Origin of the sequence: Chondromyces apiculatus DSM 436, from assembly GCF_000601485.1 — a bacterium.
In the GTDB taxonomy this organism is placed as follows: Bacteria; Myxococcota_A; Polyangia; order Polyangiales; family Polyangiaceae; genus Chondromyces; species Chondromyces apiculatus.
On record NZ_ASRX01000019.1, the window covers coordinates 1 to 57,671 of the forward strand.

At 69.0% G+C, this 57,671-nt stretch carries 39 protein-coding genes (1 of these 39 running past the window's edge); 21 read left to right on the plus strand and 18 right to left on the minus strand.

Translation table 11 applies throughout. The annotated features are described in order from the left end of the window. Positions 1–348: 348 nt before the first annotated feature. Positions 349–1,845 carry an FG-GAP repeat domain-containing protein gene (locus CAP_RS13995; RefSeq protein WP_156040780.1) on the minus strand — a complete coding sequence of 499 codons (1,497 nt, stop codon included), beginning with the start codon at positions 1,843–1,845 and terminating at the stop codon, positions 349–351. A gap of 365 nt (positions 1,846–2,210) precedes the next feature. Between CAP_RS13995 and CAP_RS14000 the strand changes: the two genes are divergently transcribed. The 4 genes from CAP_RS14000 to CAP_RS14015 all read left to right on the plus strand — a co-directional run bounded on the left by CAP_RS14000 (position 2,211) and on the right by CAP_RS14015 (position 6,044). Continuing rightward, positions 2,211–2,789 (plus strand): hypothetical protein, encoded by a 579-nt coding sequence (locus CAP_RS14000; protein ID WP_156040781.1) that lies wholly within the window; start codon positions 2,211–2,213, stop codon positions 2,787–2,789. 28 nt (positions 2,790–2,817) lie between these two features. Then, positions 2,818–4,314, plus strand: a complete 1,497-nt coding sequence (gene gcvPB / locus CAP_RS14005) for an aminomethyl-transferring glycine dehydrogenase subunit GcvPB (protein ID WP_044240885.1) — start codon at positions 2,818–2,820, stop codon at positions 4,312–4,314. A 190-nt stretch (positions 4,315–4,504) separates the two neighbouring features. Further along, on the plus strand, positions 4,505–4,816 hold the full coding sequence (locus CAP_RS14010; protein WP_044240887.1) for a hypothetical protein: 312 nt from the start codon (positions 4,505–4,507) through the stop codon (positions 4,814–4,816). A 244-nt stretch (positions 4,817–5,060) separates the two neighbouring features. Further along, positions 5,061–6,044 (plus strand): class I SAM-dependent methyltransferase, encoded by a 984-nt coding sequence (locus tag CAP_RS14015; RefSeq protein WP_044240889.1) that lies wholly within the window; start codon positions 5,061–5,063, stop codon positions 6,042–6,044. Between the two features lie 35 nt (positions 6,045–6,079). On the opposite strand, the gene CAP_RS14020 is transcribed toward CAP_RS14015, so the two are convergent. Then, a complete protein-coding gene (locus CAP_RS14020) occupies positions 6,080–10,054 on the minus strand; it encodes a serine/threonine-protein kinase (RefSeq protein ID WP_044240891.1) in 3,975 nt (1,324 codons plus the stop codon). Between the two features lie 329 nt (positions 10,055–10,383). Here CAP_RS14020 and CAP_RS14025 point away from each other — a divergent pair, with 329 nt between their 5' ends. Genes CAP_RS14025 through CAP_RS14040 form a run of 4 tightly spaced genes read left to right on the plus strand, consistent with a single transcriptional unit; the run spans position 10,384 to position 14,207 of the window. Then, on the plus strand, positions 10,384–11,361 hold the full coding sequence (locus CAP_RS14025) for an ABC transporter ATP-binding protein (RefSeq protein ID WP_231511454.1): 978 nt from the start codon (positions 10,384–10,386) through the stop codon (positions 11,359–11,361). Continuing rightward, the gene (locus CAP_RS14030) at positions 11,354–12,262 is read left to right on the plus strand and encodes an ABC transporter permease (protein ID WP_044240895.1); all 909 of its coding nucleotides are present in this window, start codon (positions 11,354–11,356) and stop codon (positions 12,260–12,262) included. Before CAP_RS14025 ends, CAP_RS14030 begins: the two co-directional genes overlap by 8 nt. Further along, on the plus strand, positions 12,259–13,077 hold the full coding sequence (locus CAP_RS14035) for an ABC transporter permease (RefSeq protein ID WP_197041178.1): 819 nt from the start codon (positions 12,259–12,261) through the stop codon (positions 13,075–13,077). The genes CAP_RS14030 and CAP_RS14035 overlap by 4 nt, the downstream gene beginning before the upstream one ends. 2 nt (positions 13,078–13,079) lie before the next feature. Further along, positions 13,080–14,207, plus strand: coding sequence for a polyamine ABC transporter substrate-binding protein (locus tag CAP_RS14040; protein WP_081864877.1), 1,128 nt, complete (start codon positions 13,080–13,082; stop codon positions 14,205–14,207). A gap of 46 nt (positions 14,208–14,253) precedes the next feature. Here the strand turns inward: CAP_RS14040 and CAP_RS14045 are convergent, their stop codons facing one another. The 5 genes from CAP_RS14045 to CAP_RS14065 all read right to left on the minus strand — a co-directional run bounded on the left by CAP_RS14045 (position 14,254) and on the right by CAP_RS14065 (position 25,965). Further along, positions 14,254–15,456 (minus strand): deoxyhypusine synthase family protein, encoded by a 1,203-nt coding sequence (locus CAP_RS14045; RefSeq protein ID WP_052375153.1) that lies wholly within the window; start codon positions 15,454–15,456, stop codon positions 14,254–14,256. 175 nt (positions 15,457–15,631) lie between these two features. Next, entirely contained in the window at positions 15,632–17,878 is a 2,247-nt protein-coding gene (locus CAP_RS14050; RefSeq protein WP_044240897.1) for a SulP family inorganic anion transporter, read from the minus strand. A 78-nt stretch (positions 17,879–17,956) separates the two neighbouring features. Next, positions 17,957–21,055 carry an AAA family ATPase gene (locus tag CAP_RS14055; protein ID WP_044240899.1) on the minus strand — a complete coding sequence of 1,033 codons (3,099 nt, stop codon included), beginning with the start codon at positions 21,053–21,055 and terminating at the stop codon, positions 17,957–17,959. Between the two features lie 228 nt (positions 21,056–21,283). Beyond that, on the minus strand, positions 21,284–24,298 hold the full coding sequence (locus CAP_RS14060) for a TonB-dependent receptor domain-containing protein (RefSeq protein WP_044240901.1): 3,015 nt from the start codon (positions 24,296–24,298) through the stop codon (positions 21,284–21,286). Continuing rightward, on the minus strand, positions 24,295–25,965 hold the full coding sequence (locus CAP_RS14065) for a serine/threonine protein kinase (protein ID WP_044241006.1): 1,671 nt from the start codon (positions 25,963–25,965) through the stop codon (positions 24,295–24,297). Before CAP_RS14065 ends, CAP_RS14060 begins: the two co-directional genes overlap by 4 nt. A gap of 450 nt (positions 25,966–26,415) precedes the next feature. Between CAP_RS14065 and CAP_RS14070 the strand changes: the two genes are divergently transcribed. Continuing rightward, entirely contained in the window at positions 26,416–27,615 is a 1,200-nt protein-coding gene (locus CAP_RS14070) for a serine/threonine protein kinase (RefSeq protein ID WP_044240902.1), read from the plus strand. A 79-nt stretch (positions 27,616–27,694) separates the two neighbouring features. On the opposite strand, the gene CAP_RS14075 is transcribed toward CAP_RS14070, so the two are convergent. Then, positions 27,695–28,234 (minus strand): DUF2452 domain-containing protein, encoded by a 540-nt coding sequence (locus CAP_RS14075; RefSeq protein ID WP_081864879.1) that lies wholly within the window; start codon positions 28,232–28,234, stop codon positions 27,695–27,697. After that, entirely contained in the window at positions 28,231–30,147 is a 1,917-nt protein-coding gene (locus tag CAP_RS50355) for a thrombospondin type 3 repeat-containing protein (RefSeq protein ID WP_231511455.1), read from the minus strand. The genes CAP_RS14075 and CAP_RS50355 overlap by 4 nt, the downstream gene beginning before the upstream one ends. A gap of 130 nt (positions 30,148–30,277) precedes the next feature. On the opposite strand from CAP_RS50355, the gene murA reads away from it, so the two are divergent. After that, positions 30,278–31,543, plus strand: a complete 1,266-nt coding sequence (murA, locus tag CAP_RS14085; RefSeq protein ID WP_044240904.1) for a UDP-N-acetylglucosamine 1-carboxyvinyltransferase — start codon at positions 30,278–30,280, stop codon at positions 31,541–31,543. Between the two features lie 492 nt (positions 31,544–32,035). Beyond that, positions 32,036–33,229: a hypothetical protein gene (locus CAP_RS14090; protein WP_052375156.1), complete on the plus strand. Its 1,194-nt coding sequence runs from the start codon at positions 32,036–32,038 to the stop codon at positions 33,227–33,229. Between the two features lie 83 nt (positions 33,230–33,312). Here the strand turns inward: CAP_RS14090 and CAP_RS14095 are convergent, their stop codons facing one another. Next, positions 33,313–34,290, minus strand: a complete 978-nt coding sequence (locus CAP_RS14095; protein WP_081864880.1) for a formylglycine-generating enzyme family protein — start codon at positions 34,288–34,290, stop codon at positions 33,313–33,315. 215 nt (positions 34,291–34,505) lie between these two features. Between CAP_RS14095 and sucC the strand changes: the two genes are divergently transcribed. The 3 genes from sucC (at position 34,506) to CAP_RS14110 (ending at position 37,336) form a co-directional block, all read left to right on the plus strand. After that, complete coding sequence (gene sucC / locus CAP_RS14100; RefSeq protein WP_044240906.1) at positions 34,506–35,696, plus strand: ADP-forming succinate--CoA ligase subunit beta; 1,191 nt, start codon at positions 34,506–34,508, stop codon at positions 35,694–35,696. Positions 35,697–35,718: 22 nt separating this feature from the next. Further along, a complete protein-coding gene (sucD, locus tag CAP_RS14105; protein ID WP_044240908.1) occupies positions 35,719–36,600 on the plus strand; it encodes a succinate--CoA ligase subunit alpha in 882 nt (293 codons plus the stop codon). Positions 36,601–36,841: 241 nt separating this feature from the next. After that, a complete protein-coding gene (locus CAP_RS14110; RefSeq protein WP_044240910.1) occupies positions 36,842–37,336 on the plus strand; it encodes a hypothetical protein in 495 nt (164 codons plus the stop codon). Here CAP_RS14110 and fumC read toward each other — a convergent pair whose 3' ends face one another. Continuing rightward, the gene (gene fumC / locus CAP_RS14115; RefSeq protein ID WP_044240912.1) at positions 37,337–38,728 is read right to left on the minus strand and encodes a class II fumarate hydratase; all 1,392 of its coding nucleotides are present in this window, start codon (positions 38,726–38,728) and stop codon (positions 37,337–37,339) included. Positions 38,729–38,948: 220 nt separating this feature from the next. Here fumC and CAP_RS14120 point away from each other — a divergent pair, with 220 nt between their 5' ends. Both CAP_RS14120 and CAP_RS44565 read left to right on the plus strand, forming a co-directional pair. Beyond that, positions 38,949–39,893 (plus strand): fatty acid desaturase family protein, encoded by a 945-nt coding sequence (locus tag CAP_RS14120; RefSeq protein ID WP_231511456.1) that lies wholly within the window; start codon positions 38,949–38,951, stop codon positions 39,891–39,893. Positions 39,894–40,016: 123 nt separating this feature from the next. After that, on the plus strand, positions 40,017–40,931 hold the full coding sequence (locus CAP_RS44565; RefSeq protein WP_081864881.1) for a phosphate/phosphite/phosphonate ABC transporter substrate-binding protein: 915 nt from the start codon (positions 40,017–40,019) through the stop codon (positions 40,929–40,931). A 58-nt stretch (positions 40,932–40,989) separates the two neighbouring features. Here the strand turns inward: CAP_RS44565 and CAP_RS14130 are convergent, their stop codons facing one another. From CAP_RS14130 to CAP_RS14150, 5 genes are all read right to left on the minus strand, one after another. Then, entirely contained in the window at positions 40,990–41,436 is a 447-nt protein-coding gene (locus tag CAP_RS14130; protein ID WP_156040783.1) for a hypothetical protein, read from the minus strand. Between the two features lie 159 nt (positions 41,437–41,595). Beyond that, on the minus strand, positions 41,596–42,660 hold the full coding sequence (locus CAP_RS44570; protein ID WP_052375163.1) for a formylglycine-generating enzyme family protein: 1,065 nt from the start codon (positions 42,658–42,660) through the stop codon (positions 41,596–41,598). An 82-nt stretch (positions 42,661–42,742) separates the two neighbouring features. Continuing rightward, entirely contained in the window at positions 42,743–44,644 is a 1,902-nt protein-coding gene (locus CAP_RS14140) for a M20/M25/M40 family metallo-hydrolase (protein ID WP_081864888.1), read from the minus strand. Continuing rightward, complete coding sequence (locus CAP_RS14145; protein WP_044240919.1) at positions 44,644–45,057, minus strand: hypothetical protein; 414 nt, start codon at positions 45,055–45,057, stop codon at positions 44,644–44,646. The genes CAP_RS14140 and CAP_RS14145 overlap by 1 nt, the downstream gene beginning before the upstream one ends. Positions 45,058–45,066: 9 nt before the next feature. Further along, the gene (locus CAP_RS14150; protein WP_231511457.1) at positions 45,067–47,661 is read right to left on the minus strand and encodes a HEAT repeat domain-containing protein; all 2,595 of its coding nucleotides are present in this window, start codon (positions 47,659–47,661) and stop codon (positions 45,067–45,069) included. Between the two features lie 160 nt (positions 47,662–47,821). Between CAP_RS14150 and CAP_RS14155 the strand changes: the two genes are divergently transcribed. Then, on the plus strand, positions 47,822–48,382 hold the full coding sequence (locus CAP_RS14155; protein WP_231511458.1) for a TlpA family protein disulfide reductase: 561 nt from the start codon (positions 47,822–47,824) through the stop codon (positions 48,380–48,382). 10 nt (positions 48,383–48,392) lie between these two features. Here the strand turns inward: CAP_RS14155 and CAP_RS14160 are convergent, their stop codons facing one another. Both CAP_RS14160 and CAP_RS14165 read right to left on the minus strand, forming a co-directional pair. Further along, the gene (locus CAP_RS14160) at positions 48,393–49,514 is read right to left on the minus strand and encodes a mannose-1-phosphate guanylyltransferase (protein ID WP_044240923.1); all 1,122 of its coding nucleotides are present in this window, start codon (positions 49,512–49,514) and stop codon (positions 48,393–48,395) included. Positions 49,515–49,526: 12 nt separating this feature from the next. Beyond that, a complete protein-coding gene (locus CAP_RS14165; RefSeq protein ID WP_156040784.1) occupies positions 49,527–50,402 on the minus strand; it encodes an undecaprenyl-diphosphate phosphatase in 876 nt (291 codons plus the stop codon). A gap of 238 nt (positions 50,403–50,640) precedes the next feature. Here CAP_RS14165 and ptsP point away from each other — a divergent pair, with 238 nt between their 5' ends. The 4 genes from ptsP to CAP_RS14185 all read left to right on the plus strand — a co-directional run. Next, on the plus strand, positions 50,641–53,178 hold the full coding sequence (gene ptsP, locus CAP_RS14170) for a phosphoenolpyruvate--protein phosphotransferase (protein ID WP_044241020.1): 2,538 nt from the start codon (positions 50,641–50,643) through the stop codon (positions 53,176–53,178). 16 nt (positions 53,179–53,194) lie between these two features. After that, complete coding sequence (gene pfkB, locus CAP_RS14175; protein ID WP_063748686.1) at positions 53,195–54,313, plus strand: 1-phosphofructokinase; 1,119 nt, start codon at positions 53,195–53,197, stop codon at positions 54,311–54,313. Continuing rightward, entirely contained in the window at positions 54,313–56,259 is a 1,947-nt protein-coding gene (locus CAP_RS53570; protein WP_044240925.1) for a PTS fructose transporter subunit IIBC, read from the plus strand. The genes pfkB and CAP_RS53570 overlap by 1 nt, the downstream gene beginning before the upstream one ends. 249 nt (positions 56,260–56,508) lie before the next feature. After that, positions 56,509–57,671: the beginning of an ATP-binding protein gene (locus tag CAP_RS14185; RefSeq protein WP_156040785.1), read on the plus strand. Its footprint extends 1,885 nt past the window's final position; only the first 1,163 of its 3,048 coding nucleotides appear in the window; its start codon is at positions 56,509–56,511; the stop codon falls past the right edge of the window.

Sequence of the window (57,671 nt, forward strand, 5' to 3'; positions counted from 1 at the left end):
CATCGAGTGCACGTTCAACCTGCTCAAGCGCCTCCGTCGCTTTGCCACACGCTACGAGAAGACTGCACGTAACTACGCGGCCATGGTCGCTCTGACCTGCGCTCTCTGCTGGCTGCGAATTCAGGGACAGGCCCTAGACCTCTCGTCCTTCAGGACTGGAGCGCGTGGCTCAGGACGTTGTGTCAGGAGCAGTCGGCGCGGTGCTGCTGGAAGCACATCGAGGGAAAGAGGCTCGACGGAGCAGGAGCCCCGCAGGGAGGCTCCTCTCGCGGAACCGATCAGGAGTGACGTGGGACTTGGGAAGGCGGGGAGCGCTGCCGAGAGAGGCGGCGCCCAGACAGGCTGCGATCAGTCGTGGTTGCGGACCCAGGCGTTGCGGTAGTTGTTGCCGCGCGCGGTGGGCCAGAGGAGGCAGCCGGTGGTGGAGGAGGGGACGGAGTAGACGAGCACCGCGGGCTCGCCGGAGTCCCACGGGGTGTCGCGGGTGGAGACGAGGATCTCGACGGTGCCGTCACCTTCGACGTCGGCGAGGGTCGGGACGGCCATCGAGCCGAGGCGAGGGAGCTGGATCTTGTGCAGCTCGTTGCCGCCCGCGTCGAGGACGAAGAGGTGCGACATGCCCTCGCGGGGGGAGTAGGTCGCGAAGACGATCTCCGGGATGCCGTCGCCCGAGAGGTCGCCGATGACGACGCCGCCGGTGAAGACGTCAGGATCCATGGTGTAGATGTAGCGCCCGCCATCCTGACCGTCGGCGTACGTCACATGGACGCGGCCGTCGAAGCCAGCGTAGATCATCTCCAGGCCAGCGCGGGTGGCGTCGATGTCGGCGACCGCGACCTGGTTGGTCATGGCGACGATGTTGCCCTCGAGATCCCAGAGGCCCGCGAGGTAGTCGGGCTTATGCACCGGGTTCTCGAAGGCAGGGAGGCGGCTCGCATCGTGGCGCACGGCCCAGAGGCTCACGCCCTGCTCGCGGTAGTCCTGGCCGGCGTTCTGCACGCTGCCCAGCATGATCACCTCGTAGGTGCCGTCCTGATCGATGTCGGCGATGGTCGGCGAGGTGTTGGTGAAGTGCGCCTGAAGGTCGCGGGACTCGTCGTCGGCGAAGCCCTGCTTGGCGAGCGTGAGATCGTGGAGGTAACGGACGCCGAGGGTCTTCGGGCGCTCCTCGTACATCGGGTTCGCGTCGAAGGCCTCGCCATTGCCGTGGTAGAAGCCCGTGTAGGCGTTGTCCTGCGCGGCGACGATGTCCTGCTTGCCGTCGCCGTCGAGATCGCCGATGGCGACGTTCTGATCGAAGGCGCCAGCGATCCAGCAGTTCTCGCGGTCGTTGCACCCGAGCGCGCCCGTGGCGGCAGGGGGGAAGCCGTCGATGATGTCACCGCCCGCAGTGAAGGCGTTGAGGATGTCGGGCTCGTGATCGGAGCTGGCGACGATGACGTCGAGCTGGCCGTCGCTGTTGACATCACCCGCGGCGACGCTGCGCATCTCGTAGCGCCACTCGCGCGGCCAGCCGGAGAGGATCTCGCCCCGACCGTCGATCATCCAGACCTGATCGCCAGCGGCGACGACGATCTCGGGGAGCTCGTCGTCGCGGAAGTCGGCGACCACGGGGGGTGCCCAGAAGCGAGGCTCGGACTGCGCTGCCTCCCGGAAGCTCCAGAGCTCGTTGCCCGCGGAGTCCCAGGCGATCAGGTACGCGCCGCGGGTCGCGATGATCTCGTTCGCTCCATCTCCGTCGAGATCGACGACGACCGGAGAGCCCAGCCAGCCGTTCTCGTAGGAGCTATCCATGAGCTCCATGCGGAGCTCGGGCTTCGGGACGGCGGCGGAACCACCGGCCACGATGCAGGAGGGCGCGTCTGGCAAAGGCTTCGTGCCACCCTGCACGATGTTGTTCCCTCGCGTCTCGTTCCCTCCGTCACCTGCGCAGGCAGCCGCTCCAAGAACGAGAGCGATCACCATACCCAGGTGCGGGAGACGTGAGGTTCGCTGGGGAGTGAGGATAATTCTGAGCATACTGGCAAGGGTATCCCGCCAAGCTGCGTGGGGCGAGTCAGAATGTCGGGTTGCGAACCAAGAATTGTGGGGACGAAAGCGAGGCAGACCGGGTGGTTCGAGGTGGGAGAGAGGCCCCCGAGGCGGTCGGGAGCCGTGTCCCACATCGTCCTCTTCAGACGTCGGCCCTGCTGGTGCTAGGCTCCGCCGCCATGAACAGATCCCGACGGCTTTGGATCGCTGTCGCCGCAGGCGCCCTCCTCCTGGGGCCGACCGCGCTCGGCTGCAGCTCGACTTCGGCTCCTAAGACGGCCCAGATCCAGGTGGGCGACATGCCCGACGGCGCCGAGTGGACCGGTGTCTACTTCAATGAGCTTTACGGCTTCCTCCACGTGATCCAGGAGGGAGACGAGGTGAATGGCAAGTGGCAGCGGCCCCAGAAGGAGAAGTGGGGCGAGCTGCACGGCAAGGCGACCGGCAACCTGCTGCGCTTCGACTGGACGGAGTACAAGACCGGCGTCGTGGGACCGAACTCGAAGACGAGCGGCAAGGGGTACTTCAAGTACTCCCGGCCGGAAGGCGACAACATCGACGACAGGATCGATGGGGAGATCGGCTCCGGTCAGGACGAGGTGGGGACGGGCTGGGACGCCATCAAGCAGCGCAACGTGCAGCCCGATCTGACCTCGATCGGCGGCACCGGCTCGACCGACATCGGTGGCGGTGACTGGGATCAGGAAAACAAAGAGTCGGGCTCGCCCGAGCCGCCCGCAGCTCCGCCTGGCGAGTGATTGAGTCTTCTGGAAGGCAAAGGGTGTGATGAGCGAGCCTCAGCCGCGTGGCATCAAGTTCCGTGAACCCCCCGTGTTCGAACGTGGAGCGCCCGGCCGCTCCGGCGCCTCCCTGCCGCCGCTCGATGTACCCGAGGTGGATCCGGCAGTGCTCTTCGGGGCTCTCGCCCGGAAGGATGCCGCCGACCTGCCGGAGGTGAGCGAGCCGGAGGCCTACCGTCACTACCTGCGGCTGTCGCAGTGGAACTTCTGCATCGACTCCCAGCTCTTCCCGCTGGGGTCGTGCACCATGAAGTACAACCCCAAGGTGAACGAGTGGGCCGCGCGGATCCCGGCGTTCGCGAACCTGCACCCCATGACCCCCGAGGAGCTCTGTCAGGGGTCGCTGGAGGTGATGTGGCGGCTGCAGGAGGCGCTCTGCGAGGTGAGCGGGATGGACGGGTGCTCGCTGCAGCCGTCCGCCGGGGCGCAGGGCGAGCTGTGCGGGCTGATGATGATGCGGGCCTTCCACGAGGCGAAGGGCCGCTCGCCGAAGAAGGTGTTCATCCCGGAGAGCGCGCACGGCACCAACGCGGCGAGCTGCAGCCTGAACGGGCTCGTGGCGGTGAAGATCGAGAAGAACGCCGACGGGATCACCCACCCCGAGCAGGTGCTCGCGGCGATCGAGCGCGAAGGCTCGGACGGCGACGTGTGCGGGCTGATGATCACCAACCCCAACACGCTCGGCGCCTACGAAACGTTCCTGCCGGCGATCTGCAAGCTGATCCACGACAAGGGTGGGCTGGTCTACGGCGACGGGGCGAACACCAACGCCATCATGGGGCGCGCCAGGCCCGGCGACGTGGGGATGGATGTCATCCACATCAACCTCCACAAGACCTTCACGACCCCGCACGGGGGCGGCGGGCCCGGGTCGGGGCCGGTGTGCTTCAAGGAGCACCTGGAGCCGTTCCAGCCCTCTCCGGTGCTGATCCGGCGGCCCCAGGGCGGCTACGGCTGGGACTACAACCGGCCCCAGAGCCTGGGTCGGCTGCGGGCGTTCACCGGCAACTTCGGGATGTTCATCCGGGCCTACGCCTACATCCGGGAGATGGGCGGCGAGGGGCTCTCGATGGCGAGCACGCTGGCGGTCCTGAACGCGCGCTACCTGTGGGCGAAGCTGAAGGATCACTACCTGGCACCGGTGCCGCAGCCTTGCATGCACGAGGTGGTGCTCTCGGACAGCCAGCTCGAGCGCGAGACGGGCGTGAAGACGCTGGACGTGGCGAAGCGGCTGCTCGACTACGGCTTCCACGCACCGACGGTGTACTTCCCGCTGGTGGTGCCAGGCGCGCTGATGATCGAGCCCACCGAGACGGAGACGCGCGAGACGCTCGACGAGTTCGTGGCCGCAATGGTGGCCATCGCGAAGGAAGCGCGAGAGACGCCGGAGCTCGTGAAGCAGGCTCCCCACAACACGGTGGTGGGACGCCTCGACGAGGCGCGGGCGGCGCGTCAGCCGCGGCTACGGTGGACCCGGAGCTGATGAAGCGTCAGGGATCCCCGGGGGGACACACGGCGCAGGCTGGAGCGCTGACCAGGACGACTGGTTTTGGAGCCCTCCGGTGACTTCTTGTGTGGCAAAGTTCGCAGGATGCGGGCGGACATGCCTACAATGCGACACCGGAGACCAGCGATGCAGGTTTTCGAGATGATCCTCCGAGGGTGAACGAGGCGTGCCGGTTACCGTCGACAATTCGGGCGATATCGAGGCCATCTGCCAGAACTCTCCGGCGTCGGTGGGAGACCCGGTCAGGCTCGTCTTCAGGGCACACGAAGAGGCGACGCCTCCCTTCAACGTGAAGATCCGTTCACCGGGAGGCAAAGTCATCTTCGAGCGTGTGCTGCGTGAGCTGCCTACAGGGGAGCCGCAGAGCGCACCTGCCGTGGAGTTCAGCGCTTCGGGGCCGGGAGAGTACCGGCTGGAGATCAAGCAGCTCTACGGCAAGCAGCGCGGCGACGCGGTGCTCCACGTGAAGCTCGATTGAGCAGCGCAACCGCGGCCCCCCCACAGCACGCCCGCAGTACAACCCGCGCCGCGTGACGGGCGCGTGACGGGCGCGTGATGAACGATGCGCGGCAAGACGACGCCGCTCCACGGAAGCCTTGATCGAGGCGTGCGAGGCTGGACAGCTACCTGCACATAAATTGGCCCTGCAACGGTAAGCCGTAGCGTCGGGGGCGGTCTGCTTGACAGCACGACGCTCGGCATGATGCGTTGGTTGCACGCCGATGCCGCTGGATAGCAAAGTACCGCGCACGCTCACGCCCCCCGCAGGAATCCCGATCTCTTCGCGAGGGTATGGAGCCAGCGGGGAGCTTTCGCCAGAGTCGGAGATCGCTCCCTCGCAGGGGCAAGAGATCTGCTTCGACGCGCAGACCTGGCAGCCGGACCAGTACGCGTCCATCTACTATCCGGTCGATCAGATCGGCGCCGAGAACCGCGCGCTCCTGGAGTGCGAGGTCGAGATCTGGAGCATGATCCAGAAGTTCGACGCGGAGAGCGGCAAGACGCGCGGCAACGGGTCGTCGCCAGCGACGCCCTACACGCCGACGCCGCGCTCGGGCGTCCATCCGCGGGTGGACATGGTGATCCTCGGCGGTGGCGGGACGCTGTGGGACCTGCCGCCCGCGGTGCCCCACGTGAACGGGATCTGCTACACGGACCCGCACGAGAACAGCCGATCGCTCGTCCAGCAGTACCTGGACGCGCACGAGGATCGGCGGTGGGACGAGTACATCGCGCGGACGCTCCAGTTCGAAGGGAACGAGGAGATTACGGCGGATGCCATCCGCGAGCGAGACGCCCTGATGCGCGAGCGCATCCTCAGCTTGACCTCGTGCAACATCCGCCGGAGGCCGCCGGTGATCGTGGGCGCCAGCGGGGTGCACGTGGTGTCCGTACATTTCGTGATGGAGTCCATCACCAACAACCGCTCGGTGTGGCGGCGGCTCATGCGGAACTCGACCTCCATCGTGGGCGACCAGGGATATCTGATCCTCGCGGCGCTCGGGAAGGCGCAGGGATGGCGCTCGGCGATGAACGGGGAGCAGCAGCAACCGGCGACCTACGTGACGCAGGAGGACATCCATTCCGTGCTCGATCAGCTCGGGTTCGACGTGTTCTTCATGCGCTGGATCCCAGCGGAGGAGGCCAACGCCATGGAGTACGAGGGGATCATCTCGTGTGCGGCCCGCAGGAGGGCACAGGCTTAGGGCGCAGGCGCGACGTGACCGCTCCGTCAGCGCAGTCAGCCGACAGGGGTGGGGGGCTGTGGAGGCAGTGGCAAGAGCGTGGCCGTGATCCTCGCCGGGTCGGGGATGGCGCGGTCCGTCATCCACCGCTCGGCTCGGGTGACCAAGGCAGCGCCGTCGGCGTCGCCCGCGAGTTCGCCAGCGCGGGAGAGGGCGGCGGCGGCATAGAGGTCCATGCCGGCATCCTCGAAAATCTGGCGCGCCCCCGCGAAGAGGCGGGAGGCAGCGGCAGCATTTCCCAGAGCGCCGGCAGCGCCCGCCGCATCGACGGCGCTGGCAGCGCTGGCAGTGCCGACGGTTCCGGTGGCGGCGAGAGCGGCGCGGAGCGTGGTGGCGAGCGCGGTGGCCCAGGGAGATTGCTCGCGGTCGAGGCGCTGCGCGGCGAGGGAGACCTGGGCCTGCGCTTCGGCGAGGCCAGGCACGCTGTCTGCGGCGACGAGGGTGGCGCAGGCGCGGAGGTGCTCCATGGCGACGCGCACAGACTGAATCTTCAGGGCGCCCGAGGCTTCCAGGCTCGGCCAGCGCTCGACGAAGAGGCGGAGGGCGGTCTGGCCGTCGCCGCGGTAGAGAGCGATCTGGGCGCGGGCGAGAAGGTCGAAGTAGCTCTGGAGGTGGTAGCCAGCGCGCGACCAGCTATTGATAGCGACTTCCGCTTCGCGCAGCGCGGTGTCGGGGTCGCCGCGGAGGAGCCACACGGCGTTGCCCTGGGCCGAGCGCGCGGTGGCTTCGAGGTAGGTGTCGCCGCGTTCGCGGGCCTCCTGGAGGTAGATGGGAACGCGGCGCGTGAACTCGGAGACGTCACCGAGGTACCAGAGCGCCCAGATGGCGCAGGACTGGGCGGCGCCTCGCTCCCAGGCGACGCCGGTGCACTGCTCGCGGAAGATGCGCTCGGCTTCGTCGAGTGCGCTCCGGGCGCTCGACCAGCGGCCGAGGTACGTGGCGGCGATGCCGTCGGCGAGGCGCACGAGACCGCGGGCATGAGGGCTACCAAGGCTGTCGGCGAGGGTGCTGGCGCGCGCGATGAGCGTCGCGACCTCGACAGCCTTGCGGGCACCGCGAGGGCCAGGCGAGGTCTCCCCGGCGAGGTAGGCGGCTTCCATGGCGAGCGCGCGGGTGACGCGGTAGGGCTCCCCGGCTTCGAGGGCGAGGCGGAGGTTCTGCTCCTGGAAGTGGGCGCCCTGGATGGGGTCGACGATGGCGAGGCCGAGCGCTGCGGTCCAGCAGACGTCGATGCGGGCGAGATCCTCGGCCGGGATGGCGCTGGCCGGGCGCGCGGTGAAGTCGAGGCCGCGCCGACGCAGCGCGACGCGGCGCGAGACGATGGAGGCGCCGAGGGCCTGGGGCGAGTGGGGGGCGCCGAGATCCGCAGCGCTCAGGACCGTGCGCAGGGCTGCGAGCCCGGCAGCGACGTAGCCAGCGCGGAGGAGGCTCTGCGCGGCGCGGCGTCCAAGCTCCAAAGACTCGGCCGGAGAGGCGCCTTCGGTCGCCGCCATGTAGGCCTCGGCGGCCTTGACGCCCTGGCCTGCGCTGCTCAGGGCACTGCCCAGACGGAGCAGCGCCGCGCGGCGATTCTCGGCGTCCGGCGGGAGGAGGGTCACCGCCGTGCGGTAGAGCTGTGCGGCGCGCTCGAAGGCGAGCGCGGCCTCGGCCTGGGCGCCGGCCTGCAGGGCGTAGCCGGCGGCGCGGAGGGGATCTCCGGCGGCGCGCCAGTGCGCGGCGAGGGCAGTGAGGTCGAGGCGGTGGGTGGCTTCGAGGGCCTGCGCGAGGCGGCCGTGAAGCTCGCGTTCGGCACCGGCGCCGAGCGCCGCGAGAACCGCGTCCCGGATGCGGCTGTGGTAGGGCTCGAGCAGCTCGCCACGCCCCGTGCCGCCCACGCGCACGAGGTTCGCGCCGCGCAGGCGCGCCGTGATGCGGGTCAGCTCGCCGAGGTCCGCGCGGGCGGCGCGGGCGGCGACATCCAGGTAGAGCGGGCCTCCCGCGACAGACGCGAGATCGAGCAGCTCGCGCGAGCGCGGATCGAGGAGGGCGATGCGCGCACCGAGCACGTCGTCGAGGCGGGTGGGGACGTCGTGCTCCTCGTGGGTGAGGCGGTAACGGACGAGAGCGTCGATGAACAGCGGGTGCCCGCCCGACTCCTCGGCCAGGGTGCGCACGCTGATCGGTCGGCGCGGGGCGGCGCCGCGCAAGAGCACGGCGCAGAGGGCCTCGGCGTCGGCGGGCGGCAAGCGCTGGAGGGCGAGGTGATGAACGGCATCGGCGGGCAACCCGAGGCGGGTACCGAGCTGGGAGGCATCCATGCCGGCGCCGGAGCGGACGACGCCGACGAGGAGCACGTGCCTGCCTGGCTCGGGGCGCATGATCTCCGCGAGGAGCGCGAGGCTGTCGGCGTCGGCCCACTGCAGGTCGTCGATGGCAAGGACCACGGGAGAGCGCTGCGCGAGGGCGCCAAAGAGGGCGCGCATCACGGCGAAGGTGAGGACACGCTGCTCGGCCGGATCGACGACGTGCGGCGACGGCTCGGCGGCGTCGAGGGCCGGGACCTGACGCAGGACGGGGAACGCCGCGCCGAGCAAGCTCGCGCGAGGCGGGAGGAGGGCGCGCACCTCTGCATCCGGCAAGGCAGCGAGGTGGTCGCTGAGCGCGTCGATCAGCCCATCGAGGGCCTTGTAGGGGACGGACTCCCGCTCCTGGCAGCGCGCCGCGAGGGTGAGCGCGTCGCCAGCGATGCGCTCGAGGAAGCGGCGCATGAGCGAGGTCTTGCCGACGCCGGACTCGCCTGCGATGAGCTGGGCGACGGCGCGGTTCAGGCGCGCGTCCGCGAAGGCGCGGTCCAGCACGTCGAGTTCGCGGGTACGGCCGACGAACAGGTTCCGGAGCGAGGTCGCTGGCGGCTCTTCGTCGAGGTCTTCGCCCTGGAGGCGGCGCAGCACCTCCCGGGCCGTGGGTCGGGCGGCGGGGTCGATGTGCAAGAGGGCCACGCAGAGCTGCTCGAGATCGGCGGGGAGCCCTTCCGCGAGGTCTCCGGGAGGGGGCGGCATGACCAGACGTTTGAGGCGCATCGCCATGGCCGGCGAGCTTCGGAAGGGGTACTCCCCGGTGAGGGCGAGATGGAGCATGACCCCCACGCTGTAGAGATCGGCCTCCGGTCCGGCAGGGCTGCCGTCGATCTGCTCCGGAGCGATGTAGTGCGCCGTGCCCGCGATGGGGTCGTTCCGGCGCGGGGCGCTGATGTCCGCGAGCAGCCCGAAGTCGAGGATGACCACCCGACCATCGACGTCCACCAGCACGTTCGAAGGCTTGATGTCGCGGTGAACCTTGCGGGCATCGTGCAGCGTGCCGAGCCCGCGGAGGAGCTGCCGCAAGCCGTCACGCAGGCGCGTTTCGTCGAAGAGGTTGCGGCGCCGCTGGCGCGTGCCGTCGACAGGAGCGCTGCCGCTCGAGGCACTGTCGGCCGAGACGCTGTCGGCGGGCGTGCTGTCCACAGGCGTGCTGGCGGGAGGTGCGCTGCCGACAGGCGTGCTGTCGACCGCCGCACCGTTCGCGCCCCCGGAGGAGCGCGGCTGCGCATCACCCGTAGGACGCGGCCCTGCAGCCCCAGCGTCGCCCAGAATTCGCGTGGTGCCGAGGGAACTCGGAGGCTCCACGTCTCCCTCGAAGTGCTGCCGCACGTAGACCATGAAGTCCACGCCGCGAACGAGCTCCATCGTGAAGAAGAGCTGGCCATCCTCGTCGTGAAGCTCACCAAGGCTCACCAGATTGGGGTGGTGCAGGTCCTGGAGGGAGCGGAACTCCGCCTTGAAACGGAGGCGCGCTTCCGGGTCGAGCGCGCGCAGGACCTTCAGCGCCACGCGACCGCTGCGTTCGCGGTCGAAGGCCTCGTAGACCACCCCCGAACCTCCACGGCCGATCCGGCGCACGACCTCGAAGCGCCGCGTCCCGGCGAACTCGGGCCTGGGGCTCCCGGTGGACATGCCCCCCACCAAAGCACCGCCCTGGAGATAGGACAAGCCGTCGCCAGAGCAGACAACGCGCCTCCGCGGGCGGCGCAGGGAAAAAGCGTTTGACTTCCGTAAGGCGTCCATGCTTTGCGTTGGAGCCCGCGGAGGGTTCGCCCGTGAGGGCGACCGCCTCGGGAGCCGTGATCGACGACCGGCAGCACCGCACTCGCCCCACGGCGCCAACTGCAAGCTCGCCCCCATCCCCAGGCCAAGCGTCGGTGCAAACATCCACCACGAGCGCGCCCGCTTCCGAGATCAGCCTGGCGGTCGAACACATTCGAAAGTCGTTCGGATCGGTCCAGGTGCTGGACGACATCTCGTTCGACGCGCACCCGGGAGAGTTCATCACCCTCCTGGGCCCCTCGGGCTGCGGCAAGACGACCCTGCTGCGCATCATCGCGGGGCTGGAGCGCGCGGACAGCGGGCGCATCGTGCTGGCCGGTCAGCCGGTCGATCACCTCCCCGCGAACCGCCGCTCGGTGAATACTGTATTCCAGAGCTACGCGCTCTTCCCGCACCTGACGGTGTTCGAGAACGTGGCGTTCGGTCTCCGCTCACGCCGCGTGCCGCAGGCCGAGGTGAACACCCGCGTGCACCAGAACATGGAGATGGTGCGCATCGCGGATCTCGCGCGCCGCTACCCGCACCAGCTCTCGGGCGGTCAGAAGCAGCGCGTCGCGCTCGCGCGGGCCCTCGTGAACGCGCCCGAAGTGTTGCTGCTCGACGAGCCGATGTCGGCGCTCGACGCCAAGCTCCGCGCCGAGGTGCAGGTCGAGCTGCGCCGGCTCCAGCGTTCGCTCCGGAAGACGTTCGTGCTGGTCACGCACGACCAGCACGAGGCGATGACCGTCTCCGATCGGATCATCGTCATGAACCGCGGCAAGATCGAGCAAGAGGGCCCCACGGCGGAGGTCTACGAGCGGCCGAGGACGCGGTTCATCGCGGAGTTCTTCGGCGCGGCGAACCTCATCCCGGCCCGCAGGTCGGGCGACAAGCGGGTGACGACCGCCGTGGGAGAGCTGTCGGTCCGCACCACGCCACCGTGGGAATCCGGGACCGTCGCGATCCACCCGGAGTGGATCGAGATCACCGACACCGAGCCGGCCGAGAACGCGGTGCGCGCCGAGGTGCGCGACGCCATCTACCGCGGTGATCACGTGGAGCTCCTGATGGAACCGGGCTCACTGCGGGTGCAGGTCAGCCCCCGGCTGCGCGCCGAACCAGGGGCAACGTTGTGGCTCTGTCTGCCGGTGGAAAGGCTGGAGGTGCTCGATGACTGAGCGCGTCGTCGCTTATGGACACCTCACCACGCGTCGCGCGCTTCTCGCCAAGGGCGGGCTGTTGATGGTCGGCGGAATCGCCTGGCTCGCATCCTTCCTGCTGCTCCCCGGGCTGATCTTGGTCCTCGTGGCGTTCCTCCAGCGAGACCCCGACGGCGGCATCACCTGGGCGTTCAGCCTCGATTCCTTCCGCCAGCTCTTCGGCATCACGTCCTCGGGCCTCAGCGCCGCGAACCTGTGGATCATGCTCCGCAGCGTGGCCCTCGCGGTGATAACGACGGTGGTCGCGGTGGGCATCGCTTACCCGATGACGTTCTTCATCGCGCGCGCAGCGCCACGCAAGCGACTGCTGTGGCTATCGCTCGTCGCCATCCCGCTCTGCACCAACCTGGTCATCCGCACGTACGCATGGAAGCTGCTGCTGTCCGCGCGCCTGCCCCCGGCGCGCCTGGCAGCAATGCTGGGCTGGCTGGAGCCAGGGCGGGATCTCCTCCCGAGCTGGTCGGCGGTGTGCATCGGCATGGTCTCCGCCGCCCTGCCATTCGCGGTCATCTCGCTGTACCCGAGCATCGAGCGGCTCGACAGATCGCTGATCGAGGCGGCGCAGGACCTCTATGCGTCACCTGTGCGCGTCTTCATGCAGGCCATCCTGCCGCAGACGCTGCCGGGCCTGAGCGTGGCCATACTCCTCACGTTCGTCCCGGCCATGGGCATGTTCGTGATCACGGACATGCTCGGGGGAGCCAAGCACTGGCTCATCGGCAACCTCATCCAGCATCAGTTCGGGCAGGGGAGAAACGTCCCGTATGGGGCGGCGATGAGCCTGGTCCTGATCGCATTGACGCTCCTCGGGGTATACAGCTCGCGCCGTCAGGCCGGACGGAGCGCGGAAGTTCTGTGAAGCGCTGGGGTGGCCTGCTCCAGGTGGCCGTCCTCGTAGGCTTTCTGCTGCTCTACGCCCCGCTGCTGGCGGTGGCGCTCTATTCATTCAACGCCGCCGAGAAGGGGTCGGTGTGGGTGGGATTCTCGCTGCGCTGGTATGCCCAGCTCATGGCGGACCCCGAGACGAGCCGCCGCGCCTGGGAGATCCGCGAGGCGACGCTGAATACGCTCCAGCTCGGGGCGGTGTCCACCGTGATATCCACGATTCTCGGGACCATGCTCGCGCTCGGGATGCAGCGATTCCCCTGGCCATCCTCCCTCGGCAAGCTGCTGCAGGTGACGATCGACGTTCCCGTGATCACGCCCGACATCGTCATTGCCGCCGCCCTGGTGGTCGGGTTCAACCTGCTCAGATTCGTCTCGCCACTCTTCGATCCCGGCATGTCGGCGATGATCATCGGTCACGTGACGTTTCAGATCGCGTTCGTGGCCCTTGTCGTCCGTAGCCGTCTCGTGCTCATGGGCCCGACGCTCAGCGAGGCGGCACGCGATCTGTATGCCAGTTCCTGGTACCACTTCCACCGCGTGACACTGCCGCTCTTGTGGCCTGCGATCGTTGGTGGGGCGATGCTGGCGTTCACGCTATCTCTGGACGATTTTGTGATCAGCTTCTTTACATGCGGTCCAAGCTCGTCCACACTTCCAATCTACGTATACCACTCACAATTGCGCGGCCTCCGTACGGATCTATTCGCGGTATCGACGCTGCTCGTAATGGGGACCGTGGTACTTGTGCTCACCCTGGAACGCCTCACCCGCTGGAAGAGGGACTAGGTATGCAGCGAAAACATCTCACTCCGGCCACGATAGCCGGGCTGGTCGGCATCTCCCTGCTTGCTGCTTGCGGCAACAAGTCCAAGGAAGAGTCAAAGGCACAACCCAGCGGCTCGGCAGCAGAATCGGCTGCGAGCCCGAAGACGCCAGGCGAAGTATCACTTCTCATCTTCGCGGAGTACATCGAAGACAAGATCGTCAGTGACTTCGAGAAGGCCGCCAGCGTGCGGCTGCGGATCACGACATACGAGTCGTCCGAGGAGATGGAGAGCAAGCTCTCCTATGGTGGCGCCGACAGCCAGTACGACGTCGTCGTCGCCTCCAGCCAGACGGTGCCCCGGCTGGTGAGGAAGAACCTGCTCCAGCCGCTGGACCACGCGAAGCTCACCAACCTCAAGAACCTGGAGCCACGCTTCTCCGGACCAGCCTTCGACGACGGGAACAAGTTCAGCGTCCCCTACCAGTGGGGCACCGTTGGGCTGATGTACGACAAGAAGAAGCTCCCCAACCTGGAGCCCTCCTGGGGAGTGGTGTTCGACTCCAAGAAGATACCTGGAACCTTCATCCTGCTCGACGAGATGCGCGACATGCTCGGAGCGGTCCTCAAGTACAAGGGGCACTCCACGAACTCGACGAACGCGGATGAGATCCGGGAAGCCGGCAAGATCCTGCAGGATGCGAAGTCGCACCCCAAGTGCCTCGGCTTCAAGAGCGGCGTGGGCGCAGTGCAGGACGTGAAGAGCGGCTCGGCGGACATCGCCGTGGTCTGGAACGGCGATGCGCTCAAGGAAGTGAACGAGGATAAGGAGCGGCTCGCCTACATCAACCCCAACGAGGGTGGCGTGATGTGGGTCGACACCATGGTGATCTCGCGCCGCGCCCCCAACGCGGAAGGCGCGCACAAGTTCATCAACTTCATCCTCGAACCCGAGATTGGGGCGCGGCTCAGCACATTCACCCAGTACGCGACGCCCAATGTCGCGGCCCGGACGAAGGTAGCGCCAGAAGACCAGCAGAATCCTGCCATCTACCCGCCTGAGTCCCTGATGCCGCGCCTGGAGTCGCACCGCGACCTCGGCGACAACTTGAAGCTGTTCGATGAGGCCTGGACGGCGGTCAAGGCGCACTGAGCCCGCGGCAGGGGCCCCCCAGGCCCCTGCTTCACGGCGCGCAGTCCTAGGTGGCGGATGACGCCGTGGCTTGCAAGGTGCTGAGCAGCCAGTCGCCGTTCTTCTTCACCTCTTCGATCAGCTTCTGACAGAGGCCCTCGCGGCGCTCGTAGAGGCGCGAACCCTCACGCGGTCGCAGGTAGCCTCGCGCTTTGGGGTGCTGGCGGAACAGCTCTTCCTCGCCCATCTTCTCGGCCCACCGGGCATACCGCTCCCGGTTGTCCAGCAAGGCTTTCACCAGGAACGGCATGAGCGCCGAGTAGTCGGCCTGCATCCCCTCGGTGGTCTGGACGTACGTGTCGCGATCCACCTTGCCCCACGTCACAGCCTCCCCGGGCGTGCAGGATGACAGGGATCCATCGGTCGGGGGCGCAGTCACGATCTGGACATCGAACCGATAGCCACTGATGTCCGGCAGGCCGAGGATCTGCCCGAGCGCAGGCTCGGGCTGGAGGTTGAAGTTCTTGGGCACGCCTCCTCCGAGGATGATCGTGCCGAGGGCCTTGGCCGGGCTCTCGAAGAGGCCCCAGTAATGGTAGGCGCATGCCTCGAACACCTCGGCGTGCAGATCGATGTCGAGCGCGTAGCTCGGGATGATGCCGGCTTGCTTCATGGCCCAGAGCTTCATCGAGTTCAGGAACACGCTCCCGTCCGCGGTCGCCCCGACGAAGATGGGGATGGCCATGTCATGGCAGGTGGCCAGCAGACCGCGCTGGAGACCGTGCTTGCGCTCTTGCTCGGCGTAGACCCTACCCAGCAAGTATCTCAGCTCGGTGCCGGTCATCTTCTTCTGGAACTCGGGTCGCGCCAGGTGAGCGGTGAGGAACGTGTCCTGGTCGAGCAGGACGTCCTCCGGGAAAGCCATGTCGGTCACCCGGATCATGCGCTCGTCGCGGAGCGCCCCGTCGTCGCCGAAGAGCGGCACCTCGCGGATGGCGCCCTGCTTGTGGGCGTCCAGGCTCCGGTGACCGTCGTGGTAACAGACGGCATCCGTCGTGCTCAGGTAGGCGACCCAGCCGGTCTCCAGGAGCGGGATCAGCCACGCCTGATGCTGCCCCGACACGGTGACGGGACCCGCGACCGCGATGGTCATCGGACACCCGCTGCCGATAGCCTCGTCGAGAATGGTGTAGATACGCCTCAGATACGCCCCCCCGAATGCGGGCAGGCAGCTCATGAAGATCTCGCCGAGCGTGTTGCATTCGTCCACGCGTCGGACCTCTACCAGCCGACCTCCGGACGAAGCTGATTGCGCCGTCGGCGCCTCCTGGCACGGTGTTTTGGATGACATGGGCGCAATATGCCAGTGTAGCCGCGGCAGTGCAAGCACGGCAGCGCACACCGACAGCCTGGTGGGGCGCCCTCGATGGCGCCCGCGTGGCCAATCAGTTGAACAGTGATTTCACGGCGGCGGTGCTGTCGACGATGCGTTGCGCGAGCAGGCGCGCCACGAATTCGTGGAACGCGGCCGCCAGCTCGGGCGCCTCGCGGGTGAGCCGCTGCAATGCTTCGAAGCTGAGCCGGTAGAGCACCGCCGCGTCGTTCGCCGTCACCGTGGCCGAGCGCTTGGCGTCCAGGTAGAGCCCGGACTCACCCACCACCGTGCCTGGTCCCATCGTGCGCAGGCGCTTCGTCCGGTTGCCGGCCAGCATGATCCAGGCGGTCAGCTCACCCGACTCGATGAGGTAGAGATCCTTCGAATCGTCTCCTTGCCGGAACAGATCATACCCGGCAGGCAGCTCGACGCGGTCCAGGTAGCCGAGGAACCTCACGACCTCCATCGGTCCGTTGAACACCACCGCCAGATCGCGGGAGAGCACGGGAGGCGGAATGGTGGTCGGTGGCGCCTCGACGATCAGCTCGTTCTCGCAGGCTTCGAGGCCATGATCGAGATCGGAGAAGACGCGGCAGACCTTGTCGCCCTCGACCACGACACCCCCTCGGGCCAGGCTGTTGCGGATGTCGGGAGGCACCTCCGTCAGCATCAGCATCACGTCGTGCGTCTCCGCGATCCGGCGCAGGCGCTGGAAGCTCGCCACCGCGGAGGAGTCCAGCCCGTTGACGTGCCGGAAGTCCAGCACGAGGTAGCGCACCGGCATCGGCGTCGCGTCGAGGATGCGTTGCTGCGCGCGATCGAGCAGCCCGTAAGCCGTGCCGAAGAAGATGAAGCCCTGGAGCTGGAGGATATAGATCTGCGGCCCTCGCATATCGAGGACCTTCTCTTCGGAGGCCTTGCGCCCCACGTTGCTCCGGAGGTTGCTTCCGGAGATGGCGTTGCGGATGACCTCGATGCGGCTGTAGCTCACCGCGAACAGGACCAGCGAGACCGCGAGCCCCACGGCCACACCTCGCAAGAAGCCCGCCAGCGCGATCACGAGGAGAATCACGACGACGATCAGGTACTCGCCGCGGCGAAGCCGAAACCAGCCCTCGTAGATCGTCTCCAGCAAGAACGAGAGGCCCAGGAAGGCCACCAGCCCTCCCAGCACGGGCCGCGGCACATACGAGATCGACTCGGCACCGATGACCAGCACTAGCGCGCTGAGCGACACCGCGACGATGCCCGCCACGCGCGTAGGCCCACCCGACTTGTGGTTCATCGAGGACTCGGGCAGCGACATGTACCCGACGACCCCGCCTCCCAGCGCGCCGAAGAGGTTCGCCAGGCCCGTGACGCGCAGCTCGCGATCGAGATCGATCTCTTCCTCGGTGGCGAGCTCGACGCCCGAGGCACTGAGGAGGATCGTGATCGTCGCCAGCAGCGACACCGCCGCGATGTCGAACGCGCTGCGCCCGATGAGCGACCAGTGAACCGCCTGGATCTCGGCCGGGCGGAGCGGCGGCCACAGGGCGCCCTCGGGGAACGGACCGATCAGCCACCCCGCATCCATGGCCTGCTTCAAGGAGGATCCGGAGACGGACACCAGCGCGTAGAAGAGGCCGATGGAGACCACCAGCATGGCCGGGAGCATGCCGAACTTGTTGTACCGACGCAGGGCCCCCGTCAGCAGGACGCCGAAGATCAGCCCGGGGATGCACTTGGTCAGGCCCGGAGTCGTGAGCAGCAGCGCGGCGTTTTCGAAGCCCACCGGCTCGCCCACCATCACGGTGACGGCGCCCTGGATAAGCAGCCATCCGCAACCCGCGAGGAAACCTCCCACGACCGGATAGGGGATGAAGCGGACGAGGATCCCCCCGCGAACCAGGCCGAGGATGAGAAAGAAGGCTCCTGTGACCGCGGAGGTGACTGCGATCGCTGCCACCACGGTAGGGAACGGATCCCCGGTGGGATCGATCTCCCTGACGTTGAGCGAGATCACTCCAGCCATGGAGGCGAGAATGATCGAGGTGTCCTCCTGGGGTGCGGCGATGACGGCCCGGAAAGAACTCCCGAAGGTGACGATCGCCCCTACGACCACGGAGCTGATCAGAAAGATGCCGATGCCGAGCGGGAGGCGGTTGCCTAGAGGCCCGGTGAAGATGATGGCGGCGAGGGAGATGTCGAAGGTGACGACGAGCGTCCCCGAGACGAAGCCAGCGAGCAGTGCGGCGACGAACCGAGAACGCCATACCCTCGCGAGGAACCCTGCCTGCGTCGGGGGCGACGCCGTCCTCGAAGCCTGCTGTTCCATGCGTGCCGGAGACCTCTCGTTGATTCTCGGCAAAACCAACGGCAACGCAAGATCAGACGTCGGACGGTCGAACGACCATCACACCGCGCCAGCGAGATCTCTCTCGATGGCTGCCGCCTGCTCCTGGCAGGTGGCCGCATCACCAAGGCGACCGCTCTGGCGATGGAGCTTGGCGAGGTCTGTCAGGAGGCGTCCTTCCTCACGACGGTTCCCGATCTGTCGCGCGATCCCGATGGCTTTGTTGTAGTGATTCCGGGCCGTCTCGAACTGCGCTTGCTGCGCGTAGATCGTCGCCAGGCTGCCGAGCAGCATCCCCTCCGTCGGGAGATTGCCCCCTTCGTGCGCGGCGATCAGACCTTCTTCCCAGTAGGTCCGCGCCTCGTCGGGCTGCTGCATGGCCCAGTGTGCGCGGCCGAGCCCCAGGAACCCGAGCGCTTCCGTCGACCTGTCCCGCAGCTTCTGCGCCTCGGTGAGCACCCGGATGTGCTCCTGACGCGCTTCCTGGAAGCGACTGCGCGCCTCGAGCACGTCCCTGGCAAACTCGTAACGCACCACCACGCTCTCCGGCGTGGGATCGGGCGATAGCTTGAAATACACGCGGTAAAGGCGCGTCGCCTCCTCGTGGGCGTAACGCGCAGCCGCCTTGCGGGCGCCAGCGAGGAAGTAGCGCCGCGCGTGGTCGATCTTGCCTGCCCTCCGCCAGTGCCGACCCAGCGCCACGAGCTGATCTTCGAGATCCTCCCCGTACAGGCCCTCGATGGCCTCTGCCGCGAGCCGGTGCAGCTCCTGCAGCCGCGCGCGCGACTGCATTTCGTACGCGGCATTGCGCAGGAGAGCATTGCTGAACTGAAAGCGATGCTCATTCATGCCGGACCAGATGCACTGCGCCTCGCCAATGCGCACGTGCTCCTCCAGGACCGACTGATCGGGCAGCATTTTCCGGAGCACCCGGAGATCGAACTCTCGCCCCAGCACCGCCGCTGCGACGATGGTTTGCTTCACTCGGGCATCGAGCCGATCGAGCCGGGAGATGAGCAGGCTGTTCACGTTCTTCGGGGGCATGAACGTGTTCGAGATGGATATCGAACTCGAGCTTGAGCCGTACCTGCCGTCTTCCAGCCAGAAGGCGAGGATCTCCTGCGCGAAGAACGGGTTTCCACCCGCCGTCTCGCAGAGGAGCGTCGCCAGCATGTCGGGCATCGGGCCGCCGAAGAACGGAACGGCAAGGGCCAGGAGCTGGTCACGCGTGAGCGGCTTCAGCTCCACCACGTGCTCCGGGGTGCCTGGATCGAGAGGAATGCGGACGGGCGTCCCGTCGTCCTTGCGGCGCGTCGTGATGAGAACCGCAATGGGCAAGCCGCGACAGGCGCGAAGGATGACCCTCACCGCCTCCAGCGAGTCCTCGTCGGCCCAGTGCGCGTCCTCCAGGTGCAGGATCACCGGCTGGAGGGAGCACTCCGCGAGGAAGACGAAGCTCAGCGCGGAGAGGGTGCTCGTGTAACGGAGCTTCGGGTGCAGGCGCTCGTAGGGAGAATCGTCCCACCGGATGCCGATCAGCGCGGCATAGATCGACTTCGCGCGCTCAATCTCCCGTCGGAGCGCCGCCTGGCTCTCCGGCAACCGCTCCAGGAGGTATTCGAGCGCGTCCTCGAAATTGGTGAGCTTCTCCTCTTTGCCGATCGCAGACGATTCCCAGAAGTACTCCTTGAGCGCGAATTCGAACGCATTCAAGGAACTCTGCAGCGTCTGGTCACAGCGCGCGTCGATCCACAGGCACGGACGCTCGCCTTGCTGCTCCTCGAGCTTGTGCCGAAAGCGCTGGACCAGGTAGCTCTTCCCGAGGCCCGGCTCGCCCTCGATGTACACGATGCCCGCGGAGCGACCCTCGAAGATCGGCTGCATGCCGCGCGCGATCTGCTCCAGTTCGGCCTCGCGACCGATCAGGCCGAGGTCATAGAACTCCTTCTGGACCGAGATGCGCCGCCGCTCGAGCGAGTAGACGAGAATGGGCAGCTCGAAGCCCTTGAAGCGGAAGATGTTCTCCGTCGTCCACTGGTAGCTCGTCTCGCTGGCGCGAAAGACCTGCTCGTCAGCCCAGATCGCGCCCCAGGGCGCCTTCATCACCAGGCGCGCTGCCAGGTTGGTGGCGCGGCCCAAACAGGCGAACTCGCGGCTCTCCGTCCCCCCGTTGAAGCCCGCGTACCGCACGTCGCGGGTGATGCCTGCGCGGAGACGCATGGAGCGCAGGCCCCGTTTCTTGAGCTCCAGCGCGAAGTCGAGGGCGCGGTCGTTGTCGTTCTCGTGCGCGATCGGCGCCCCGAAGTGGACGAGCGCGCTCATTCCCATGTCGCCGAGATAGATCCCGGTGAAGGCGCCGCCGTACAGCTCTGCGAGTTCGTGCAAGAGCCGGGTCAGCTCCGGGAGGCTCGGGAGGTTGTCGAACGACAGGAAGACGCTGCTGACGTTGCGGAACTCGCCCTCGAGGGGCATGTCCGCGACACCTTGAGGCAGGAACGCCGCGTCGTCCCCGGAGATCTCGTCGCGGATCACCACCTCGCGGGGCGGCAGCTTCACCTCTGCGCCCAGCTTGTAGATCCCCGCCACGTCCTGCACCGCCTTGGCGCTCGCCGGCGGGATGCGGTCGCAGAAGGCACGGTCCACGAGGATGTCGCCACGATGCGCGTGACGGATGACGGTCAAGCAGTCCTGGATCGCCGGACCGAAGAAGTGGTGGTACGCACGCGTCTTGGAGATCCGCACGATCCCCCACTCGACCGCGCCCCAGGTGATCGCGAGCTTGAACGAGAAGGGGAAGCTCCCGTGCGGCGTCTGGCGCTCGGGGTTCTCGTTGAAGTGTCGGCGCATCACCACCGCGGCGCCCAGCGTGTACTCGGCGACCTTGCGCTCCGACGTGTCCGGGAAGATGGCGGTGAACGAGTCACCGGCGAACCCGATGATGAACCCACCGGCGTGATGCACCGCTGCGATCAGCGGGTCGAAGTAGAACCGCAGGGTCTCCGCGAGGAGCTCGGCGCCGGAGCGCGCGTGCTCCATCATGCGCTCGGTGACCTCGGTGAAGCCCGAGATGTCGACGATGAGCACCGCGCCCGTGAGGCTTCCCTCGGTCTTGCCGAGTGCGTCCTGCTTGAGGATGAAGTCGGGGACGAGCGGGCTCATGGAATGATCCTCGGCCGTACCCTCACCGACGGGTAGGCTTCGGAATCTCGCGGTCGAAGCGCCGACCACCAACTGTATGGTCGATCGGGAGTCATGAGTACAGCAAACTCAGCCCAGGCGCAGCGTGGAAAACGCTGCCCTGGTGCTGGAGGTAAGCGAGCTGGTGGGTCAGGAGAGCGACCGCATCCTGTCGGCTAAGGGAACTCCGGATTCTTTCAGATGAGCGGCTCAAAAGGTCAAGTTGGCGTTCGCCATGAAGGTGCGCCCGTTCTGGGGCATCCTGGTGCTGGCGAAGTCGGGCGCCAGCGGCAGCGAGTAGCGCCAGTCGGCCAGGTTGTAAACACCGATATTGTATGACAAGCCGCCCCGATCGAGCTGACCGGACAGAACGAGATCCCAGATCAGCGCAGGATCGGTCTGCTGCTGATCCTCACTGGTGTCGTAGCGAGGCCCTTCCACGGTGAGCTTGCTCGCCAGCGCCAGGATCTTTCCGAACAGCGGGATGGTGCCGCGCACGGACCCCATGTGCTGCACCGAGTTCGGGACGTTCGGATAAGGAGCCGCCCCGCCGACGTACCGCGCCTGCGCGAACGAGTAGGACGCGGCGGCCATCCATCCCTGACGCCAATCGCGACGCACCTCAAGCTCGCCACCGCCCACGAGGATGCCCGCCTCGTTGTTCCGGTAGACGATCGTGCCTCCCGCACCGATCCCGTCTGCTGACTGCACCGTTCCCTGAGCGATCAGGTTGTTCAGGTAGGTCACATAGCCGGCGGCCGTGGCCGAAACGGTCGTCGAGAAGCGATGTGTGAACTCGAGCTCTCCGCTCCAGATGTCCTCGGGGGTGAGCTCGATCTGATCCTGGCCAGGAGTCAGCCAGCCAATCGCGCTGTTGCGGTAGAACTGCTCGTAGACGCTCGGCGCGCGGAAGGCGCGACCTCCGAGCAGCTTCAGGTTGCCGTCCCGGTAGGGTTTGACGATGACCGCCAGGCGCGGGCTGGGCAGCGAGGAGAACCCGTAGGCGTCGTACCCCGGATCCGAGGCTCCATAGCCGTCCGACGCCTGGAAGTTGTACTGGTCGATGCGGACACCGGCGGAGATACGCACCCGGTCCGACGGGATGACGTCCACGAGGGCGTAGCCCGCGAAGATCTGGTAGGGGTGCTTGTCGACGGCGTCCGGGTTGTACGGATCCTCCGGGTTGCCGGGGAAGTACAGGAAGGGCGTGCAGACGCCGTCCACCGTGCAGTCGGTCTCCTCGCCGCGCTGGGACGCCACGAAGTGGAGCTGGGCCTCGCCGCCCACCGTGATGCGCACCTGCGGAATGGGCGTGATGACGAAGCGAAGCTCGCCGACGCCCCACTGACCGGTGAAGGTCTCCTCCGACGCGATCTGCGTGAACTCACCCCCGGGCTCGTACCAGAACTGGCCGCGGTAGTTGATGTAGTTGTACGCGGTGCGGGCCATCATCCCGATGTAGCGGGAGAACTGGGGCTCGAACTTGACCTCGACGATGCCGCGCGTGTCGCCGTAACGGGTCCGATCGTCACCGACCTGCGTGCCGACGATGCCCGTGGACACCGCCTTCGAGCGCGAGTGCAGGAACCACTGCGCCGAGAGGGACTTGAACCACAGGCGGCCCTGGATGGTCCCCATGTTGAAATCGTCGGCGTCGCGCGAGTTCGCCGGCAGCCCCTGCGCGGCCAGGTCCGGGAAGAAGTAATCGCGGCCGAGGCCACGCCCGCCGGCCACCGACATCCACACCCCCGAGTCGCGCCCGAAGGGGATCTGCACCGACCCGCGACCGCGGAAGACGCTGTTCTCGACCGCGCTCGCGCCGACGCTCGCGCTCAGCGAGGTCGGTCGACCCTTGGTCACCACGTTGACGACGCCGGTGAACGCGCCCGTACCGTAGAGGACCGAGCCCGGGCCTCGGACCACCTCGATGCGCTCCACGTCCTCGAGGTCCGTCCTCGCCGAGAAGTCGATGTACGAGATACCCGACCAGCTATCGTTGGCGGGCTGCCCGTTCAGCAGGATCAGGGTACGGTTGCCGAAGTCGCCGGGGATGTTGACGCCGCGGATGCCGAGCCAGGTGTAGCTCGAGTCATACGTGGTGTAGAGACCGCGCGTACCGCGCAGCGCCTCTGCGACGGTGGGATAGCCCATCGAGCGCAGCTCCTGGCCGGAGATGATGGTGACCGAACCGGGAGCGTCTTCGACGGCCTCTGCCACGCGGGAGGCCGCCTCGACTTCCTCGAACTGACGCAGCGAGAGGTCGATGCGAGTCTGCTGGTTGGGGACGACGTTGACGGTGCGCTCGTCAGCCTTGAAGCCGCGCAGCGAGACGCGCACCTTGCGCGTGCCGCTCTGCACGTTGAGCACGGCGGGGGTGAAGCCGACCGGCTTGCCGTCGACCTCGACCAGCGCGTCGCGCTCGTCGGCGTTGACCACGAGGCTGCCGGAGAGGGGGTTCAGGCGGTAACGCGCGAGGATCTCCTGGCGCGCCACCACGTTCACGTCCTGCTCCGAGGTCTGGTAGCCCTCCTGGCTCAGGTAGAGCCGGTGTCGCCCGGGCGGCAGCGTGAGGTCGCAGGGCGCGACGCACGCAGGCGCGCCCGCAGGGTCGTCGATGCGCACCGACGCGCCAGCGGACTCGCCGACCACGCGCACCGTCCCCACGATCCGCTTGAGCTTCAAGTTGATCGTGCGTTGCTCTCCGGGCTTCGCCTGGATGCCGTCCACCTCTTCGGGCTCGTACCCTTCGAGTTCGACGATGACCTTGAAGCTGCCACCCTGATACCCGAGGAGCCGCGGGGTGTTGCCGCGCGGGCCGAGGTCGCGCCGGTTGATGTACACGGTGGCGCCGGGCGGCTCCGTCACCACGTTGAGCACGGCGATATTCGGCTTGATGCGCGCGATCGCCTCCTCGATGATCGGCCTGCGGGAGGCGTCGGGCTCGAGTTCGAGGGCCTGCACGTAGTACCGGAAGGCATCTGCGTACTGCGCGAGCTGCTCGTACGTACGCGCGATGTTGAACACGACGTTGCGGTTACGAACGAGCCTGTTCGAGATCAGGAAGTGCTCGAGCGCACCGCGAAAATCCCGCGCCGCGTACTTCTCGGTCGCCAGGGAGAAGTGGAGATCCGCCTCGTCTGCCAGGTCGTCGGCCCGGGCTTCCGGGCTGTACAAGGCAAGGAGAGAGACGATTGCGAGGGGCCGAATGTAGCGTCGGAAGCTCATCGTTCGATCTTGATGTCCAGCGGCCGGGGTGGTGGGGGTGACGTCGGCTCAGAGGTCGCCGTTGGCTTTGGTGGCGCCGGGCGAGAGGGCCGCACCCCCTGGCTGACGGGTGCGTTCACGGGCGCGCTCGAGGGCGTGCCCGTGTTCGCAGACGCCACGTTCTTGGTCAGTGTCGCGACCAGGCGCACCGATTGCTCGGAGGGCCCCTGGACGATTGAATAAGACTCGTATCCGTCGACGCGCACGGTCAGGCGCCGGGGATCGGAACGCACCGCCTCGTTGTTGATCGAGAGCTGAAGGGGCGTGGTACCGAGGGATTTGCCATCCTCGGTCACCTCGGCTCCCGACGGGAGGGATTCGATCATCAGCGAGAAAGAGCTCCGATCCTGCGGCTTCGCTTCGGCCGTCTGGGCAGCGGACGGCGCGGGCGTCGACGGGTTTGTCGAATCGGACGAGGAGAGCCGCCCGACCACGAGCGCAATGCCCGCGACCGCGACCACCCCGATACCGATGAGCATGACCTTACCACGGCCTTGCTGGGTAGGTTGCGCCGCCTCCACGGCTTGCGCGGGAGGCGCGGAGCCGTTCGCCGCACGCGCAACCACACCACCGCCCGTGTCGGCAGCCCCGCCCGACCCCGGCAGCGCTGCCATCACCCTGACGGGCGGCATGGGCGTCGGCGCGCGCAGCCCACCCGAATCGATGGTCACCATGCCGGTCGACCCGAAGGAAGTCGTCAGCCCCAGCGACTGCGCGCACTCTCCGAGGCCTTTGATGAAGGCGTCCATGTTCACCGGACGCCCATCGGGATCCTTCGACAGGCACCGCATCACGAACGCCTCGAGCGCCTCGGGCACATCGGATTCCGGGTTGCGCTCGCGCATCGGCGGTACGGGCTGCTGGAGGTGCGCAATGAGGATCTGCACAGAGTTTGCCGCCTCGAACGGCACCTTCCCGCAGAGCATCTGGTAGAGGATCACCCCCAGCGAATACACGTCGGTGCGCAGGTCTACCTTGCCGTGGGAGATCTGCTCGGGGGACATGAACCGCGGCGAGCCGAGGAAGGACCCCTGCTGGGTGAGCTCCTCGGAGTCGTCGGCGACCACCTTGACCAGCCCGAAGTCGAGGATCTTCACGAGCTCGCCCATGTCCTCACCGGGGACGAGCATGATGTTCGACGGCTTGAGGTCCCGGTGGACCACCCCGTGCTTGTGCGCCTCGCGAAGGCCCCGCGCCACCTGCCGGGCGATGCTCATCGCCTCTAGGGGCTGGACGCGGGTCGTCTTCCGCATGCGGCGGAAGAGCGTCTCGCCCTCGAGGAACTCCATCGCCATGAAGTACCGCTCGGGCTCCATGTTCTCGACGCGGCCGTAATCGAACACCGTGACGATGTTGGGGTGCTGGAGCCGCGCGAGGATGCTCGCCTCAAGGAAGAAGCGCTTGTGGAAGTTCGGGTCAATCTGAGACGAGGCGGTCGTCGGCGTCAGCACCTTGATGGCGACGGGTCGCCCGAGCGCGAGCTGCACGCCACGATAGATGACGCCCATGCCACCCGTGGCGAGGAGGGAGAGGATCTTGAACTTGTCGTTCAAGACCTTGCCCACGAGCGGATCTGTTTCCCCTCCGCCAGCCGGTGCTTCCTCGGGAAACTTTTCCGCTGTACTCATGCCCTCTGTCTCTTTTCCCATCCTACCCGGTGGCCCTACCGCACGTACAACTCGGAAGGTCTTTCCCGTGTCTGCTCAGGCGATCGATCCTCCGCCATCCTGCGACGCATGAGAGAAGGTGAACCCGGGCCACGAGGGCTTGGCGAAGCCCTCCGCGCAACAGAGCGCGTCAGCTACCACGCTGCTGGCGGCCAGCCTACCGTAAGCCGCGCTCTGATCCAACCCGGCTGCGCCTCCCCGCGCGCCGCCATCCCGCACCTTGAGCCCTCGCAGGCCGCCCCCTCACCCCGAGTGACCACACCTCGACACGCCGGGGGCGGCCGCGGCTCGGCTGGAGACGCCCCCCCACGTGCCGGACACCCCCCTGCACGGCAGCCTACATGGTCCGCACGCTCCCCCGGAACGACCTTGCTGCACGGGCGGAGGTAACTTTACTCTGGCCGGGTCCCGATGCCGCCGCAGCACTTCATCCGATGCCAGGCATGCGGACTCCCACACCCATCGGACACCGCGCTCTGCCCCATTCACGGCACCCCGGTCGTCCGCGCGCCCAGCGTCGCTCCGCCTTCCTCCCCATCACCACGCAGCGGTCGGCATGAGACGGCGTGGCCCCCCGAGTCGACAGCCTCGCCCGACTTCGAGGACGACAAGCCGCGCCCCACCAAGGACGCGCCCCTCGTCGGCAGGCTCCTCCACGGCCGCTACCGCATCCTCGACGTGATCGCCAAGGGCGGCATGGGCATGGTTTACGACGCCATCCACGTCGGCCTCCGTCGCCGCGTCGCCATCAAGACGCTCCGGACACAGTACGCCCACAGCAAGACGGCCATCGCGCGCTTCCACAAGGAAGCCGCCCTCGCCGGGCGCTTCGGGCACGTGAACATCGTCGAGGTGTACGACCTCGGGACGCTGGAAGACGGCACGCCCTACCTCGTCATGGAGCGGCTCGAAGGTGAGACTGTCACCGAGCGGCTCGGGCGCGAGCGTCAGATCTCCGTCCAGCTTGCCGTCGACATCATCGCCCAAGTGCTCAGCGCCCTGGTGGTCACCCACGCCGAGGGAATCCTCCACCGCGATCTGAAGCCCGACAACCTCTGCCTCGTCGGCGGCGAGCGCGGGCCGCTCACGGTGAAGGTGCTCGACTTCGGAGTCGCGGAAGCCGTCAACGAAGCCGCCAACACCGGCAACGCCCCCACCATCGCGGGCACCCCGGCCTTCATGGCCCCCGAGCAGGCCCAGGGCGTGCGTGACCTGGACGTCCGCGCCGACATCTACTCCGTCGGCATGATCCTGTACGTGATGCTCACCGGCCAGCTCCCGTACAAGGCGCACTCGCCCGCAGCGCTGCTCACCGAGATCCAGCGCGTCAAGATGATCCGGCCGCGCATGCTCCGCCCCGGCATCCCCCCGAGCCTCGACGCCGCCACCATGACCGCGGTGTCCCTCAACCGCGAGGACAGGTTCCCCGACGCCATCTCGATGCTGGACGCGCTCGAACAAGTCCAGATGGAGTACACGCTCGGACTGGCAGACACGCCCCCACGCTCCGACGCCGACGCCGAAGAAGGTCCCGTGGAGACCGAATCCGAGCGGGTAGAGTACTTCGTGCGGCGGAGCATCCTGCCGCCGCCCATGCCCAGCGACGAGTGACCTGAAGCGCTAGCTGAGACGAGACGCGCACAGCGAGCACCGCGAGCACCGCGAGTAGCCCAAGCGCCCCCTCACGGGCTCACCTGCGGCGACGCGCACCCTCGCTGCGCGGGCGCTCCTCCGGCTCCTCGTGCTCGGCCTCGGGAGTCCACGACATGTCCGCTTCCAGCCGGTAGCCCCCCTCGAAGCCGTGCGGGGGGGAGCCCCCCCACTCCTCGGGCGACAGCATCGAGAAGTAGCGAGACCCCTCGCTCCGTCGGTACAGGTAATACACCTGCCCCGGGCGCTTCTTGAAGCTGCACGCGACCCGGTGCAGCTCTCCATCCCGCTGCGCTTCCTCCAGGATGACGCGCGCTTCCTCCTGCAGGCGCCGGATCTGGCGCGCCAGCGTCTCCAGCTTCGCGCCCGTCACCGCTCCGAGCAGCGCATCCGCCTGCTGGATCTCCCTGGCCACGTCGATCAGCCCATGCGGCGGCGCGAGCCTGCTCAGCGGGTAAGGCGCGGCGCGGCTCGGACCCTCCCAGGTCTGCAGCGCGCGCGGCGCGCCCCCTGCGGGAGCCTGCTCTTCCTCTCCACCCTCGGGGTGGTCGTCACGAGAGCGCTCATCGCCCATGCTCATGGCTTCCTCTCCGCGCCGCGGGCCTCCGTGCCCGGCCCCTCCACCACCTTCACCCCCACGCCCTGCGCCTGCGCGCGTGGCACCCCACGCACGTCCTTCCAGGCCGCGACCTCAGCAGCGCTCTGCCGCCGCGCGAACCGGCGCAACGCGTCCACGATCGTCCCCGCCCTCCGGGCAGCGCCCTCGTCTCCACCCTCTTTCGGAGAGCTGCGCACGCCGACCTGCGCGACCGACGCCGGCCGCCTCGCCAGTTCGCTGGCCAGAGCCCGGAGCAGAGGCATGCTCGCCGCATCCACCGCTCCCTCCGCAGTGAAGCGCACCGCCGCGGAGAGCTCGACCCCTCCATCCGCACGCAGGACCACGAGGGGCTTGAGCTTCTTTCGGGGATCCTCCTCGGGGCACCCATCGGCGTCATCCACGCCGTTCCAGGTCTCGGGCTGGCCGGGGCACCGATCCTCCGGCGCGAGGAGCGTGTCCTTGTCCAGATCCGGGTCCGGACAGCCCCTCAGCTTGGGGTCCTCGCTGTACACGCCCTTCTCCCCGGGGCACGCATCCACCTTGTCCGGAAAGCCGTCGCTGTCATTGTCCAGGTCGGGGCACCCATCCTCGTCCTCGAAGCCGTCCTTGTCCTCCGGCGCGTTGGGACACCGGTCCTGCTCCCCGACAATGCCATCCTGATCCGGGTCTCGGTTCGGACAGCCCCTCAGCTCCGGATCCGCGCTGTCCGGCCCCGGTTCATCCGGGCACGCATCGAGCACATCGAGGACATCATCCCCGTCATTGTCCGGATCGGGGCACCCATCCTCGTCCTCGAAGCCGTCCTCGTCCTCCTTCTCTCCGGGGCAGCGGTCCTCCTCGTCGACCACCCCATCCTCGTCATTGTCACCCTCGGGGCACCCATCGCCGTCCTGGAAGCCATCCTTGTCCTCGGCCAGCTCACGGCACGCATCCTGGTCGTCCGGGACTCCGTCTCCATCCGCATCACGCGCGCGCGGCGCCCACGCGACCGAGGCGAGCGCGCGCAGGGGTGGGTTGCCAACCCCCCCGACCAGCGCCGTCTCCACGCCCACCAGGAAGGAGACGTCGCGGAGCGCATAGCGCGCGCCGAGGCCGAGCTGGGCGGCAGCAACGCGGCTGCTCTGGAAAGGCGCAATCGGCGACAGTGGCAGGTACCCGTGGGTCTCCAGGCTGAGGGTCACCCGTCCTTCTTCATCAAGGCCGAACGCCTGTGGTTTGAGCGTCAACCCGAGCCCGAAGGGGATCTCGTGGCCAAACCGGGTGGGGCACGCCTCTTCCGCGACGTCCGCACACGCGACCCTGGCCTCCTGAGCGCGCAGCTTCACGCCCGTGGCCAGGTGAAGGCCAACGGCCACGACCCGGTACTCGGCGAGCAGCCGGGTCTCGCTCGTCACCTCCCCCTCCCCCACGTACGAGAGGTCGCTCCCCGTGGGGAGCGTGAACCGTTCGTGCACCGCCAGCGCGAACCCTCCAAACTCACCGCGGGTCGGCTTGACGGCCGTAAGCTTCGCCACGAGACCAAGATCGCCGAGGGCCATCGTCTGCAGCGGGAACTCCCCGAGGACCCGTTGCGAGGCCTCGGTCGGCGCATCCCCGCCCTGGTAGAGGACGACGGGCATGTCCAGGCCCAGGGCCACGCGCTCGGCGATGCCGACGGTCGCCGCCAGGTCGGCACTGAGCTGGTGGCCAATCACCGAGAAGCGGCTCTCGTCGGTGGTCGGATCCCGCAAGGAGATCGGTCGGTAGCCGTAAGTGAGCCACAGCGCCGCGCTGAAATCCCCCGTCCCCGGCGACGCCGCCGGCTCCAGGTAGAGCCCAGCGCCAGGATCCGCAGACGCGCGAAAGCCGCGAACATCCACGGAAGGCGCTGGCTGCGCCCTGGCCGACGAGGTCAAGGCACCGAAGGCAACGAAGACAGCGAGTACGGCGGCGCTCGATCGCATGCGCCGGAGCAGGGTAGTACACGTTCCGCCATCGAGCGCCCAAAACGTGCCTTTTCTGGCCAGGTATGGGATAGCGGCCGTCATGGATGCCATCCGGATCCGGGGAGGCAAGCGCCTGTCTGGGAAGATCCACGTCAGCGGCGCCAAGAACGCGGCGCTCCCCATCCTCTGCGCCACGCTGCTCTCTGAAGGAGAGAGCCTGCTCCGCAACGTGCCAGCACTCCGCGATATCGACACCACCGCGGCGCTGCTCCGGTTCCTCGGGCGGAAGGTGGACTGCGCGCCGCCCCTGGTGCGGATCTCCGGGGGGGCCCAGTCACGCCCCGAGGCCCCCTACGAGCTGGTGAAGCAGATGCGCGCCAGCGTGATGGTGCTGGGGCCACTGCTGGCACGCCACGGTCGGGCCAAGGTGTCCTTGCCAGGCGGCTGCCAGATCGGTGCCCGGCCCGTGGACCAGCACCTCAAGGGCCTCGAAGCCATGGGGGCGACCATCCGGCTGGAGCGCGGCTACATCGTCGCGGAGTGCAAGCGTCTCCGCGGCTCCGAGGTGGTGTTCGATCTGCCCACGGTGACCGGCACGGAGAACCTGATGATGGCCGCCGCACTGGCGAAAGGCCGCACGACCCTCGTGAACTGCGCGCGCGAGCCCGAGGTGGAGGAACTCGGCCGCGTCCTCAACAAGATGGGCGCGCGGGTGAGCGGCGCCGGTACGGACGTGATCCACATCGAGGGCGCCGACGAGCTGGAGCCCTTCGATCACGCGATCATCTCCGACCGCATCGAGGCCGGTACCTACATGGTCGCCGCCGCTGCCGCAGGAGGCGACGTGCTGCTCGAAGGCGCCCCACTCGAAGATCTGGAGGCCGTCTCCGCACGGCTCCGGCAAGCCGGGGTGGAGGTGGGCCGTGAAGGCGACTGCGTGCGCATCCGGCGCGATCCCGATCGCCCGCTGCGCGCCATCGACGTGACCACCGCCCCCCACCCGGGCTTCCCCACCGACATGCAGGCGCAATTCATGGTGCTGATGTGCCTCGCTCAGGGGACATCCCGCATCGTGGAGACCATCTTCGAGAACCGGTTCATGCACGTGCCCGAGCTGGTGCGGATGGGCGCACACATCGACGTCGACGGCCACACCGCCCACGTCCACGGTGGCCACGCACTCTCCGGCGCCATCGTGATGGCCACCGATCTGCGCGCAAGCGCCTCCCTGGTCATCGCCGGTCTGGTCGCCTCCGAGGAAACCGACGTGCTGCGCGTCTACCACCTCGACCGCGGCTACGAACACATGGAGCGCAAGCTCGCCCAGCTCGGCGCCGACACCACCCGCATCCAGAGCGACATGTAGGTACTGCGGTACTGCGTACCCTGAGGCAGGAACCTGCGGTTCCTACACTCCCGTTGGTCGCTACCTCCCTTCCGAGAGGTACCCGGAGGCGTAATGCACGACGTGCTCGACCTTCTGCACGCTTCAACGCCCCCCCGCCCCCCGAGCACACCTCCCCGAGCGCGCCTCCCTCCGGCGGACGTCGCGCGCGCGACACAGGACCATCACCCGATGCCCCCGCCAGCGTGCAGTATGCGAGGCACGGCGAGGCGACACCCTTCGATTCCATCGTGCAGTGACAGGCATCGGAGCACCTGGCAATCCAAGCTCAAGATATCGCTGCAGCCACACGAGATTCTCTGGCGTTGCCACGACCTGCAGCCGTCTCTTTTTGCAACGAGGCTGACCCCGAGCCAGGTCATTTCGCTTGCTCGGCAGCCGAGGGTTTGCCTAGGCTGCGGACCGGAAGGAGGTTACGCACTGCTACCCCTCGTACCCGCAATACCCGCTGACGTGGATATCTGGTTCGGTGGTGGCGCCTCGACGCTCATTGCCGCCGAGCGCTACCCCGATGGGATGACTCCAGAAAGCTTTTCAGCCCACGCGCAGACCGAGATCGGTTTCCGCCTGGAAAGCGGCCCCTGGTACTTCCGCCTCGATTTCGATCTTCAATTCGCGTCGAATGAGGCGATCAAGCCGCTCGGAGGCCTCTGGAGCTCACCGCCCTGGTCCGAACCGGAGCAGGGGTTCAAGATCGGCCCCCCGGAATGGGCAATGCTCCAGTACAGCCTCGACAAGTTCCGTTTTCGAGGCGGCGTCATTACCAGCATGATCGGCCTGGAGGACTGGGACGCCTGGATCAACGTCTTCCCCACCCGCTCGCTGAACTACAACGTCACGCCGGGCAGGACGGTGGGCGCCGAAGTCGCCTACGTGCTCGATAGCGGCTACGAGTTCTTCGTCTTCGGTGGCTGCGATCTCGACTGGGCCGATTGCTTCGCCAACCACGATTTCGACGACGATGGCGTGGTCGACATGGAGACCTGGGCCGGGATCAAGGCTGGCGCCGGGATCACCACCATCCAGGACCACTTCGCGACCTGGTCCGGCTTCGTGGCGATGCCCAACCAGAGGTTCTACTGGCTGAACCTGGCCCTGGAGTTCTATCCCCACGAGTTCCTGACCGTCGACATCGAGGCCGCCCCCGGCTTCATCGGCGTCCCCGACGAGGCGGGAACGAACATCTACAACTTCAACATGATCGCCGGGGCCGTCCTCAACGTGCTCCCCGCCGAGCCCATCCACCCGATGTTCCGCGTCCACGGGACCATCGATCCGAACGGGGGCCTCGCCGGGTTCTACCCGGCCTACGACGGCATCATCCCCACAGTCGTGGCCAGCGCAGGGGTGTCGGCGGCACTGTTCGATGGCTTCAAGATCGCCGTCGAAGCCAAGGTCTCCAAGTACGATTTCGCCACCGTCCCCGGGATCTACACCGGCCTGTCGTTCGCGAAGCCGGAGCCCCCCGTCTACTCCGCACGCATGGAGGAAGAGGAGGAGGAGGGCGCCGAGGCCCCTGCAGCAGCCTCCCGCAGCAGCCGCCCGGCCACCGTGGCAACCCGACCCGCCAAGCAGCGCCCCGGTCTGCCCACCACGCCCTCCGTCGGCATGAATACGCTGCGCTCGACGGCAGCATACCGCTACTGAGCGTTCCTCGGAGAACCTCCCGTCGCTCGCCTACAGAGACGTGTCGCCCACCTGCGTTGCTCGGGTCCCGGGCGACGTGTCCCTCATTGCGGCGTCCAGCCCGGGCTCAGGTGACCGCTCGGATCAGGGTGATCCGGCGGCGGGGGTGGCGTCCATAGCCTCGGATCCTGGGCCGCTCCCGGTTCGGGCGCGGCATCGGCGCAGCACCGGAATGAAATGAAGTAGTAGGTGAATTCGGGCGGGTGGCTCGTGGTCATCGGACGGCATGCATTGCGGACGTGCCCCCACGCGCCTCCTTTGAGCCCCGCCCACTTCGCTTTCCCGCGCGGCGACTCGGCGTTGACCCACTCGTCGACGTTGCCGGTGAGATCGTGGACGCCAAAGCCGCTCACGCAGCCCTTCTTCGCGCCGCTCGGCACGCTCTGGTCGAGGCGGAGGAGCTGCGGGCCCTGGATCGCCGGGTCCTGTGCGTAGATCTTGTCGAGGTTCGGCTGGCGCCAGGGGTTGTCGATGTTGCACTGCGCGGGGTCGCGCTCGAGGCCGTAGGGGAAGGGGAGCTTCTCCGGGCCCTCGCAGGCGGCGACCCACTCGCTCTCCCAGCAGAGGCGCTTGCCGCGGGAGGCGCAGGCCCCCGCCGCGTCGTACCAGTCGACCATCACCGGCGGGTGCGCCCCTTCGCGGTTCGGGTACTCGTAACGATCGATGCAGAACCGCTGCCGCCTGGGCTCTGTGAGGCACACCTGGCCAGGGGCGAAGGCGTGACAGATGGTGATGTGGTTCGCCTGGTTGTACTCGCTGTCGAGGCAGCGCAGCTCGACCCTGGGGCAGGTCACGGTGTCGACGAAGACCATGTCCTCGGGGCACGCAGGCGCAGGGCGAGGCGCAAGTGCAGGCGCTGGGGGAGGTGCAGGGAGAGGCGGTGACTGCGGGAGCGCCGCGGTGGAGGCGGTGGAGGCCATCAGGGCCGGGGGAGGCGCTGGGGTCAGGGCGCCCGACGGCGGGACGTGCTCGGGGACGCCGCCGCACGCGAGGGGGAGCGCGGCGAGGATGCAGGAGGACACGAGCGGGAGCGGGAGCGGGGGCGAGGGACCACGCCGTCGCGCGCGGGACAACGCACGGTGAAGCGCGCGCGCCGCGGCATGGACGCGCGGGTGAGAGCGGCGGGAGAAGCCGTACGGAGAACACTGCGCGAACGATCCCGTGGACGATCTCGCCATGCTGTCCCTTCCTCGTGCCCTGGAAGGCCCTCGACTGTGATAGCGTCCCGGCCTCTCTCATGAAAATCCACGAGTATCAAGGCAAGCAGATCTTCGCCCGATACGGCGTCCCGGTGCCGAAGGGCGAGGCCGCGTTCAACGTCAGCGAGGTCGGTCCCATCGCGGAGCGGCTCATCGCGGAGACTGGCAACCCCGTCGTCGTCGTGAAGGCGCAGGTCCACGCTGGCGGTCGCGGCAAGGGCGGCGGGGTGAAGGTGGCGAAAGGCGGCGCGGCCGAGGCGACTTCCCTCGCGGAGAAGATCCTCGGGATGCAGCTCGTCACGCCGCAGACGGGCCCCGGGGGCCAGAAGGTGCGGCGCCTGTACATCGAGCAGGGGCTCGACATCGCTCGCGAGCTTTACCTCGCGCTCCTGGTCGACCGCGACCGCCGCCAGATCGCGGTGATCGCCTCGACGGCCGGCGGCATGGACATCGAGGAGGTCGCACACGAGACCCCCGAAAAGATCATCCGGATCCACATCGACCCGGTGCTCGGCCTCGCCGGCTACCAGGTGCGGCAGCTCGCGTTCGCGCTCGGCTTCGGCGGCAAGGAGCAGCTCAAGAAGTTCAGCGCGCTGATGACCTCACTCTACGCGGCGTTCACCGGCGAGGACTGCTCGCTGCTCGAGATCAACCCGCTCATCGAGACGAAGTCGGGCGACATCGTGGCGCTCGACGCGAAGATCAACTTCGACGACAACGCCTCCTTCCGCCACCCGGGCTGGGAAGAGCTGCAGGATCCGGACGAGGAAGATCCGGTGGAGCTCGAAGCCAGGAAGGCGGGCCTCTCCTACGTCTCGCTGGAGGGCGACATCGGCTGCCTGGTGAACGGGGCGGGCCTCGCGATGGCCACCATGGACATCATCCTCCACTCCGGGGGCCGGCCCGCGAACTTCCTCGACGTGGGCGGCGGCGCCACGAAGGAGCAGGTGAGCAAGGCGTTCCGGATGATCCTGAGCAGCAACGAGGTGAAGGGCATCTTCGTGAACATCTTCGGCGGGATCATGCGCTGCGACGTGGTGGCAGAGGGGATCATCGCCGCCACCAAGGAGCTCGGCCTGAAGGTGCCGCTCGTGGTGCGTCTGGAGGGAACGAACGTCGAGCTGGGCCGCAAGTTGCTCGACGAGAGCGGGCTCGCCATCCAGTCCGCGTCCTCGATGGGCGACGGCGCGCAGAAGATCGTGGCCGCGACCCGCGCGGCGAAGGCTTGAGACCAGGGAGAATGGGACAGCGATGAGCATCCTCGTCAACAAGGACACGCGGGTCGTCTTTCAGGGCATCACCGGCGCCTTCGGGTCGCAGCATGCCCGCGCCTGCATCGAGTACGGCACCAAGGTGGTCGCGGGCGTGACCCCCGGCCGCGGCGGTCAGCGCTTCGAGGACAAGGTTCCCATCTACGACACGGTCGCGCAGGCCGTGAAGGCAGAGGGTGCCGATGTCTCGTGCATCTTCGTTCCGCCGCCCGGCGCGGCCGACGCCATCGCCGAGGCCGCGGATGCGGGCTGCAGGCTCGTCATCTGCATCACCGAGGGCGTCCCCGTCCTCGACATGGTGAAGATCCGCCGCTCCCTCGAAGGCAAGGCGACGACGCTGATCGGGCCGAACTGCCCCGGGGTCATCACCCCCGGGGAGTGCAAGATCGGCATCATGCCGGGGCACATCCACAAGAAGGGCCACATCGGCGTGGTCTCGCGCTCCGGCACCCTCACCTACGAGGCGGTGGGCCAGCTCAGCGCGCTCGGCATCGGGCAGTCCACCTGCGTGGGCATCGGCGGCGATCCCGTTGCGGGCATGGACTTCATCGACGTCCTCAAGCTCTACAACGCGGACCCTGACACCCACGGGATCATCCTGATCGGCGAGATCGGCGGCAGCGCCGAGCAACGCGCCGCGGCATGGATCAAGGAGAACATGAAGAAGCCCGTGGCGGGCTTCATCGCCGGCCGCACGGCTCCCCCGGGGAAGCGCATGGGCCATGCCGGCGCCATCATTGCCGGCGGTCAGGGCACGGCCGCCGAGAAGATCGCGGCGCTCGAGGACGCAGGCGTGCTCGTCTCCCCGAGCCCCGCCGAGATGGGCGTCACCCTCCAGAAGGCGATGGCCGCCAAGGCCTGACGTCCGTCCCACCCACGCGCGTTCTGCATGGACGCATCTGGCCGTGTCATTTTGGTCCCGATCCGGCCAGAGCACCTCTTCCCGTCGCGCCGCTCAGCCTTATCCTTGGTGAAGTCAGCACCTGTCTCGGGTCCTCCCGGGGCAGGTGTCGACCTGGCCACCTGGCCTCACGCTGGGTCGTCAGCCTCTGCTGGATAGCTCTCAGCCGGGCGCCACCGTGCACCCGACAGGAGGTTGGGCCATGAGCGGTGCACGCAAGACCGTGGTCTCGATGCTGGTGATGGCGGCCCTGGCGACCACGGGGGTCGCGTCCGCACAGACCGAGAAGCCGCAGCCGCAGGCGGCGAAGCAGGTGGTGGCCGGAGGGGAAGGCGGGGCGCAGTTCATGCCCTCGGTGCTGGACCCGGCGCCGCCGGCGCAGCTCGGGCGCGCCTGGGTCGTGGTCCTCGAAGACGCCCGGCAGCAGCTCGATGCGCTGACGAACCAGGCGCTCCGCGCCTCGGCACAGCCGCGCGGGGTCGAGGCGATGAGCGCGGCGCGCCCTCAGGTGCAGGCCGAGGTCGCCGAGACGTCGACGCACGCGGCGCAGGGCAACGAGACGACCCTGACGCGGTGGGACGACGTGCAGGTTTTCGGAGAGCCGCTCCTCTTCCGGGCGCGCGGGACCACCTTCGGGCGCTGGGATGCTGGCGTGCTCCCGGCGGTAGGGGTGCGCTTCCCGCTCCCGTTCCACTGATCAGTCGCCAGGGTGGATCATGTCCTCGGGCCTGACCAGCGCGTCGAACTCCTCCCCCGTGAGCAACCCGAGTGAGACCGCCGCCTCGCGCAGGGTGGTCCCCTCCGCGTGCGCCTTGCGCGCGACCTTCGCGGCAGCGTCGTAGCCGGTCCGCGGCGTGAGCGCTGTCACCAGCATCAGGCTCTCCTGGACGAGGCGGGCGATCCGCGCGCGGTTGGGCTCGATCCCGCGCGCGCAGCGCTCCTCGAACGAGGCCATGGCGTCGGCGAGGAGGCGGATCGACTGCAGGGTGTTGTGGATGATGAGGGGCTTGAGGACGTTGAGTTCCAGGTTGCCGCTCGCGCCGCCGATGCCCACGGCCACGTCGTTGCCGAGGACCTGACAGCACACCATGATCATCGCCTCGCACTGGGTGGGGTTGACCTTGCCGGGCATGATCGAGCTGCCCGGCTCGTTCTCGGGGAGGGTGATCTCGCCGAGGCCGCAGCGAGGGCCGCTCGCGAGCCAGCGCACGTCGTTGGCGATCTTCATCAGGCTCGCCGCGAGCGCTCGGAGCGCGCCGTGCACGAGCAGGAGGCCATCGTGGGAGGCGAGGGCCTGGAACTTGTTGGGGGCGGTGATGAAGGGCTGACCGGACAGCGCGGCGATCCTGGCAGCCGAGCGCACGGCGTACTCCGGGTGGGCGTTGAGGCCTGTGCCGACGGCGGTGCCGCCGAGCGCCAGCTCGAAGAGGCCCGGGAGGGCGCGCTCCACTCCCATGACGCTCGCATCGATCTGCGCCACCCAGCCCGAGATCTCCTGAGCGAGGGTGAGGGGCGTGGCGTCCTGCAGGTGGGTGCGGCCGATCTTCACGATATCCTGGAAGGCGTCGCTCTTGGCGGCGAGGGTGGCGCGCAGGGTCTGCGCGGCGGGCAAGAGCCTGTCCTTGATCTGGAGGGCGGCGGCGACGTGCATGGCCGTGGGAAACACGTCGTTCGAACTCTGGGAGCGGTTCACGTCGTCGTTCGGGTGAACCGGCTTCTTGGAACCTCTCGTGCCGCCGGCGAGCTCGATGGCGCGGTTCGCGATCACCTCGTTGACGTTCATGTTCGTCTGGGTACCGCTGCCCGTCTGCCACACCACGAGGGGGAAGTGCTCGTCGAGCTTGCCCGCGATCACCTCGTCGGCGGCGCGGACGATGAGCGCGAGCTTGTCCGCAGGGAGCAGTTCGAGATCGTGGTTCACCATCGCGGCGGCCTTCTTGACGAGCCCGAGCGCGGCGATGAGCTCGCGCGGGAAGTGCTCGCGGCCGATGGGGAAGTTCTCCAGGGAACGCTGGGTCTGAGCCCCCCAGTATTTCCCGTCGTCCACCTCGATCGGCCCGAAGCTGTCGGTCTCTGTCCGCGTCTTCATGCAGGGCTCTTACCGGCAATCGAACGCCGCCTCAAGGCAGCGCGTAGGCTGTTTCGCGCTCTCGATGCGCGCTGAAAGACGGGTCCATTCTTGTCTTCTCGGGGCGCATTTGAGAAGTTCCGCCCCGCGCTGGGGGAGCGCCGTCGCAAGGAGCCGAGTCATGGCTGGAATGGAAGCGGTACCGCAGGATCTGTTGCGTCAGGCTTACGAGAGAAAGCCTGTGCATCTGCTCAAGATTCCGCTCCATTTCGCCCTCTGGGCCGGGGCCACGGCGGTGCTCTACGCGACCCGCGACCACGCGCTCGCGATCCCGATCGGGCTCCTGATCTCGTTCTTCATCGCGAACCTCATCCGCGGCCTCGGCGCCGTCGCGCACGACGCCGTGCACGGCAACTGCGCGCGCTCGAAGCGCCTGTCGTACCTGATCGCGCTGGTGTGCTGGGCGCCGAGCGGGATGAGCGTGACGCTCTACCGCAACTACCACCTGCACCATCACCGCATCACGAACACGTACCCCGACGTCGACAACTTCGTGGTCACCGACTACACGCGCAACCCGGTGCTCGCGAAGCTGCTCCTGCTCGTGGTCTACGGCTTCGCGTACCCCATCTACTTCGCGACCCAGATGGGCCGGTACACCCTGCGCCTCACCGGCTGGCAGCGCGTGCAGATGGTCCTGGAGCTGGTCGGCTGGTGGTCGATCATGGCCGTCGCGTTCGCGCTGATGCCGCTGCAGGTGTTCCTGTTCTTCTACCTCGTGCCCTTCCTCTTCGGCGCGGTGCTGGCGAGCCTCACCTCGATGATCGAGCACTACGAGATGCTCCCCAGCGACGACGACGCCTACAGCTCACGCACCTACGGGACGAGCGCGCACTTCATGAATTTCCTCTGGAACAACGTCAGCTACCACAACGAGCACCACAAGTACCCGGGCATCCCCTTCTACAACCTGCGCAGCTTCCACGAGGCGGCGTACCCGTACTACGAGGAGCGGGTGAAGGCGGAGTGCTACCCCGGCGTGCTCGGGATCGCGTTCAAGCTCTACGGGCGCATCCTCAAGCTCGACGTCACCCGCCTCGACGAGCGCTACCGCGACCTCAACAAGGAGGCCGAGCGCTCCCGCTTGATGGCGCTGAACGGCATCCAGCCTGGCGTCACGGCGTGATCCCATCTCGCGTCGCGGCCGTGCTCACGACCCCGTGTGCTCCGCATGGGCGCCACGGGGTGATGGCTTGACCGGTCGAACCCTGCGCGCAATGTTGTGCGGCCCCGGGCGGAGCCGGATCCCATGAGCAGAAAACCGGCACGGCTGGAGATCCGGATCGGACTCGCGCCGGCCCCCGAGGACGCGTTTGGCCCCGCCAGCGTTGTGCCCGACCCGTCAGAGCGCTCCCGGAGCGCGCGCTGGGCCCCGCAGCGCGGCGCGGCCCTCGATGCCTTCTGCGCGGCGCTCGCCGACGACACGGCGTACCCCGTCCTCACGCACGACCTCGCCGACTACGGCGACCTGATCGACGCCATGCACGCCAGCGACGTCGACATCGCCTGGCTCCCCCCCGTGCTCGCCCTGCGCGCCACCTCGCGCGGCCGCGCGATCCCCATCGCCCTGCCCGTGCGCGGCGGCACCGCCTTCTACTCCACGGCGCTCTTCACCCACCCCGGCTCGCGCATCCGCGACCTCACCCAGCTCCACGGCGCGCGCGCGGCGTGGGTCGATCAGCAGAGCGCCGCCGGATACTTGGTGATCCGCGCCTCGCTGCGCCAGCGCGGCATCGATCTCGAGAACCTGTTCGCAAGCGAGACCTTCTACGGCTCCCACACCGCCGTGGGCAAAGCCGTCCTGGAAGGCCGCGCCGACGTGGGCGCCTCGTTCGTGCACCTCGATCCGCGGCGCAGCCGCCCTCGCCGCTCTGGATGGGGCGACGCGCAGGTGCGCATGCTGGCCACCGCGGGGCCCATCCCGAACGACATGATCGCCGCCACCATCCGCACGCCTATCGACAAGATCCGCGCCGTGCAGAAGGCGCTGCTCCAGCCGTCCGACGAGCTACGCGCCGCCGCGAGCGCGCTGCTCGGGGCCGAGGGCTTCATCGAGGCGAACTCCGAGCACCTCGCGCCGATCCAGGACTTGCTCGATCACCTCGACGATCGCGCCGATCTCGCCCCGCCCAGCAGCCACACCCCGCCTGGCAGCCGGGGCTGAAGCACTGATCGGGAAAGCTCCGGCGCGCGACGCGTCGTCGGTCGGCGTCCCGACTGTGTTACGGAACGCCCGGTAGGCAGACGCCGCCCATGCACCCGAAGCCGGCGCCGCAGTCGGTGGCGCTGACGGCGCAGGGGAACGCGCACTTTTGCGTCTGCAGGTTGCACTTGTGGGTGCCGCAAACGCCGTCGTTCTGACAGGGGAGCGCGAGCGGGTTGGCTGGCGCGGCTGGGGCTGTCTGCGTGGGCGCTGGCGTCGTCGGGTACTGCTGCTGCGGGTACTGCTGCGTCTGCGGCTGCCCATACGGCTGCTGCCCATACGGCTGCTGCCCATACGGCTGCTGCCCATACGGCTGCTGCGGGTACTGCTGCCCGTAGGCGTTCCCCTGCTGCACGCTCTGGGGGTCCTCTGCCTCGTTGCCGCGACATCCCATCGAGGTCACAGCGGCGGCGCCGAGCGCCAGGGCCAGCAGTCCGAAGATCCGAGAAGAAATGGCTCGCTTCATGAAGTTCTCCCACGGGTGCAGGGTCAAGGCCCCCTGCAGGCAATGGCTTGGCGAGAGCCCCGTGAACGGTACGCCCGCACGAGGGCCGCTGGCCTGAAAAAACGCCTACCTCGTCCTCAGCTTACAGCTCCAGCTCCGCCAGGTCCTGCCGCGATCCTGCTACGGCTCGGCATCCTTGCAGCAGCGAAAGCCCTCCTCGTAACCGTAATCGTCTTCCTTGTGGAACCCCACCGTCGGCCGGCAGCGGCCCCGCACGGGCCCCCACCAGCCCCCTTTGAGCCCGCTCCGGTCCGGGTACTTCTTGCCGGGCCGCTCGACCCATTCATTGATGTTCCCGTTCAGGTCGTAGACGCCGAACGGCGACACGCACGCCGGGAGCGAGCCCACGGGCAGCCGCTGGTCCAGCCTTTCGAGCTCCGCCTTGCAGCGCGGGTCCTTCATGCATCGGTCATACTTGCGCAGCTTGTGCTCACGCTTGCGGTACGGCTTATCGATACTGCATTTCGCCGGATCCCGGACGTATCCATTCGTGTAGGGGAGCATCTCCTCGCCCTCACACGCGAAGTTGAACTCGTCCTCGGTGCAGAGGCGCTTGCCGACGGACTCGCAGGTTTTCTTGGCGTCGGTCCACGAGATCAAGAGAGCCGGTAGCTCCCCCTTCTTGTTGGGCCACTCGTAGCGATCTGCGCAGAACCGCATCGGCTCTCGCTTCTTGGAGAGGCACTCGGTGGGGGCACGGTATTCGAGGCACCGCTCACTCACCGTGGAGCTTCCGGCCGCCTCGCCCTTGTCCTGCTTCTGCTTCTTCTTTTCCTGGTCGCGCTCGTACTCGTCGTGGTGCCGGAGACAGCTCTGGAGCACCTCGGGGCAGTAGTTCCCCGCCACGAGCACCATGTCAGCCGGGCAGCCCTTCGAGGAGCCCGGGAAGCCGTCGCCGTCCACGTCGGGAGGGCCAGGCATGGTCTGCCCAGCCGGCGGCGCGCCCTGAGTGCCGGCGCCTTCCGCGCTCCCAGGAGGAACCCCTTCCCCTGCGGGGGCTGCAGCCTCCGCACCCCCATCACTCGGAGGGGTCAGCGCCGTGGACGTGCCCGCACCGGCCGGCGGCGTGGTGCCAGAGGCAGCGCTCGCCGGGACGGGAGGGACTGCTTCTCCCGAGGTGCCCTCCTCGGGGCGTGTGCACCCGGAGAATGCGGCGAGGGACGTGAACAGCAGGAGACCCGCCACGGCACCTGCTGCAGCGAAACGAGGTTGTCGCGAGGTCATCGGGTGCCGGGAGCCAGGATCGCTTGGAGAGGAGGACGCGAGATCATCGGGTGCCAGGAGCCGGGATCACTTTGAGCGGGACGCGGGTGCCGTTCCGCTCGACCTCGATCACCACCTCTCGCCCGGGCTCAAGCTCGCCCAGCGAGAACATGTAGTCGTGGATGTTGGTGATCTCGTGCGAGCCCACCTTCACCAGCACGTCACCCGCCTGGAGGCCCGCGCGCGAGGCCGGCGAATCCGGCCGCACCCCGGTGAGGCGCAGCCCTTTGCCCTGGTAGGCGTAGTCGGGCACGGTGCCCACGGAGACCTTGAACCCGCCACGCCCCGAGCGCTTCGGGTCCGCAGGAGCATCGACGAAGGGCATCCGCTCCACCTGCTGGCTCACGGCCAGGGCCATGCGGCCAGCCAGGGTGGCGATCCGCGACTCGCCCTCGGCGTTGATCTTCTCGGCCGTGTCGCTCGGCTGATGGTAGTCCTCGTGCACGCCCGTGAAGAGGAACGCGACCGGCACCCGCGCTGCCGTGAACGGTGCGTGATCGCTGGCGCCGAAGCCCTCGGCCCCCTGGGCAAGTTCGAGCTTCAGCCCGTCGCCGGCGGCCTTCACGATCGGCCCCCACCCCGGTGAGGTCCCCACGCCGTCCACGAGGAGCTTGTCGTCGCGGAGCCTGCCGACCATGTCGGCGTTGATCATCGCCACCACGTTCTTGATGGCGCCGATCGAGGCAGGCGGCGCCTCCACAAAGTGCCTGGAGCCGAGCGTACCCAGCTCCTCGGCCCCGAAACCCACGAAGACCACGCCGCGATCGGGGCGCGCCGGCAGCGCCGCCATCCGCCGCGCCACCTCCATCATCAGCGCCGTCCCCGAGGCGTTGTCGTCGGCTCCGTGGTGGATCTCCGTCGACCCCGGCTTGCGCGAGTTCGACCCGCCGTGCCCCAGGTGATCGTAGTGGGCGCCCACCACGACGAACTCTCCCGCGTGGGGCGAGCCCGCCCGCGCCGGGAGCAAGCCCACCACGTTCCACGCCGTGGCCTTCTGAGGCGTCACCTTCGTGGTGAACTCGAGGTTCACCCCGGCGATCGCCTTTGGCGCAGGGGCCTTCTTGACCTCCCAGGTCGCCTTGTCGCGGATCTTCGCGGCTGGGAAGAGCTTCTCCGCAGCCGAGCGCGTCACCACCACCGCGGGTACGCCCATCCCGCTGGTGTCGTGCGATCCCTTGGGCAGCTCCTCGCCCTCCGCGACCACCACGACGCCGAGCGCCTTGTGCTCTCGCGCGGTGCGGAGCTTGTATCGGACGCTCCCGAAATCACGCAGCGCGTCCTTCTGGTGGGCGCCGTCGAGGGTCGGCGCGCCGGCGAGCACCACCACCACCTTGCCGCTCACATCGATGCCGGCGTAGCTGTCCCACCCGAGCGCCGACGCGTTGATCCCGTGCCCCACGAACACCGCGGCGCCCGCGACAGTACCGCTCTCGCTCCCGTCCGCGGTGGTGACCGTCTTCGCATCCACCGCAGTCCCCTGCTTGCCGCGCACCACCTTGAGCTGTGGCGGCTCCACGGCCGCGCCAACGCGCGCCTCGAAGGCCTGCAGAAAACTCTTCGCCTGCGCCCCCGCGTCCCCCAGCGGCTCCAGGCCCAGCTCCTCGAACCGCTTCGCCACCAGCTCCGCAGCCCGCCGCGCCCCATCGGTGCCCGTGCCGCGTCCCTCCATCTCCTGCGTGGTGAGCGCGACGACGTCTGCCTGGATCCGCCCCGCGGCGGCCGGATCGGAATCGATGGCAAGCCGCGCGGGCGCTGCCGCCGGGGACGCCACCGCCGGCGCGGCAGGCGTCTGCGCGACCTCGGGCGGAGGCGCCGCGGGGGGCGGCGCGCAAGCGGTGAGTGCTGCGAGGAGGAAGAGAGGGAGGAGGTCGGACCGGCGCCTCCGGGCCGCAGACCCGAGCCTCATCACCACGGCGTGGCCTTCTGCGCGGCGCGCACGAACTCCAGGGCGCGCCGGCCGATGTACTCCTCGACGTCGGGGGGCGCGATGTGCCGGTCCTTGGCGAAGTCGAACTCGCGGGGCTTGCCGTCGCCGAAGGTGATCCGCACGACGGCGGACTCACGCACCAGCTCCAGCGTCACGCTGACGTCCCGGAGCGAGAGCCGGATCTTGTCCGGCTCCTCGGAGATCTCCACCGGCTGCTCCTTGTCCTTCAGCTTCTCCCCGGTGAAGCGCAGGGCGTCGGCGCTCAGCGAGAGCGCCGACTCGGCGGCGGTGAGCGCCTCGCTGACCCGCTTCTTGTGGCGCTCGACCTCCTCCGCCTCTCGCTCTGCCTTGGACTTGACCGCATCGACCAGCTCATCACGCCATCCCGCCATCGCGATCCTCTACTTCATCTTGACGTTGACGGCATCCCCGTCGGTCTTCTTCGGCTGCAGGGCGCTCAGATCCTCGGCCTTGACCATCTTCGGGTTCACGAGCTCGTGGAAGGCCTGCTTGGCCAGCGCCCCGGTCTCGCCCGCCTCCTGCCGCAGCGCCATCAGCACACCCCGCTCCTTCATGAACTTCAGCGTCTGGATGGCGCCCTTCTTCTGGGCAGCCTCGCCGTTCTTCGCCGCCTGCCAGAGCCGGTAACGCAGGACCACGCGGGTCTCCGAGTGCGGGCCGTTGTCGTACTGCAGGTTGTCGAACTGCGCCTGCAGCCGCTGGCGGGTCCACTCCTGCGGTACGTCGTTGACCCGGATGCGCGCCACGGCCTCCGCGTTCGTCACGTAGCGGAACAGATTCCCCCGCTTGAAGTCCTCGTCGGACCAGTACCCGAACGCGCGGAAGTAGTGGTCCTTCAGGTCGTCGAGCGCGCCCTGACCGTAGTCGCCGTACTTCGCCACGGTGCGCGCCGCCGTCTCCGGCGTGCCGCCCATGAGCAGCGCGAGCGCCGCCGAGTTCCGCACCTCGCCGTCTTCGAGCTTGCCCATCAGCTTCTGCGTGGCCGCGTCGTCCACGCCGCCCGCGCCGATCGCCCGGGCGATCGCCATGCGCACCCCGAGGTCCACGTCGGCCGTGAGCAGCTCCGCGAGATCGCTCGCCGCGCTCGGCACTGGTCTGAGGGTCAGGGTGGTCGCGTAGCAGGACCCGATGAACTGCTTGCGCAGGTCCTTGTTGGCGGCCAGCTCCTTCGCCTTCTTCGCCACCTCGAGCATGGTCTTGTCGTCGGCGGACCAGGCGAGCGCCGCACACGCCGCGGAGCGCGCCTCTTCGTGCCAGGTCTCGTCCTCGATGAGCTCCATGAGCGGCTTGATCGCCTTCGGGTCACCCCACTCTCCGAGCCCCTCCGCCGCGCCGTAGGCCACCGCGCGCAGCGCCATGCCCATCATCGCCAGGCCGGCGCCCTGCAGGCCCTCCTGGGTGATGTCCATCTTCTTATCGGGCTTGCGCTTGAACTGCTCGATGAGCCGCGGGAACGAGTCCTCGTCCCGCATCCGGCCGATGTAGCGCAGCGCGCTCTGCGCCGTCTCGAACGCTTGCGGGAAGGGCGGCTGCGCCCCCTCCTTCGGCAGCGCGTCCTTCGGGAACGCCCAGTCGCGGAGCTGGTTCTTGATCTTCTCCGACCGCACCGTCGACAGGAAGCGCAGCCCGTTCGCGTGGGGCTGCGGCCGGTCCTTGATCCAGAAGATCACGCTGCCCTCGGCGGCGGCCTTCAGCTCGTCCCTCTTGTCCTCGTGGATCGTCGCCAGGTCGGCCAGCATGCGTGAGGCCACGACGCGCGGCAGGTCGGTGCGCGACATGTGACCGCCCTCGTCGGCCTCCCAGAACCGCTCCAGCGCGTAGAGTTTGGTCGGGTCGGCCAGCATCCGCTCCCCGAGCAGCTTCGCCGCCCTCATGTCGCCGATCTCGGCGAGCCGCGTGCCGGCCTCGCCCTGCCAGTGCAGCGCGGGCTTGGCCTTCTCCACCCAGCGCACCAGCGCGTCCCCCGAGCGGGGGTCCGCGAGGTTCTTCAGCATGTCGAAGATCTGCTTCGTCTGAAACCACTGCCCCTCGGGCGTGTCGGTCTTCACGCTCTCCAGCGCCAGCACCAGGCCCTCGCCGCCCGTACCGTCGCGCAGCGCCTCCAGGAACCGCTGCCGGCTCTCCTTGTCGGCGCTGCTGAGCGCCTGCAGCAGGGGGGTGCGCGCCTTCTCGTCGCCGATGCGCCCGAGCCCGTTGGCCGCCTCGCGCGCCACGTCGATGTCCTTGTCCTTGACCAGCGTGATCAAGGTGTCGGTCCACTTCGGCTCCGCGCTGCGCGAGATCACCGTGGCCACGAGCTGCCGCACCGACGGGCTCTCGTCCGTCGCGAGCTTCGCCAGCTCGTCGAGCGACACCATCGCCGCGAGCCGCTCCGGGTCGAACGCGACGCCGCCGCCGAGCCGCTCCACCTTGGAGAGGTGCCCCTTGCGGTACTCGCCCAGCGCGTCCTGGAACGCCGCCGGCTCCTTGAGGACCACGAGCGCCCAGACGATCTGCGGCCTGTCGCTCTCGTCGGCCTCCTTCAGCACCTTCATCAGCGACGCCTTGGCGCCGTCGGCCCGCGGCGACCCGTAGTGCGCGAGCGCCTGCGACGCCACGCCGCGGATCCGGTGATCCGGCAGATCCAGCGCCTTCGTGGCGAGCGCCGGCCCCTCGGGGTCCTCGACCCACGCGAGCTGGATCAGCGCTTCCTGCTGCAGCGTCGGCTCTGCCGAGCTCGCGGCCCACTTCCGCCAGAGCGGGATCTGGTCCTTCTGCGGCAGCACGTAGATGTTCTTCTTCTCGTTCGCCACCTGCTCGACGGTCATCTTCTGACCCTCTTGCCGGATGCCGAACCAGATCGCCGCCCCTGCGCCTGCGACGAGCAGGAGCGCGATGATCACCGACGCCGGGCGGATGCGACCCCGCTTGAAGTTGCCTTCGTCCCCGAACCCTGCGCCACCGCCGCCGCCCTGAGCAGGCGGCCCTGCCGGCATGTCGTCGTCGTCGGGCGGCCACTTGGCAGCCTGCAGACCTGGCGGCAGGCGTCGCGGCCGCGGCGCCGGAGGGTTATTGCGAGAATGGGTCGGGGTTTCGTGCATGGTAGCGGCCCGAGACCGTACCAGAGAGCCCCGGGCACCGGCCGAAAGTTTTGCTATGAGTTCGAGCACGATGCACCGCCAGGACGACGGCTCTGGGAAATTCCTGTACCCGGCGATCGCCGCCATTCTGGCCGTCAGTGCCCTCTTCGGGATGGCGGTGCTCCCCCACCTCGCCCCCGGCGGCCACTCCATGGTCGGCAAGCCCGGCCCCGACCTCACCCTGCCCGTCGCCGCCAACGGCGATCCCGGCGCCCGGATGCAGCTCCGCGACCTCCAGGGCCAGGCGGTGATCCTCGATTTCTGGGCGAGCTGGTGCGGCCCCTGCGGCATCCAGGCCCCCATCCTCGAACGCATCGCCAGGCGCTACGAGAACAAGGGCCTCGTCGTGCTCGGCATCAACGTCGACGACCCCTCCGCCGTGGCCCGCCAGTACGCCGCGCACAAGGGCCTGAGCTACCCCATCCTCCTCGACGAAGCGCGCGACGCCTCCGCGCAGTACGACGTCGACAAGCTCCCCACCCTGGTCGTCCTCGACAAGGAGGGCAAGGTCGCCGCCTACCTCACCGCCATCGTCGACGAGGCGAGCCTCGACGCCATCATCGCCCAGGTCCTCTAGCCGCGCAGCGTCACGTAAGCTCCCCGTCGCCCCGCTCCTTCAGCGCGTCGACCACCCGCTTCACGTCCTGCGCGCGCTCCCTGGGCACCACGAGGAGCGCGTCCTCGGTCTCCACCACGCACAGGTCCTCCACGCCCACCAGCGCGATCACCCGCTTGCCGCCGCCCTTCCGGCGCAGGTCCACCACCAGGTTCCGGTGGGCGTCGATCAGCACCGACCCCTCCGGCGCGTGGTTGCCCTCGGGGTCCTTCTCGCCGAGATCCCACGCCGTCCGGAAGCTTCCCACGTCGCTCCAGCCGAAGTCCCCGGGCACCACCGAGAGCGCGGCGGCGTGCTCCATCACCCCGTGATCGATGCTCACCGACGGCAGCGTCGGGAACACCCGCGCCAGCGCCTCCGCCCCTGCCTCTCCGCCGCGTGCCTCGGCCTCGCGGATGGCGTCGAGCCCCTCGGCGAGCGCCGGGAGGTGCGCCCGGATCGCGGCCACCATGTCCTTCGCGCGGAAGAAGAACATCCCCGCGTTCCAGAGGAACCTCCCGCTCGCCACGAACCCCTCGGCCCGCTGCCGGTCCGGCTTCTCCACGAACCGCAGCGCTTCGAGCGCCCCGCCTCCGCGTGCCTCGCCGGTCTCGATGTACCCGAACCCCGTCTCCGGGTGCGTCGGCCGGATCCCCACCGTGGTGAGCGTCCCCTGCGTCGCCGCGCGCACGGCAGCCTGGAGCACCCTCCGGAACCCCTCCACGTCGCTCACGTGGTGGTCACTCGGCAGCACCATCACCACCGCCTCCGGATCCTTCGCCGCGATCCGCCACGCCGCCCAGCCGATGCACGGCGCGGTGTTGCGCGGCAGCGGCTCGACGAGCAGGTTCTCCTCCGGCAGCTCCGGCAGCAGGGCCTGGGTCGCCTCCGCCAGGTGGCTCCCCGTGGCGATGAGCACCCGCGCCCACGCCTCCTTCGTATCCTCAGGGTGGCAGAGCGGGAGCACCCGGTGCACGGTCGCGCAGAGGAGCGGCTCGTCACCCACCAGGGACAGGAGCTGCTTCGGCCGCACCGCGCGGGACGCCGGCCAGAAGCGCGTACCGGCACCGCCGGCGAGGATCAGGGCGTGGACGTGGAGGAACGCGTCGGACATGGCCGGCGACGCTTAGCGCGGATCGCGCAGGTCGCCAACGAACGCGACGTCAGCGCGCCCGGCCATGCCCGGCAGCGCCCGCGCATACGCGACCGTCGCGAGCCCGAGCGGGATCATCCACACCGCGAGGGCGGCCACCCACCGCCGCTCCAGGAGCCAGCGCAGCCCCACCCCGGCCAGGCTCGCGCCCAGGAAGGCCACCACGAGCCCTCCGGCCACGCTCCCTGCGCCGATCGACGCCCCTACCCCGGGAGCCCCGAACGCTCCGAGGGATCGCGCTCCCTCCACGAGCAAGGTCGGCACCGAGATCGCCAGCGCCAGGTCCAGCGCCCTGCCTGGACGCACCCCAAGCCACATCAGCACCACCAGCGCAGCGCCCAGCGCCGAGGCCCCGGGCGCCACGCCCAGCCCGTGCGCGAGCCCCACCCCAACCATCCCCACGACCCCCGGCGCCTCCGCGCGCGCGCCCGGCGGAGGCGCAATGATCGCGCTCGCCAGGGCAGCTCCGGAGATCACCAGGCCGAGCCCCTGCGCGAGCGGCGCCTCGGACCACAGCGCCACGTAGGGCCGCAGCACCGCGCTCAGCGCGAGGCTCATCGCCGCGCCGACGACGATCAAGACCATGTCGCGACCACCCGGGGTGTCACGGAAGAGGGATGGCCGGGAGATGGCGCGGAGCCCCTCTCCGAAGGCGGCGAGGAGCGTGTGCCGCGCGAGGACGACCACCGCCGCTGCCGTCGCGAGCTGCGCAACGCCCGTGAGGACGGCCAGGTCGCGTTCGAGGCCGAGCCAGATGCGCGCTGCCGTGACGTGCGCCGACGCGGAGATCGGCAGGACCTCGGCGGCCCCTTGCAGGGCAGCGAAGAGCACCACGTCCACGGGCGACACGGATGAGCCCTAGCGCACCAGGGGAGGAAGTGTCGATGATCTCGCGTCTCGCCCGACGCCCGACGCCCGACGCCCGCTTGCCATGGGGCTGTCCTGCTCTAGGTATCCGCGGAGGTGCTGGGGTCACCCTCGCCTCAGCCTTTTTCGCCCCCATGCACCTCCCTGCGTCGATCCCGTGGACCCCTGACCTCCGTCGCCAGGTACACTCCCGCGCACACCGACGCAGGAGGTGCCCTCCGTGCTGATCGTCGACAGCTCCCTCGTGCGCCTCGGCCTCTCTGCCCGCGACAAGCACGACGCCATCCGCCAGACGGCTGCCATCCTCGCGGAGTCTGGCTGCGTGGATCCTGCCTACGCCCAGAGCATGATCGCCCGTGAGGCGCAGACCGCGACCTTCCTCGGCCATGGCATCGCCATCCCTCACGGCCTGCGCACGGACGCTGCGATGATCCGCAGGACCGCCGTCGCCGTCGCGCAGTTCCCCTCGGGCGTCGCGTGGAACCCGGGGGAGACCGTCTACCTCGCGGTCGGCATCGCCGCGACGTCCGACGAGCACATCTCCGTGCTCGCGAACCTCACCGACGTGCTCCAGGACGACGCGATCGCCGCGGCCCTGGCGCGCACCCGCGATCCTCAGCGCATCCTCACCGCCCTCAACCAGCCGCGCACGCCGGCATCGCCGATGTCCACGGCGGCCCCGGCGAGGGAGGCCGGGGCAGGTGGCGCCCTCGACCCGTACGCCGGCTACCCCGCGCAGGTCGAGATCGTCATGCCCGGCAACGTGGGCCTCCATGCCCGCCCTGCCGCGGCCCTCGCCGCCATCGCCCGCAGGTTCCAGGCCGACATCCGCGTGCGCCACGGCGACAAGGTGGCGAGCGGCAAAGCCCTCGCCTCGCTGCTCACCCTCGGCGTGGAGGCCGGGGCGCGCTTCCACGTCCTCGCCTCGGGCCCCGACGCCGACGCTGCCCTCCGCGCCCTGCGCGTGGCCATCGAGGAAGGCCTCGGCGAGCACGACGCCCCCCCGAACGAACACGCGCAGCCCGCGCCTTCGCACCCCACCCCTGCCCTCCCCTTCGTCGGCGATGTCCGCCTGGGCGTCGCCGCCTCGCCGGGCATCGCCATCGCCCTGCTCCACCGCCTCCACCGCACCGCGGTGGCCATCGGCGAGGCGACGGGGAACCCCGCGGAGGAACAGGCGCAGCTCGACGCCGCCCTCGACGCCGCGCGCGCCCAGATCCGCCGCTTGCACGGCGACGTCGCGGCCCGCTCGGGGGCCCGCAAGGCAGCGATCTTCCTCGCCCACGGCGAGATGCTCGACGACCCCGACCTCCTCGCCGAAGCCCGCGAGCGGATCCACGCCGGCGCCTCCGCCGCGAGCGCCTTTCACACCGCCGCCGCCGCGCGCGCCACGGCGCTGGAGACCCTCAGCGATCCGCTCCTCGCCGCGCGCGCCGACGACATCCGCGACGTCGCCGACCGGGTCCTCCGCTGCCTCTCCTTCGGCTCCCGCAGCGACGACGCCGCGCCGACCTCCACCATCCCTTCCCGCCCCGTCATCATCCTCGCCGACGACCTCTCGCCCTCGGACACCGCGAGCCTCGACGCCGCCTGGGTCAAGGGCCTCGCCACGGCCCACGGCGGCCCCAACGCCCACACCGCCATCCTCGCCCGCGCCCTCGGCATCCCCGCCGTCGTCGGCCTCGGCGATGCGCTCCTCGACCTGCCCGACGGCACCGAGGCCATCATCGACGGCAGCGGCGGCGTCCTCGTCGTCTCCCCCGGCGACGACGACCGCGCCCTCGCCGTCACGGCCGCCGCCGCGCAGGTCCTCGCCACCGCCAGCGCCAGACGCGACGCCTACCGCCCCGCCGTCACCCGCGACGGTCACCGCGTGGAGGTGGTCGCCAACATCGGCACGGCCGCGGACGCCACGCGCGCCGTCGACGCGGGCGCCGAAGGTGTGGGCCTGCTCCGCACCGAGTTCCTGTTCCTGAAGCGCGACACGCCCCCCACCGAGGACGAGCAGACCGAGGCCCTGCTCGCCATGGTTCGCGCCCTCAACGGCCTGCCGCTCGTCGTCCGCACCCTCGACATCGGCGGCGACAAGGACGTCCCGTACCTCTCGCTCCCTCGCGAGGACAACCCCTTCCTCGGGGTCCGCGGCGTGCGCCTCTGCCTGGCCCAGCCCGAGCTGTTCAACCCGCAGCTCAGGGCCATCGTGCGCGCGGCGCGCGAGGCCCCCGAGGGCGCGGTGAAGGTGATGTTCCCCATGGTGGCCACCATCGAGGAGCTGCGCGACGCCAGGGCCGCTCTGGAGCGCGTCCGCGCCGAGCTGCACGGCCCGCCCATCGACTGCGGCATCATGATCGAGGTGCCCTCGGCCGCGGTGATGGCCGACGTCTTCGCCCGCGAGGCCGCGTTCCTGTCCATCGGCACCAACGACCTGACCCAGTACGTGCTGGCCATGGACCGGCTGCACCCGGCGCTGACCCGCCACGCCGACGGCCTCCACCCCGCCGTCCTCCGCCTCATCGACCAGATCGTCCAGGCAGCGCACGCCCACGGCCGCTGGGTCGGGGTCTGCGGCAACCTCGCCGCCGAGCGCGCCGCGGCGCCCATCCTGGTGGGCCTCGGCGTCGACGAGCTGAGCGTGAGCCCACCCGCCGTCCCCGAGCTGAAGGCCCAGGTGCGCGACATGTCCCTCGAAAGCGCCCGCGCCCTCGCCCGCCGCGCCCTCGCCTGCGCCACCGCCGCCGAGGTCCGGGCGCTCTCCTGAGCACCGGGGGTTTCGCATGCCGCAGACCCCGCACCCCCCGCCTCTGCCGCCCACGAGTGCTCAGCCGCCGCAGGCAACGCCGCCCGCGGCCCCTCGCCTCTGCACCGTCACCCCGAACCCTGCCATCGACCGCACGGCCGCGGTGCACGGCCTCACCCCAGGAGCTGTCCACCGCGTCCTCTGGGAGCAGGACGACGCCGGGGGCAAGGGCGTCAACGTCGCCTCCTTCCTCGCCACGTGGGGACTCACCGTCACCGCGACGGGCCTCATGGGCCGCGACAACGCCGACGTCCTCCGCGCCCTCTTCGCCGAGCGCGGCATCGACGATCGCTTCGTCCTCGTCCCCGGCCGCACGCGCACCAACATCAAGCTCGTCGACGAGACCCGCGGCGACGCCAGCGTGACCGACCTCAACTTCCCGGGCTTCTCGGTGAGCGATCCCGATCTCGAACGCCTCGCCTCCACCCTGACCGCCCTCTCGGCCGAGCACACCTGGTTCGTGCTCGCCGGCAGCCTCCCGCCCGGCGCACCGGCCGACACCTACCGCCGCCTCGTGGCCCTGCTCCGCGCGGCGGGTCGGCGCACAGTGCTCGACACCAGCGGCGCGCCCCTCGCGGCCGCACTCGCGCCGGATGCGGGAGCGCTCCCCGACGTCATCAAGCCCAACGAGCACGAGCTTTCCGAGCTCCTCGGCCACCCCATCGCGGGCCCTGACGCCGCCCTCGCCGCGGCCCGCACGCTGCACCGCCGCGGCGTCGGCACGGTGATCGTCTCCATGGGCGCCCGGGGCGCGGTGTTCTCCGAGGGGAGCGCGGCCTGCCTCGCCGTCCCCCCGCAGGTCGCCGTGCGCTCCACCGTCGGCGCGGGCGACGCCATGGTGGCCGGCTACCTCGTGGCGACGCTGCGCGGCCTCCCTCTCGCAGACCGCGCCCGCCTCGCCACGGCGTTCTCTCTCGGCACGCTCACCACCCTCGGCCCGCGCCTCCCTCCCACCGCCGAGGTGGAGGCGCGCGCGGCCGAGGTCCATGTCTCACCGCTGACCAGCGAGGAGCATGGAGGCTCCGCGCAAAGCGGCAGCGCCGACAGAACCGGCAGCGCTGACATGACCGGCAGCGCCGGCAGAGAGGAGCCCTGATGCGCACCATCCTGGTCGTCACCGCGAGCCCCGCGAGCCTCGCCCACGCCCTGATGGCGGCGGAGGCGCTCCGCGAGCAGGGCAGCCGCGACGGTCACCGGGTGCTCGTCGACATCCGCGGCGCCCCCGACGCGACGCCGCTCACCGAGGCCGACATCGCCGCCGCGGACGCCGTCCTCGTCGCCGCCGACACGGAGGTCGAGGCCTCCCCCTTCGCCGGCAAGCCCGTGCACAGGACCACCACGGCGAAGGCCATCCGCGATCCCGAGGCCGCCCTCCGGGCAGCGTTCGGCGACGCACCGCGCGTCAGCGCTGCACCCGCCTCGTCGGCCCCGGCGACGGTCTACTCCGCGACCCGTGCCGAGAACTCGGCGCCTCCCGCCGGCAAGAAGCTCGTCGCCGTCACCGCGTGCCCGACAGGCATCGCCCACACCTTCATGGCGGCCGAGGCACTGCGCAAACAAGCGGCCGCCATGGGTCATACCCTCGCCGTGGAGACCCAGGGCTCCGTGGGCGCGAAGAACGTCCTGACCCCCACGCAGATCCGCGAGGCCGACGCGGTCATCATCGCTGCCGACACGGCCGTCGATCCGGCACGCTTCACCGGCAAAGCCATCCACACCACCACGACCGGCACGGCCCTGAAGAAGCCCGCCGCCGTCATCGAGGCAGCCCTCGCCGCACACACCGCACACACCGCGCACACCGCGCAGGCCGCGCAGGCCGCCCACGCCGCGCACGCCTTCACAGCCAGGGGCACCTCGGGAGGCAGCGCCACGGCCACGCCTCTCGTGGCCTTCGCCCCCGGCGCCCCGGAGGATGCCGCACCCCTCCCCAGCGCAACCTCCCCCCTCCCCAGCGCAACCTCACCTCTCCCCTCCCCTCTCCTCCCGTCCCCGCCGCGCCCGGGCCCCTACAAGCACCTGCTCACCGGCGTCTCCTACATGCTTCCCCTCGTGGTCGCGGGTGGCTTGCTCGTGGCGCTCTCATTCCTCTGGGGCGTCGACGGCGCCGCGCAGCCCGGCACCCTGCCCGCGGCCCTGATGCAGGTGGGCAGCGGCGCCGCCCTCGCCCTCATGGTGCCGGTGCTCTCGGGCTTCATCGCCTATTCCATCGCCGACCGCCCCGGGCTCGCGCCAGGCCTCGTCGGAGGCATGCTCGCCGCGCAGCAGGGCGCCGGCTTCCTCGGCGGCATCGCCTCCGGCTTCATCGCCGGCTACGCGGCCCGCTGGCTCCGCGACGCGATCCGGCTGCCCCAGAGCTTCGAGGGCCTGAAGCCCGTGCTCCTCATCCCCCTGCTCGGCACCCTGATCACCGGCCTGATCATGGTGTACGTGGTCGGTGCGCCAGCGAGGGCGGTCATGGACCACCTGACCGGATGGCTGGAGGCCCTGTCCGGCACCAACGCCGTGCTCCTCGGCCTCCTCCTCGGCGGAATGATGGCCATCGACATGGGCGGCCCGATCAACAAGGCGGCCTACGCCTTCGGTGTCGGCCTCATCGGCGCGGGCACCCTCATGCCCATGGCCGCGGTGATGGCTGCGGGCATGGTGCCACCACTCGCCATCGCCGCCGCTTCCAGGCTCGCCCCGCGCAAGTTCATCGCCGATGAGCGTCAGGCCGCGAGCGCCGCCTTCGTGCTCGGCATCTGCTTCATCACCGAGGGCGCCATCCCTTTCGCCGCGAAGGCCCCCCTCCGCATCATCCCCGCCGTGACCGCCGGCGCCGCGTTGACCGGAGCGCTCTCCATGCTCTTCGGCTGCACCCTCAGGGCGCCGCATGGCGGCCTCTTCGTGCTCGGAATCCCCAACGCGGTGGGGAACGTGGGCGCTTACCTCGGCGCCATCCTGGCAGGGACCGTGCTCTCGGCGCTGCTCGTCGCGCTGGTGAAACGGCCAGCGGAGACCGAAGCCCCTGAAGCCGCACCCGGGGCCGACGCCTCATGAGATGTGGGCATCGCCTCACGCGCCTGCGCGCGCGACCTCCGGTAGCTCCTGAACCCGCGACAAGGATGTTGCGCACTCATCCCCGATCCAGCCCGATGGTAGGCTCCCCCTCCGTTCCCCAAGATCGTCCCTGGTCCCTCGCTCGGCCACCTGCGCAGGCATCAGGGAGCGCGATCGACGGGAGCATCGGGGCCCCTGGGCCTCTGGTTCAGGGTGCGCAGCACCAGCCGCTTCTCAGAGGGCTTTCGCGTGAACGATGAGCGATCCGGGGCCGACCGGCTCCACTTTCTGCAGGGCGGCGAGATGGGGGCGCGGATGCGCCAGAGGGACTGGTCGCGCACGCCCCTGGGTCCGGCGGACACCTGGGAACAGAGCCTCCGGGCCGCGGTGAGCATCTGCCTCGCCTCCCCCTCCCCGATCGCGGTCCTCTGGGGGCCCGAGCTGACCCTGCTCTACAACGACGCCTTCCAGGCGATCCTCGGCCCGGCGAGGCACCCTCGGGCCCTCGGGCGCTCGGCCCTCGCCGATCCCCCGGAGGTTGCGCCGCTCCTCGGGCCCGCCCTCCGGTCCGTGCTCACCACCGGTGAGCCGGCGCTGGCGACCGACGAGCGCTGCATGCTGGAGCGCTACGGCCACCTCGAAGAGACCTTCTTCACCCACGCCTACAGCGCGATCCGGCTCTCCTCCGGGGCGATCGGCGGGGTCTTCGCCCTCGTCTCGGAGACCACCGGGCACGTGCTCTCCGAGCGGCACCTGCGGCAGCAGACGGAGACGCTCACCGCCATCGACCACGTGAAGACGGAGTTCTTCAGCGGCATCAGCCACGAGCTCCGCACCCCGCTCACCCTGCTCCTCGAACCCGTGACCGACGGCCTCGCCGACGCCGAGGAGCCGCTGCCGCCGCGCCAGCGCGAGCGCCAGGAGATGGTGCACAGGAACGCCCTCCGGCTGCTCCGGCTCGTCAACACGCTCCTCGACTTCGCGCGCGTCGAGGCGGGCCGTGCCCAGGCGACGTTCACGCTCACGGACCTCGCCACCCTCACCACCGAACTCACCAGCACCTTCCGCTCGGCCATCGAGCGCGCGGGGCTCCGCCTCGTGGTGGACGCGCCCCCCTCACCGATCCCGATCCACGTGGACCGGGACATGTGGGAGACCATCATCCTTAACCTCCTCTCGAACGCCCTCAAGTTCACCTTCGAGGGCGAGATCACCGTCTCGCTCCGGGAGCAGGAGGACCGGGTGGTCGTGGAGGTGCGGGACACGGGCTGCGGCATCGCCCCCGAGACGCTGCCCCACGTGTTCGAGCGGTTCCACCGCCTGAAGGTCCCCCGCGCCCGCTCCCGGGAGGGCAGCGGGCTCGGCCTCGCCCTCGTCCAGGAGCTGGTTCGCCTCCAGGGGGGCGAGATCGA

Excerpts from the sequence above, each read along its gene's own strand:
- CAP_RS14150 (WP_231511457.1), bottom strand. The coding sequence starts at position 47,661 with ATGCCGGCAGGGCCGCCTGCTCAGGGCGGCGGCGGTGGCGCAGGGTTC.
- gcvPB (WP_044240885.1), top strand. The coding sequence starts at position 2,818 with ATGAGCGAGCCTCAGCCGCGTGGCATCAAGTTCCGTGAACCCCCCGTG.
- CAP_RS44565 (WP_081864881.1), top strand. The coding sequence starts at position 40,017 with ATGAGCAGAAAACCGGCACGGCTGGAGATCCGGATCGGACTCGCGCCG.
- CAP_RS14000 (WP_156040781.1), top strand. The coding sequence starts at position 2,211 with ATGAACAGATCCCGACGGCTTTGGATCGCTGTCGCCGCAGGCGCCCTC.
- fumC (WP_044240912.1), bottom strand. The coding sequence starts at position 38,728 with ATGAAGACGCGGACAGAGACCGACAGCTTCGGGCCGATCGAGGTGGAC.
- CAP_RS14050 (WP_044240897.1), bottom strand. The coding sequence starts at position 17,878 with ATGGAACAGCAGGCTTCGAGGACGGCGTCGCCCCCGACGCAGGCAGGG.
- CAP_RS14140 (WP_081864888.1), bottom strand. The coding sequence starts at position 44,644 with ATGAGGCTCGGGTCTGCGGCCCGGAGGCGCCGGTCCGACCTCCTCCCT.
- CAP_RS14055 (WP_044240899.1), bottom strand. The coding sequence starts at position 21,055 with ATGAGCCCGCTCGTCCCCGACTTCATCCTCAAGCAGGACGCACTCGGC.
- CAP_RS14155 (WP_231511458.1), top strand. The coding sequence starts at position 47,822 with ATGAGTTCGAGCACGATGCACCGCCAGGACGACGGCTCTGGGAAATTC.
- sucD (WP_044240908.1), top strand. The coding sequence starts at position 35,719 with ATGAGCATCCTCGTCAACAAGGACACGCGGGTCGTCTTTCAGGGCATC.
- CAP_RS14040 (WP_081864877.1), top strand. The coding sequence starts at position 13,080 with ATGCAGCGAAAACATCTCACTCCGGCCACGATAGCCGGGCTGGTCGGC.
- CAP_RS14015 (WP_044240889.1), top strand. The coding sequence starts at position 5,061 with ATGCCGCTGGATAGCAAAGTACCGCGCACGCTCACGCCCCCCGCAGGA.
- pfkB (WP_063748686.1), top strand. The coding sequence starts at position 53,195 with ATGCCGCAGACCCCGCACCCCCCGCCTCTGCCGCCCACGAGTGCTCAG.
- CAP_RS14160 (WP_044240923.1), bottom strand. The coding sequence starts at position 49,514 with ATGTCCGACGCGTTCCTCCACGTCCACGCCCTGATCCTCGCCGGCGGT.
- CAP_RS53570 (WP_044240925.1), top strand. The coding sequence starts at position 54,313 with ATGCGCACCATCCTGGTCGTCACCGCGAGCCCCGCGAGCCTCGCCCAC.
- sucC (WP_044240906.1), top strand. The coding sequence starts at position 34,506 with ATGAAAATCCACGAGTATCAAGGCAAGCAGATCTTCGCCCGATACGGC.
- CAP_RS14070 (WP_044240902.1), top strand. The coding sequence starts at position 26,416 with ATGCCGCCGCAGCACTTCATCCGATGCCAGGCATGCGGACTCCCACAC.
- CAP_RS14110 (WP_044240910.1), top strand. The coding sequence starts at position 36,842 with ATGAGCGGTGCACGCAAGACCGTGGTCTCGATGCTGGTGATGGCGGCC.
- CAP_RS14020 (WP_044240891.1), bottom strand. The coding sequence starts at position 10,054 with ATGTCCACCGGGAGCCCCAGGCCCGAGTTCGCCGGGACGCGGCGCTTC.
- CAP_RS14075 (WP_081864879.1), bottom strand. The coding sequence starts at position 28,234 with ATGAGCATGGGCGATGAGCGCTCTCGTGACGACCACCCCGAGGGTGGA.
- CAP_RS14030 (WP_044240895.1), top strand. The coding sequence starts at position 11,354 with ATGACTGAGCGCGTCGTCGCTTATGGACACCTCACCACGCGTCGCGCG.
- CAP_RS14145 (WP_044240919.1), bottom strand. The coding sequence starts at position 45,057 with ATGGCGGGATGGCGTGATGAGCTGGTCGATGCGGTCAAGTCCAAGGCA.
- murA (WP_044240904.1), top strand. The coding sequence starts at position 30,278 with ATGGATGCCATCCGGATCCGGGGAGGCAAGCGCCTGTCTGGGAAGATC.
- CAP_RS14130 (WP_156040783.1), bottom strand. The coding sequence starts at position 41,436 with ATGAAGCGAGCCATTTCTTCTCGGATCTTCGGACTGCTGGCCCTGGCG.
- CAP_RS14065 (WP_044241006.1), bottom strand. The coding sequence starts at position 25,965 with ATGAGTACAGCGGAAAAGTTTCCCGAGGAAGCACCGGCTGGCGGAGGG.
- CAP_RS14060 (WP_044240901.1), bottom strand. The coding sequence starts at position 24,298 with ATGAGCTTCCGACGCTACATTCGGCCCCTCGCAATCGTCTCTCTCCTT.